64 protein-coding genes, 1 tRNA gene and 1 pseudogene (2 of these 66 only partly in view) are annotated in these 55493 nt (G+C 59.4%); 42 read left to right on the top strand and 24 right to left on the bottom strand.

From position 1 onward, the window contains the following. The 4 genes from MUN84_RS09795 to MUN84_RS09780 all read left to right on the top strand — a co-directional run. On the top strand, window positions 1–346 hold the 3' portion of the coding sequence (locus MUN84_RS09795; protein WP_244697874.1) for a hypothetical protein. 83 nt of this gene lie to the left of the window's left edge; the window shows 346 of its 429 coding nt (coding positions 84–429); its start codon lies off the left edge, out of view; its stop codon occupies window positions 344–346. Between the two features lie 137 nt (window positions 347–483). Continuing rightward, window positions 484–756 carry a hypothetical protein gene (locus MUN84_RS09790; RefSeq protein WP_244697872.1) on the top strand — a complete coding sequence of 91 codons (273 nt, stop codon included), beginning with the start codon at window positions 484–486 and terminating at the stop codon, window positions 754–756. A 96-nt stretch (window positions 757–852) separates the two neighbouring features. Then, a complete protein-coding gene (locus tag MUN84_RS09785) occupies window positions 853–1311 on the top strand; it encodes a hypothetical protein (protein ID WP_244697870.1) in 459 nt (152 codons plus the stop codon). A 410-nt stretch (window positions 1312–1721) separates the two neighbouring features. After that, window positions 1722–2852, top strand: coding sequence for a putative sensor domain DACNV-containing protein (locus tag MUN84_RS09780; RefSeq protein WP_244697868.1), 1131 nt, complete (start codon window positions 1722–1724; stop codon window positions 2850–2852). 250 nt (window positions 2853–3102) lie between these two features. Here MUN84_RS09780 and MUN84_RS09775 read toward each other — a convergent pair whose 3' ends face one another. From MUN84_RS09775 to MUN84_RS09755, 5 genes are all read right to left on the bottom strand, one after another. Continuing rightward, entirely contained in the window at window positions 3103–3561 is a 459-nt protein-coding gene (locus MUN84_RS09775) for a cold-shock protein (RefSeq protein WP_244697859.1), read from the bottom strand. A 528-nt stretch (window positions 3562–4089) separates the two neighbouring features. After that, window positions 4090–4695: a pseudouridine synthase gene (locus MUN84_RS09770; RefSeq protein ID WP_244697858.1), complete on the bottom strand. Its 606-nt coding sequence runs from the start codon at window positions 4693–4695 to the stop codon at window positions 4090–4092. A 63-nt stretch (window positions 4696–4758) separates the two neighbouring features. Then, window positions 4759–5559 (bottom strand): hypothetical protein, encoded by an 801-nt coding sequence (locus tag MUN84_RS09765; RefSeq protein ID WP_244697856.1) that lies wholly within the window; start codon window positions 5557–5559, stop codon window positions 4759–4761. A gap of 254 nt (window positions 5560–5813) precedes the next feature. Continuing rightward, window positions 5814–6965, bottom strand: coding sequence for an MFS transporter (locus tag MUN84_RS09760; RefSeq protein ID WP_244697854.1), 1152 nt, complete (start codon window positions 6963–6965; stop codon window positions 5814–5816). Between the two features lie 400 nt (window positions 6966–7365). After that, window positions 7366–8031, bottom strand: a complete 666-nt coding sequence (locus tag MUN84_RS09755) for a head GIN domain-containing protein (protein ID WP_244697853.1) — start codon at window positions 8029–8031, stop codon at window positions 7366–7368. 228 nt (window positions 8032–8259) lie between these two features. Between MUN84_RS09755 and MUN84_RS09750 the strand changes: the two genes are divergently transcribed. Then, the gene (locus MUN84_RS09750; protein WP_244697851.1) at window positions 8260–8946 is read left to right on the top strand and encodes a T-complex 10 C-terminal domain-containing protein; all 687 of its coding nucleotides are present in this window, start codon (window positions 8260–8262) and stop codon (window positions 8944–8946) included. Between the two features lie 77 nt (window positions 8947–9023). Here MUN84_RS09750 and MUN84_RS09745 read toward each other — a convergent pair whose 3' ends face one another. Both MUN84_RS09745 and MUN84_RS09740 read right to left on the bottom strand, forming a co-directional pair. Continuing rightward, a complete protein-coding gene (locus MUN84_RS09745; RefSeq protein WP_244697849.1) occupies window positions 9024–10136 on the bottom strand; it encodes a lytic polysaccharide monooxygenase in 1113 nt (370 codons plus the stop codon). 237 nt (window positions 10137–10373) lie between these two features. Further along, window positions 10374–11153, bottom strand: coding sequence for a helix-turn-helix domain-containing protein (locus tag MUN84_RS09740; RefSeq protein ID WP_244697847.1), 780 nt, complete (start codon window positions 11151–11153; stop codon window positions 10374–10376). Between the two features lie 267 nt (window positions 11154–11420). On the opposite strand from MUN84_RS09740, the gene MUN84_RS09735 reads away from it, so the two are divergent. From MUN84_RS09735 to MUN84_RS09715, 5 genes are all read left to right on the top strand, one after another. After that, on the top strand, window positions 11421–11786 hold the full coding sequence (locus MUN84_RS09735) for a hypothetical protein (protein ID WP_244697846.1): 366 nt from the start codon (window positions 11421–11423) through the stop codon (window positions 11784–11786). A 312-nt stretch (window positions 11787–12098) separates the two neighbouring features. Continuing rightward, entirely contained in the window at window positions 12099–12680 is a 582-nt protein-coding gene (locus MUN84_RS09730) for a hypothetical protein (RefSeq protein WP_244697844.1), read from the top strand. Continuing rightward, the gene (locus MUN84_RS09725; RefSeq protein WP_244697842.1) at window positions 12638–12985 is read left to right on the top strand and encodes a hypothetical protein; all 348 of its coding nucleotides are present in this window, start codon (window positions 12638–12640) and stop codon (window positions 12983–12985) included. The genes MUN84_RS09730 and MUN84_RS09725 overlap by 43 nt, the downstream gene beginning before the upstream one ends. Continuing rightward, window positions 12985–13236, top strand: coding sequence for a hypothetical protein (locus tag MUN84_RS09720; RefSeq protein WP_244697840.1), 252 nt, complete (start codon window positions 12985–12987; stop codon window positions 13234–13236). The genes MUN84_RS09725 and MUN84_RS09720 overlap by 1 nt, the downstream gene beginning before the upstream one ends. Before the next feature lie 224 nt (window positions 13237–13460). Then, on the top strand, window positions 13461–13961 hold the full coding sequence (locus MUN84_RS09715; RefSeq protein ID WP_244697838.1) for a hypothetical protein: 501 nt from the start codon (window positions 13461–13463) through the stop codon (window positions 13959–13961). 16 nt (window positions 13962–13977) lie between these two features. Here MUN84_RS09715 and MUN84_RS09710 read toward each other — a convergent pair whose 3' ends face one another. From MUN84_RS09710 to MUN84_RS09700, 3 genes are all read right to left on the bottom strand, one after another. Then, window positions 13978–14145, bottom strand: coding sequence for a hypothetical protein (locus MUN84_RS09710; protein WP_244697835.1), 168 nt, complete (start codon window positions 14143–14145; stop codon window positions 13978–13980). Window positions 14146–14173: 28 nt separating this feature from the next. Beyond that, on the bottom strand, window positions 14174–14785 hold the full coding sequence (gene bla, locus MUN84_RS09705; RefSeq protein ID WP_244697834.1) for a metallo-beta-lactamase: 612 nt from the start codon (window positions 14783–14785) through the stop codon (window positions 14174–14176). A gap of 68 nt (window positions 14786–14853) precedes the next feature. After that, entirely contained in the window at window positions 14854–15372 is a 519-nt protein-coding gene (locus MUN84_RS09700; protein WP_244697830.1) for a DinB family protein, read from the bottom strand. Window positions 15373–15456: 84 nt separating this feature from the next. Between MUN84_RS09700 and MUN84_RS09695 the strand changes: the two genes are divergently transcribed. From MUN84_RS09695 to MUN84_RS09670, 6 genes are all read left to right on the top strand, one after another. Then, window positions 15457–16920 carry an aldehyde dehydrogenase family protein gene (locus MUN84_RS09695; RefSeq protein ID WP_244697829.1) on the top strand — a complete coding sequence of 488 codons (1464 nt, stop codon included), beginning with the start codon at window positions 15457–15459 and terminating at the stop codon, window positions 16918–16920. 330 nt (window positions 16921–17250) lie between these two features. Continuing rightward, window positions 17251–19311, top strand: a complete 2061-nt coding sequence (locus MUN84_RS09690) for an FAD-dependent oxidoreductase (RefSeq protein ID WP_244697828.1) — start codon at window positions 17251–17253, stop codon at window positions 19309–19311. A gap of 58 nt (window positions 19312–19369) precedes the next feature. After that, the gene (locus tag MUN84_RS09685; RefSeq protein ID WP_244697827.1) at window positions 19370–19786 is read left to right on the top strand and encodes a hypothetical protein; all 417 of its coding nucleotides are present in this window, start codon (window positions 19370–19372) and stop codon (window positions 19784–19786) included. Window positions 19787–20067: 281 nt separating this feature from the next. After that, entirely contained in the window at window positions 20068–21183 is a 1116-nt protein-coding gene (locus MUN84_RS09680) for a DUF3616 domain-containing protein (protein ID WP_244697823.1), read from the top strand. 69 nt (window positions 21184–21252) lie between these two features. Next, window positions 21253–21771 (top strand): acyl-CoA thioesterase, encoded by a 519-nt coding sequence (locus MUN84_RS09675; protein WP_244697822.1) that lies wholly within the window; start codon window positions 21253–21255, stop codon window positions 21769–21771. 111 nt (window positions 21772–21882) lie between these two features. After that, entirely contained in the window at window positions 21883–22440 is a 558-nt protein-coding gene (locus MUN84_RS09670; protein ID WP_244697821.1) for a type 1 glutamine amidotransferase domain-containing protein, read from the top strand. Window positions 22441–22602: 162 nt separating this feature from the next. Here the strand turns inward: MUN84_RS09670 and MUN84_RS09665 are convergent, their stop codons facing one another. Both MUN84_RS09665 and MUN84_RS09660 read right to left on the bottom strand, forming a co-directional pair. Further along, window positions 22603–23115: a DUF6992 family protein gene (locus tag MUN84_RS09665; protein WP_244697820.1), complete on the bottom strand. Its 513-nt coding sequence runs from the start codon at window positions 23113–23115 to the stop codon at window positions 22603–22605. A gap of 86 nt (window positions 23116–23201) precedes the next feature. Beyond that, a complete protein-coding gene (locus MUN84_RS09660; RefSeq protein WP_262920708.1) occupies window positions 23202–23831 on the bottom strand; it encodes a porin family protein in 630 nt (209 codons plus the stop codon). 288 nt (window positions 23832–24119) lie between these two features. On the opposite strand from MUN84_RS09660, the gene MUN84_RS09655 reads away from it, so the two are divergent. Together MUN84_RS09655 and MUN84_RS09650 are read left to right on the top strand one after the other, a co-directional pair. Continuing rightward, window positions 24120–24194 (top strand) — tRNA-Val (locus MUN84_RS09655). Between the two features lie 109 nt (window positions 24195–24303). Beyond that, a pseudogene (locus tag MUN84_RS09650) lies at window positions 24304–25209 on the top strand (histone deacetylase). A 163-nt stretch (window positions 25210–25372) separates the two neighbouring features. Here MUN84_RS09650 and MUN84_RS09645 read toward each other — a convergent pair. The 5 genes from MUN84_RS09645 to MUN84_RS09630 form a co-directional block, all read right to left on the bottom strand. Continuing rightward, window positions 25373–25903, bottom strand: a complete 531-nt coding sequence (locus tag MUN84_RS09645) for a methyltransferase domain-containing protein (RefSeq protein WP_244697816.1) — start codon at window positions 25901–25903, stop codon at window positions 25373–25375. Further along, entirely contained in the window at window positions 25885–26082 is a 198-nt protein-coding gene (locus tag MUN84_RS09640) for a hypothetical protein (RefSeq protein ID WP_244697814.1), read from the bottom strand. Before MUN84_RS09640 ends, MUN84_RS09645 begins: the two co-directional genes overlap by 19 nt. A gap of 49 nt (window positions 26083–26131) precedes the next feature. Continuing rightward, window positions 26132–26641 (bottom strand): 3-oxoacyl-[acyl-carrier-protein] synthase III C-terminal domain-containing protein, encoded by a 510-nt coding sequence (locus tag MUN84_RS23725; protein ID WP_317239164.1) that lies wholly within the window; start codon window positions 26639–26641, stop codon window positions 26132–26134. Between the two features lies 1 nt (window position 26642). Next, complete coding sequence (locus tag MUN84_RS23720) at window positions 26643–27308, bottom strand: hypothetical protein (RefSeq protein ID WP_317239163.1); 666 nt, start codon at window positions 27306–27308, stop codon at window positions 26643–26645. 112 nt (window positions 27309–27420) lie between these two features. Continuing rightward, window positions 27421–28539: an NAD(P)/FAD-dependent oxidoreductase gene (locus MUN84_RS09630; protein ID WP_244697813.1), complete on the bottom strand. Its 1119-nt coding sequence runs from the start codon at window positions 28537–28539 to the stop codon at window positions 27421–27423. 248 nt (window positions 28540–28787) lie between these two features. Here MUN84_RS09630 and MUN84_RS09625 point away from each other — a divergent pair, with 248 nt between their 5' ends. Continuing rightward, window positions 28788–29093: a T9SS type A sorting domain-containing protein gene (locus MUN84_RS09625; RefSeq protein WP_244697811.1), complete on the top strand. Its 306-nt coding sequence runs from the start codon at window positions 28788–28790 to the stop codon at window positions 29091–29093. 424 nt (window positions 29094–29517) lie between these two features. Here the strand turns inward: MUN84_RS09625 and MUN84_RS09620 are convergent, their stop codons facing one another. From MUN84_RS09620 to MUN84_RS09595, 6 genes are all read right to left on the bottom strand, one after another. Further along, window positions 29518–30105 carry a hypothetical protein gene (locus MUN84_RS09620; RefSeq protein WP_244697809.1) on the bottom strand — a complete coding sequence of 196 codons (588 nt, stop codon included), beginning with the start codon at window positions 30103–30105 and terminating at the stop codon, window positions 29518–29520. Between the two features lie 103 nt (window positions 30106–30208). After that, on the bottom strand, window positions 30209–30571 hold the full coding sequence (locus MUN84_RS09615) for an NAD(P)-binding domain-containing protein (protein WP_244697807.1): 363 nt from the start codon (window positions 30569–30571) through the stop codon (window positions 30209–30211). 60 nt (window positions 30572–30631) lie between these two features. Next, window positions 30632–30967, bottom strand: a complete 336-nt coding sequence (locus tag MUN84_RS09610) for an Hpt domain-containing protein (protein WP_244697805.1) — start codon at window positions 30965–30967, stop codon at window positions 30632–30634. Continuing rightward, window positions 30964–31407 carry a response regulator gene (locus MUN84_RS09605; RefSeq protein ID WP_244697804.1) on the bottom strand — a complete coding sequence of 148 codons (444 nt, stop codon included), beginning with the start codon at window positions 31405–31407 and terminating at the stop codon, window positions 30964–30966. Before MUN84_RS09605 ends, MUN84_RS09610 begins: the two co-directional genes overlap by 4 nt. Then, window positions 31332–34217: a PAS domain S-box protein gene (locus tag MUN84_RS09600; protein WP_244697803.1), complete on the bottom strand. Its 2886-nt coding sequence runs from the start codon at window positions 34215–34217 to the stop codon at window positions 31332–31334. The genes MUN84_RS09605 and MUN84_RS09600 overlap by 76 nt, the downstream gene beginning before the upstream one ends. A 23-nt stretch (window positions 34218–34240) precedes the next feature. Then, the gene (locus MUN84_RS09595; protein ID WP_244697802.1) at window positions 34241–35608 is read right to left on the bottom strand and encodes a sigma-54-dependent transcriptional regulator; all 1368 of its coding nucleotides are present in this window, start codon (window positions 35606–35608) and stop codon (window positions 34241–34243) included. 340 nt (window positions 35609–35948) lie between these two features. Here MUN84_RS09595 and MUN84_RS09590 point away from each other — a divergent pair, with 340 nt between their 5' ends. Together MUN84_RS09590 and MUN84_RS09585 are read left to right on the top strand one after the other, a co-directional pair. Further along, window positions 35949–38177, top strand: coding sequence for a T9SS type A sorting domain-containing protein (locus tag MUN84_RS09590; RefSeq protein WP_244697801.1), 2229 nt, complete (start codon window positions 35949–35951; stop codon window positions 38175–38177). A gap of 329 nt (window positions 38178–38506) precedes the next feature. Further along, window positions 38507–39334, top strand: coding sequence for a DNA/RNA non-specific endonuclease (locus MUN84_RS09585; RefSeq protein ID WP_244697800.1), 828 nt, complete (start codon window positions 38507–38509; stop codon window positions 39332–39334). A gap of 546 nt (window positions 39335–39880) precedes the next feature. Here MUN84_RS09585 and MUN84_RS09580 read toward each other — a convergent pair. Continuing rightward, entirely contained in the window at window positions 39881–40450 is a 570-nt protein-coding gene (locus MUN84_RS09580; RefSeq protein WP_244697799.1) for a DUF4468 domain-containing protein, read from the bottom strand. A 704-nt stretch (window positions 40451–41154) separates the two neighbouring features. Here MUN84_RS09580 and MUN84_RS09575 point away from each other — a divergent pair. From MUN84_RS09575 to MUN84_RS09470, 21 genes are all read left to right on the top strand, one after another. Continuing rightward, window positions 41155–41415, top strand: a complete 261-nt coding sequence (locus MUN84_RS09575; protein WP_244697798.1) for a hypothetical protein — start codon at window positions 41155–41157, stop codon at window positions 41413–41415. Window positions 41416–41887: 472 nt separating this feature from the next. Further along, window positions 41888–42523 (top strand): hypothetical protein, encoded by a 636-nt coding sequence (locus MUN84_RS09570; RefSeq protein WP_244697797.1) that lies wholly within the window; start codon window positions 41888–41890, stop codon window positions 42521–42523. Then, window positions 42484–42750 (top strand): hypothetical protein, encoded by a 267-nt coding sequence (locus MUN84_RS09565; protein ID WP_244697795.1) that lies wholly within the window; start codon window positions 42484–42486, stop codon window positions 42748–42750. Before MUN84_RS09570 ends, MUN84_RS09565 begins: the two co-directional genes overlap by 40 nt. Then, window positions 42738–43499 (top strand): orotidine-5'-phosphate decarboxylase, encoded by a 762-nt coding sequence (pyrF, locus tag MUN84_RS09560; protein WP_244697793.1) that lies wholly within the window; start codon window positions 42738–42740, stop codon window positions 43497–43499. The genes MUN84_RS09565 and pyrF overlap by 13 nt, the downstream gene beginning before the upstream one ends. An 18-nt stretch (window positions 43500–43517) precedes the next feature. Next, window positions 43518–43835: a hypothetical protein gene (locus MUN84_RS09555; protein ID WP_244697791.1), complete on the top strand. Its 318-nt coding sequence runs from the start codon at window positions 43518–43520 to the stop codon at window positions 43833–43835. An 8-nt stretch (window positions 43836–43843) separates the two neighbouring features. Next, entirely contained in the window at window positions 43844–44458 is a 615-nt protein-coding gene (gene pyrE, locus MUN84_RS09550) for an orotate phosphoribosyltransferase (RefSeq protein WP_244697789.1), read from the top strand. Window positions 44459–44583: 125 nt separating this feature from the next. Further along, window positions 44584–45156 carry a hypothetical protein gene (locus MUN84_RS09545; RefSeq protein ID WP_244697788.1) on the top strand — a complete coding sequence of 191 codons (573 nt, stop codon included), beginning with the start codon at window positions 44584–44586 and terminating at the stop codon, window positions 45154–45156. 316 nt (window positions 45157–45472) lie between these two features. After that, window positions 45473–46057, top strand: coding sequence for an AIR synthase related protein (locus tag MUN84_RS09535; RefSeq protein WP_244697786.1), 585 nt, complete (start codon window positions 45473–45475; stop codon window positions 46055–46057). Next, window positions 45952–47280 (top strand): AIR synthase-related protein, encoded by a 1329-nt coding sequence (locus MUN84_RS09530; protein ID WP_244698812.1) that lies wholly within the window; start codon window positions 45952–45954, stop codon window positions 47278–47280. Before MUN84_RS09535 ends, MUN84_RS09530 begins: the two co-directional genes overlap by 106 nt. Then, window positions 47217–47609, top strand: a complete 393-nt coding sequence (locus MUN84_RS09525) for an AIR synthase-related protein (RefSeq protein ID WP_244697784.1) — start codon at window positions 47217–47219, stop codon at window positions 47607–47609. Before MUN84_RS09530 ends, MUN84_RS09525 begins: the two co-directional genes overlap by 64 nt. Next, entirely contained in the window at window positions 47609–48649 is a 1041-nt protein-coding gene (locus tag MUN84_RS09520; RefSeq protein WP_244697782.1) for a phosphoribosylformylglycinamidine synthase subunit PurQ, read from the top strand. The genes MUN84_RS09525 and MUN84_RS09520 overlap by 1 nt, the downstream gene beginning before the upstream one ends. Window positions 48650–48695: 46 nt before the next feature. After that, window positions 48696–49058, top strand: coding sequence for a phosphoribosylaminoimidazolesuccinocarboxamide synthase (locus MUN84_RS09515; protein WP_244697780.1), 363 nt, complete (start codon window positions 48696–48698; stop codon window positions 49056–49058). Between the two features lie 2 nt (window positions 49059–49060). Then, a complete protein-coding gene (locus MUN84_RS09510; protein WP_244697778.1) occupies window positions 49061–49627 on the top strand; it encodes a phosphoribosylaminoimidazolesuccinocarboxamide synthase in 567 nt (188 codons plus the stop codon). 214 nt (window positions 49628–49841) lie between these two features. After that, window positions 49842–50459, top strand: a complete 618-nt coding sequence (locus MUN84_RS09505) for a GNAT family N-acetyltransferase (RefSeq protein WP_244697771.1) — start codon at window positions 49842–49844, stop codon at window positions 50457–50459. Then, window positions 50429–50812 (top strand): nuclear transport factor 2 family protein, encoded by a 384-nt coding sequence (locus MUN84_RS09500; RefSeq protein WP_244697769.1) that lies wholly within the window; start codon window positions 50429–50431, stop codon window positions 50810–50812. Before MUN84_RS09505 ends, MUN84_RS09500 begins: the two co-directional genes overlap by 31 nt. 12 nt (window positions 50813–50824) lie before the next feature. Next, window positions 50825–51289, top strand: coding sequence for a DUF6985 domain-containing protein (locus tag MUN84_RS09495; RefSeq protein WP_244697767.1), 465 nt, complete (start codon window positions 50825–50827; stop codon window positions 51287–51289). Next, on the top strand, window positions 51282–52622 hold the full coding sequence (purD, locus tag MUN84_RS09490; RefSeq protein WP_317239161.1) for a phosphoribosylamine--glycine ligase: 1341 nt from the start codon (window positions 51282–51284) through the stop codon (window positions 52620–52622). The genes MUN84_RS09495 and purD overlap by 8 nt, the downstream gene beginning before the upstream one ends. Before the next feature lie 44 nt (window positions 52623–52666). After that, window positions 52667–53194: a phosphoribosylglycinamide formyltransferase gene (gene purN / locus MUN84_RS09485; RefSeq protein ID WP_244697763.1), complete on the top strand. Its 528-nt coding sequence runs from the start codon at window positions 52667–52669 to the stop codon at window positions 53192–53194. Continuing rightward, entirely contained in the window at window positions 53182–53361 is a 180-nt protein-coding gene (locus tag MUN84_RS09480; RefSeq protein ID WP_244697761.1) for a hypothetical protein, read from the top strand. The genes purN and MUN84_RS09480 overlap by 13 nt, the downstream gene beginning before the upstream one ends. A 72-nt stretch (window positions 53362–53433) precedes the next feature. Then, window positions 53434–54942, top strand: coding sequence for an amidophosphoribosyltransferase (gene purF / locus MUN84_RS09475; protein WP_244697759.1), 1509 nt, complete (start codon window positions 53434–53436; stop codon window positions 54940–54942). Window positions 54943–55071: 129 nt separating this feature from the next. Further along, window positions 55072–55493 carry the 5' portion of an AIR synthase related protein gene (locus MUN84_RS09470; RefSeq protein WP_244697757.1) on the top strand. It continues 46 nt past the right edge of the window, so only the first 422 of its 468 coding nucleotides appear in the window; it begins with the start codon at window positions 55072–55074; its stop codon lies beyond the right edge, outside the window.

The raw sequence follows: 55493 nt of genomic DNA, 5'->3' as shown, positions 1-55493 counted from the left end.
GGCCGCTTTGTCTATCCGCAAGTTTCGGAAGGTGACCAACGAAATTTCTAAGCTCAGCCTGGGTCAGAAACTGGCGGGTAGTGTGGTCCTGCTGGCTGCTGGCCTCATTTACCTGGACCAGCGCAAGGGTAGCGGCAGCGAAAAGCCCCAGCATCCCCCGAAATTCGAGTGGCCCCGACTAGCCGAAGCGCAGGAAACTTCCGCCACGGAAGAAGCAACCACCGAGGAGGCAGCGGCTTCGTCCGTATCGCCCGCGCCGCCCCGGAAAAGCCACAAGAGCTCCAAAGCCGGCAAGTCGCACGGCTCCGGCAGTCGGAAGCCGCTGGCCGCTGATGAGGTAGCGTAGGTTTCTGCTGGTCCACTCAGCGCGGCACATGTGACCAGTATGGCTACCCAACAACCTTCCGAAGCCGATTGCGAATACCATCTGCCGTTGGGCCTTTTCGTTTGTTACTCAGTTTCTTCCACTTTCCAGCATGCGTCATGAAAAAGAATAAAACCAAAGACAAGAAAAATAAGGCCGACAAGAAAAAGTCCCTGTTCGGGGGCGCGGCTAAGTCGCTTAAGAAGCTGGGCAAAGGTTCCGGTTTGGGCCGGCTGAGTACCGCTCAAAAAGTACTGGGCGGGGCGGCCTTAGTAGCTGTGGGCCTAGGCTATTTGGGCAAGCGCCGCAGCAGTACGCCGGCTACCCCACCCACCCCCGCAGCAGATGCGGCCGAGCAAAACCTAGCTTCCCTGGACGGAGGTGCTATTTAATCTACTCGCGGACAAGCGGATAAAGTGCTTAGCTAAGTAACAGAAAAGGCCCTGAGCAGCTTGGATGCCGCTTGGGGCCTTTTCTATCTTTAAGGAATGAAGAAGTTGATGCGAGGTGTACTGGCCGGTAGCTGCCTGCTCTGGCCGGTGCTGGCCGTGGCTGGGGAGCGGGAAGAAAAGTACGCCTTTCTGCTCACGGGAGGGGTAGGCGGCGTGGCAATTGGCCTGGGCATGTACGCTTTCTTTATGATTCTGGTGGCTGCCCTTTACCGACGTAAGCAGGTAGTAGCGGGCCTGTTTGCGCTCTGCACCATTATCTTTCTGTACCTGGAATACTGGTCGTTTCGGCTGCTGAAGTTTTCGGTCAACTTTCTGCAAACCAAGCAGGTGCAGCCCGTCTCCGGCCACTGGCCCGTGGTGCTAAAGTGGGGGCTGGCCGGGGTGCTGGTGCTGGCCGTGGCCATCTTCGTGCTGGCGTGCCGCATGTGGCGAAAGTGGCACCCGCCCCGCGGTGCGGCCCCAGTTACCTACTCTGCGCCTGCTGAACAACCATAGGGGCTGGCCTAGGGGTAGGAACCACCCGAGGGAAAGAGCGGTGCCGCCTACAGCTTAAACTTGGTGGTAAACCGCTTGGTCGCGTAGGGCTGCAGGACCGTGAGGTCCTGCTCAATTCAGGCCTACCACGCGGGTAGCTTGCTGCGGTCGGCGTATACTTCGCTGTTGTATTTATCCTGCAGAAGCTGGACCTCTGACATCAGTTGCCGGTATATGCCTGGCATTGGGCGACGGAAGCGCACGGAGTAAAGGCTGGCGGCAAGTGGTGGAATGGGCCAACGCCAAACCGGAAGGTAGCCTCGTCGGTTGTCACTGCCCGGCGTTCCGGCCCGTCTACTGGCCCTCCCAGGTGTAGCAACACGGCCGACACCCGCTAGCATCCTACCCCAAAAGCTCCGTACTTGCCTTTCATGCTTTCTGAACCTACCTACCTGGCGGCCCGCATGGTAGCCCCCATGGTTGAAACTCACTTTGCCCGCCACCGGGCGGCCGCTACTACCTGGGATATTGCCCAGTTATCGGCGCCCCCGCCTGCGCAGTGGGTGGAGGTTATCATTGATGCAGCCTTCTGGGCCAGCTTACAGCGGGAAGAAGGCCACCCGCCCCGCATTTCCCTGGCTTTGGTGGAGCCCAAACAGGCCGGCCAGCCGGTGGAGTTTGGCAAGCGCCGGCTCACGCCCTACAACCTGCTCAAGCTGGCCCCGGCCGTGGAGCAGCCGGGCATTCACTTGGGCGTGTGGTATGACGACGAGGGCCTGTACGTGTGGGGTACGGCCACCGAAATTCCGCCCTTGTGCTTTGTGCTGGAAGTGGTAGAGCCGGGCTTATTGGTGATAAAGCACCGCCGTGCCGATGGGTTCGGTAAGTTCGTGAACGTGGCCATTTTGCGCGGCGACCAGCTGCAACTGGTGGATGCCGAAAACGTGGCCGTAGATGACTGCCCGGCCCTGCGCATGTTTCTGCCTGGGGAGGGCCTGCCCTCCGCCACCGGTGCCACCGACAACGTGCTGGTGGAATTGGCCGCCGCCATGCGGGCCCACGGCCGGGGCGGGCTGGTGCTGGTGGTGCCGCCCAACTCAACCCAGTGGCAGGAGTCCATTGTGCAGCCCATGACCTACCCCGTGCTGCCCGCCTACGTGGGCATTGCCGAGGGGCGGCAGCGCGAACAAGCGAAGTGGCAGTGGCGCGAAGAAATTCAGCGAGCCATTCACGTGGTAGGCGGCTTTACGGCCGTAGACGGAGCCACCATTATCACCCGCGACTACCACCTGCTGGCCTTCGGGGCCAAAGTATCCCGGGCCGAGTCCAGCGTGCCCGTCGACAAGATGGTGCTCACGGAACCTGTTGTCGACAGCCCAGCCCGTTACCTGCACCCGGCCCAGAACGGCGGCACCCGCCACCTAGCCGCCGCTCAGTTCGTGCACGACCAGCGCGACTCGTTGGCCCTGGTGGCTTCCCAGGACGGCTTCTTTACTTTGTTCGCCTGGTCGGAAACGCAGCAAATGGTACACGCCCACCGCATCGACGTGCTCCTGCTCTAAGGCAAAAATGCCGGAACGTTAGCGCGGCTTAGGTGCGGTTTATGCAGCGAAAAAGCCAAATAGGAACGCCCCGCGGCACCAGTTCCCTATAGAAGGAACTAGTGCCGCGGGGCGTTTTGCGTACCAGATTGCCCGCACCCAACGGGGCCGGCTACAGCGCGAGGTAAGACCTACTGCAAGGCCCTACTCAGCCCCATAGCCGCCGCGGAAGGCGGGCACATTACGTACCAGTATCTGCATGCCGTGGCGATTATCCGGCCAGACGCACGCGTACGGCGTTCGGACCCTTCTGGCCCATTTCCACCTCAAAGGATACCTTGTCGTTCTCCTTGATCTGGTTGATTAGCCCGTTGGCGTGCACGAAAATGCTTTCCTGGGTTTTCTGATCCTTAATGAAGCCGTAGCCCTTGGAGTCATTAAAGAACGACACCGTGCCCTGACGGATAGCGTCGGCCGGATCTTCTTCCTCCTGCTTGCGAGCACCCAAGGTGATGTCCTCCACCTTGATTTCTTTTTTCTTCTTGGTTGGATCCGGGGGGGTAGAGGTGATGTTGCCATCCTCGTCTACGTAGGCCAGCATCTCGTCCAGGTTGCTGCCGTTCTTGGCATTAGCCTGGCGCTCTTCCTTGCGCTCCGCTTTGTCGTTGCGCTTTTTCAGTCGTTTTTTCTCGTTTTCCTTTTTCCCAAAAGTGGCTTGTGATCTGCCCATGGCGTATGTCGTTTTGTGTGAGGTATCGGTGATGAAAGCGTAAGCGCACTCGAAACTCCTGGCGGGTAGCTGGCCCGGAAGAGCCCGGCCAAGCACGTGGTGTGGGCTAGCATATAGTAACTAGCGCCGCGACTAATAAATTTCATTATTACCCAAAATACGTGGGCAACAAGAAGATGGCTAAGCAAGGGCTACGGCTGATAAAAGCCGGGACCTTGCCGCTGCCCCAAGTTGTGGGAGCAGACCGAGGAGAGCCCCTTGCCAGCCGCTAAGCGGCATTAGTAATAGGGGAGTTCAGCCCGCCTGGGCAGGTGGCGGGAGGCAGACCGGAGCCTGTTCTCACAAATATACTTTATCCCAGAAGCATTTCTTTCCTGCGGCTGCCTCAGTCTGGGAAAACTTCGGAATTGAAAGGCAGCCAAGCTGGCGCCGCAACGCCCGAAGCGCTTGGCCGTGAAGTAGCTACCCGCTTAGCTAAGTCCAGGTCTGGCAAAGGGTAAACCAGCTAATGCAGGTAAGAGCTGCTCCCTAAGCGGGCTGATCCTCGGTTGGGAAGCCCAGGTCGGCTACTTCCCGCACTTCGCCGGGAGCTAGGCCCTCTAGCCAGAGGTTGCCAACTCGTACGCGCACCAAGCGCAGGGTAGGGAAACCGGCGGCGGCCGTCATTTTGCGCACCTGCCGAAACTTGCCTTCCGTAACGATGATGGACACCCAGCTGGTGGGGCCGTGGCGGTCGGAGCGGATGTTGCGGCCGCGGGGCGGTAGCTCGGGGGCGGTTTCCAGGCGCCGCACGCGGGCTGGTAGGGTGTGGTACACCAGGCTGCGGTGGGCAATGCCAATGCCGGCTTCAAGCTGGGCCACGGCCTCATCGGTAATCAGGCCATCCACCTGGGCGTAGTACTCCTTTTCCACGTCTTTGCGACGGATTCGCTCACTTACTCGGCCATCGGTAGTGAGTAGGAGCAGGCCCTCACTGGGCTCGTCGAGGCGGCCAATGGCCATGGTGCCGGCCGGGAAGTCGTGCAGGGCCCCGAGAAACTTCTTGCGCATTTCCCGCGGAAACTCGCTGGTAAACTGGCTGAGGTAGCCGTAGGGTTTGTAGAGCAGAAAGTGACGGTGGGTAACGGGAGTCATACGCGCGAAAAAGCCGGCCGGAGCTAGGGTGGCCAGGGACGAAGGTACAACCAGCGGGCAGCCCTAGGTAGTTTTGTACAGGTACCAGCCGTTGCCCAGGGGCTTCATGACGATAATTCGGTCCGGGCTCATGGCGGGAACGTGCTTGGCCTCGGGCTGGTAAAGCAGGCCCACGGTGTTGCTTTTCACGCCCCCGATAACGAACTCCAGGCAGCTGGTGCAGCCCAAGGTGCGCTGAGTTACCCGGCTGATATACAGGGGCCGCAGCAGGGCCAGTACGGCAGCGTCGGCGTTGGCGGCCTGCTCCCTGGCCCCAGTAGTATCGGCCGGCGCGGCGAAGTAGCGGCGGCTCTGGATTAGGCGGAGGGCGCGCTGAAAAGCGGGCCGGTTGCGGGTGAAGTGCTGGCTGATTGTCGCGTCGGAGCCCACCCACAGGCGAATGTTACCCAGCATAAACTCGTGGCTGGCCTCGGGGTGCTTCTGGTTGTATTGCGCAACTTCTGCGGGCCCCATATCAGAGAGCAGCTGAAGCATGGGCGGGCCGAGCTGGGTCATGGACAGGCTACGCACGGCGGCCAGCTTCCAGGGGGTAGCGGCAGTGGTGGAGTCGCGGCGGAAGTGCAGGTAGATGTCGTTGCGGCTCACGGAGTCGCGCAGTTCCACTGCTACCACGGCGGTAGCGGGGCCCTGCTGCAGCAGCTCACAACGGCGCTGCAGGGTAGCCGGAATCTGCTGGCCCAGGCTTTGACGGCGGGCCTGCCCGGCAGCCTCGCCACTGAGGTAGCTTTTCATGTCGGGCCAGCCGGTGGGCGCTACAAACTGCCGGGCAATTTGCAGGGGTTCCAGCAGCGGGGCAGCCCCCACCAGTAGCGGAAGCCATCCTAGTACGAAGGCAAGCAAATACTTCATCACCAGACCTCAGCTGCCCGCTTTTCCCACCTGGGCACGGCCGCCGAACCTCTAAGGTACGCAGAAAGCCCGTGAGATTGAGCCTGCTACAAGTGACTTCCGTTGTCATTCCGATGCCATTCCGACCAAAAGGAGGATTCCCGGTTAGTCAGTTGTGGTGGCCCCAGATTTCCTACCATTCTCGGAGTGACAACAGGAGCTACTCGACCTCAAGCTGGCAGGCGGCGCACCAGCAGCACCACTACCGCGCCCAGCACCGCCATCAGCCCGAACGACCACCGCAGCCCGGCCACTTCGGCAATAAAGCCTACCACCGGCGGCACCAGCAGAAACCCCACATACCCTACCGTGGACACCGCCGCAATGGCTGAGCCGGAGCTGAGGGCGGCCGTACGCCCGGCCATGCCAAACACCATCGGAATAACGCACGACACGCCCAGCCCCACCAGCGCAAATCCCAGCCCGGCGGTTAGGGGCATCGGCAGCAGGGCGGCTAGTAGCAACCCGCCCAGCATGAGCAGGCCGCTGTAGTGCAGAATAGACTTCACCCCGAAGCGGTTGGCCAGTGGGTCGCCGCTGAAGCGCCCGGCCGTCATGGCTACCATGTAGATGGTAAAGCCCAGGGCTGCTGCTTCCTTGGGCACCAACACCGCTTTCTGAAAGTAGATGCCGCTCCAGTCGTACATGGTGCCCTCGCAGGCCATGGAGGCAAAAGCAATGAGGCCGAATTTTAGCAGGGTTTTATCGGGCCAGGAGAAGCCAGCGCGGCGGGCTTCCGGGGCTGGCGGCAGCACCAGGCTGTGGCGGTACGTGAACAGGGCCACGCCGGTCAGCACCACGGCCACCGTGGCAAAGTGCAAGGAGGTGGGTACGCGCCGACCAATGAGCAAGGTGCCCAAGGCCGCGGCGGCGAAACCGGCCACGCTCCACACCCCGTGGAAGGTAGCAATGATGGATGTGTCGTAGCGGGCCTGCACGCCCACCGACTGGGCGTTCATGGACAGGTTGAGCAGATTGCGCGAGGAACCGAAGCAAAACAACAGGCCCACCAGCTGCCATGTGTGCTCCACTAGTCCCAGCAGGGCCAGGGCCACGTTGTAGAGAATGGCCCCGACCAGCATTATCTGCCGGCTGCTGAAGCGCTGGAGCAGCCCCGCCGTAACGGGCAAGGTGAGCATCAGGCCGGCCGGCAAGGCAAACAGCACCCCGCCCAATTGAGCCTCACTCAGGTGCAGCTGCTGCTGAATCACCGGAATTCGGGAGGCCCAGGTAGAGTACCCGAAGCCCGAAACAAAGAAAAACAGCGCAATGGCCCACCGCGCCTGCCGGGGCGTAACCTTCTCCTCAACTACCTGTGTCATGTGCTGGTGCTACCCCCTGTTGCGTGTCAAAGCTACAACCCACTGGGTACCCGCGGGCGCATTATGGGCTGCAGCTCCGAACTGCTACGGCGGCAAGCGGGGCAAAGGTTAGGTGGAGCTAACGTCAGCGCGGGCCGTTTGGGTTGGCTGTTAGCCTAATCAAGAAGCGCAACGCTGCCTATGATGCCACGCTCTTCGTGCGCCTAAATGTGGCCGCCACCCCGCTCCGGTAGATCATCAGAAACAGCTAAACGGCACTGAAAGAATGACATCGACTGGCCGAACGCGGCGCATCATATTGAATTACCGTGAGGGATATGAAAGCAACGGTAAAAGCAGCGGCAGCTCCTGGCAAGGGAGCTGCCGCTGGGTATTCTTATAAGAAGTGAAATGGAGCTGACTACTTGCTCACGCGCGGCTTGCCTTTGTAATGAATGTCGCTGGAGCCGGAGGCGTGCGAGGAAAGCTCCTCAGTAACGGCTACGTAGGCGTCGGAGGCGCCGCTGGCTTGCACCGTGGCCGTGCGGCTTTGCAGGTTGTAACCCTGGTAGTCGCTGCTGCCGCTTACCTGCACCTGCTGGCGCTCCACGCGGCCGGTCAGGCGTAGGTCGGAGGCCCCGGAGGCAGTGGCCATCAAGGACTTGGCGTTGATGGTCATGGTTACGTCGGAAGCACCGCTGGCCCGGATGGTAAACTCGTCGGCCGTGAAGGGGGTAGTGCTTTTCAGGTCCGAGGCTCCGCTGACCTCAACGCCCGTGAGGGTGGGACAGGTGATGTACACGTTTACTTTCTGGTTACTGAGCAGCATGGATAAGCCCTTCTCCCGGTAGATGCTGAGCGTGTTACCCTGCACCTCCGTTTTGATGCGGTCCAGCAGTTCAGCTGGCGCATCTACCTGTACTTCAGTGGTAGCGCCCTGCTTCAGAAACACGTTAATAGCACCGCTGGCCTTAATAGCCTGAAATCCGCTAACCGCGCGGGGTTGCTGAGCTGAGGCTGCGCCCAGGGTTGCTACGCTGCACAGGGCCCCGAGGGCCAAGGAACGAAGTAGGGTAGTCGTTTTCATAAGGAAAGCAGGTAGGAAAAGTGGAAGTACGAGCGGGTAGATGAGCAGCGGCCCGCAACCGTTGCCTCTGGGAGCGAATTTTTGTAGGTGCTCAGCTTGAGTAAGTTACCGTATATAAAGTGCAATTGCTATATAGCTGCCTACAGTGGAGGTAACATCCGGGCGGCAGCCTGCGTAAGCGCCCCATCTTCCTTGTCAGAATATACTTCTGACTGAACTTCTCCCTCTATGAATAAGTCCTTGCTTTTCCTTTCCGCGGCAACCAGCCTACTGGTGGCATCCTGTAACCGCGACAAACAAGCCGCCGTGGATGCGGCCACTACTCCTTCCGCCGACACCGCCGTGGTTGTCCGCGACGAAACCATGACCACCGACGCCACGGCCACGGCTGATGGCGACACGGCCGCTTACCGCACCGAGGCCGACCGCCTCGCCGACCGCATCGCCCAGGACCTGCGCCTGACCGATACCGTGGTGGTGACCCGCGTTGAGAAAACCTACTACACCCGCGGCCGCCGCCTCAACGAAGTCAACACCCGCTACACCACCGACACGACCGGCCGGTACGCTGCCCTGCGCCAAGTAAACGACGACACCGACCGGGAGGTACGTACCTACATTACCGACCCCGCCCAGTACCGCACCTACCAAGAAAACCGCAACAGCTACTACGCCGGCACGCCCTACAGCAACGCCACCATCACGACCACTACGGAGCGGGAGGAAACCCCGGCCCGGCGCCGCGGCCCGTCCATCGTGAAGTACGATAAGAAGGCCAACGGCGAAACAAAAATCGTGTACTCCAACGGCAAAACGGTGAAAGTCGATAAAGACGGCGACACCAAAGTAGAGTACCGCAACGGCACCAAAGTAAAGCGCGACGCCGACGACGGTGAGGTGAAAGTAAAGCGCTAGGCTACTACCCTTTAAATCACAAAAAAGCCCGCTTCCAGTTCAGGAAGCGGGCTTTTTTGTGACTTATAACTAGCGCCTTACCGTATGATGCCGTACTGACGCAGTTCCTCGTCGATGCGGTGGTTCCAGCGTTCCTGAGCCAGCGGGCTGCCGTGCGTTTCAGCGTCGTACTGCTCTTGGATGTGGTTCATTTCGGTGAAAGACTTCAGGTACTGCAGCTGTAGGATGCTGTTGTAATCTTCTACCGTGAGGCTGTCGGGGGTAGCCTTGCGACGAAACCGTTCGGCTACCAGCCGCACAATATCAAAGTGACGCTGCTCGTGGTTCAGGTGCTCGGTCGTTTGCTGGCCGGCATCAACCCAGGACGAGCTGCGGACTACGAAAATTTTCAGAATCATTTCCAGCTCCACTACCCCATTCACTACCCGCGGCCGGCCCTGGTAAGCGAAGCTCGGAAACACGGAAGCTGCGTAGCGGCCTTTGGGCCGGGGCTGGCCCGTAAAGTCAGCCCAGGTCAGGGGCCGGGCTGAGTCATAAAACACCGTATCAGCCTCGGTTTGGCGGGTGTAGTAGCGGAAGGTAGGGTGCACGGCCGTCGCCAGCCGCACATCGTGGGCGGCCGCGCGGGTTAGCCAAGTGTTAAAGTAGGTCAAGCTGCCCAGCAGTGCCTGCCGCAAGGTAGGCTCCACTACGGCCCTATCAGAGAGTGGGCGCAAGTAGCGGGCCCCACCGCGGTACTCAGTCAGCGTAATTGTGCGGCCCTCCGGGTTCACCCAGTCGAAGGTCAAGTGCAGGCTGATCTGGCCCGCGGCCTGGCCAGTACCAGCGGCGGTTTCCTGCACCCGGCACTCACGCACCCGCATGGTTACCCCGTAGCGCGCCGGGCGGGCCGGCAGCGTCCGGGCCACGAACTGGCGCAGAGCCGCTTCGGTGCCTCCCTGCAGCTCCACCGCCCGGGTCGGGCTGGCGGCAGCAGGCGGGGTAGGCGGCAGCAGCCAAGCCACGGCCGGCCGACCGGGACGCTCATCGCGCACCTGCTTGATGGTGAACAGGGTAGGAGTAAAGGAAGCAGTGGCCGGGAGTAATACCAGCGGCTTATCAGCGGTAGGTGGCTGAGCACCCATCAGCAGCAGGAGCCCAAGCAATACTCCCGCCACCCGCTCCTTACCCCACGCGCGCAACAAATTCATATTCAGCAAAGCAGACATTCACCTGCTAGACACGCTTCCCCCGCCATACGTTCCCAACGGTGAGGGAGTGAAGTTGTGCATGAGTGAAGCAGCATACAGCAGTACGTCATCCTAAGCTGGCAAAGGACCTTACCACACCAGAACGAGTCGTAACAACGCTTGCCGCACTGAGGTGATAAGGTCCTTTGCCATCTCACCATTTCGCAACTTCACAACCTCACCTTTTCGCAACTCCACCTACTTGCCCATGCGCTGGCGGCGGTATTCGGTGGGGCTTTGGCCGGTGTATTTGCGGAAAGTTTTATTGAAGTGGGAAAGGTTGTTGAAGCCGCAAGAGTAACACACCTCCGTCACGGCCAAGTCATCGTCGAGTAGCAGGCGGCAGGCCTGGCCCACGCGGTATTCCTGCAGGAAGTCGGTGAGGGTGTGACGGGTCATCTTCTTAAAGTAACGGCAGAAAGCCGGTACCGAGAGGTGGGCCACGTCGGCCACTTCCTGCACCGAGAGGGTGGCGCGCTGGTAGTGCTGCTCCACAAACTGATATACCCGGCTCAGGCGTTGCTGCTCCTTGCCGCTCAGGCCCTGGCCGCCGGTGCCCGCGTGCAGGGGCAAACAGTCGTTGGCAGGGGCCTGGGCCAGTTCCTGCAGTACTTGCAGCAAGAGCAGCAGGCGCATAAAAGGTGGCGCGTTCAGGAGCTGGCGCAGGGCCGGGCCCACGGCCGTGCGGGTACCGCCCCGAAACGATAAGCCTTCGTGGGAGCGGGCCAGCAGCTGGCGAATAGCCGCCATTTCGGGCTTGTTCCAGAAGTCGGTGCCCAAAAAGTCGCCCCGCAGCTGCACCACAATTTCCTCGAACGGGGTGCCCGCCGGGTGGCCGTAGCTAAAGGTAAGATGGGGCAGATCTGGCCCGATGAGCACCAGCTCCCCGTCTTCGAAGCGGGAAATGTGCTGGCCAATGTGGCGCCGGCCGTGGCCCCGCGGAATGTACACCAGCTCGTACTCGGGTGGTAGTGCCAAAGTAGCTCAGCTTTGCCTACCTGAGTGTAGTGTAGCAGAGTAAACGAGCTATCTACCGTAGGATGAATGGGTTCGAATTGTAACTTCACAGGGTGGTGGTGCCAGGATGGCGGAGTGGGAACGTGAAGTTAACACTTGCGGTCAATATAGCATCAAAAAAGGCGAACCTGGCAGTAGCCAGTACGGGCTCTTTGTGCCGACCTTGCAAACTCAAATCACGCTGCTTGTTCTATGAAGGCCTTCCACACCTACGTTCTGGCATTTGCAATGCTACTCCTGTTGGTGGTGGGTGCCCACTTCGCGCAGGCCGCTCGGTTGTCGTTGCCGGCCGGACGCGGCTCGGTGGAGCAGCGTACCAGCAACCTGACCAACTACCTCACTCGCGAGCTGCACCTAAGCCGTTTGCAGCGGCAGGCAGTTGAAAAAAGCACCCGCAAGTACTTGCAACAACTTGACCAACTGGCCGTAAAGCCCGGACTGGTAGCGGCAGTAAGTGAGGGACGTTTGCTGGAGGGTAAAACAATGGCCGAACTAGAAAACGAATACGATACAGCGCTGGCCCGGGTGTTTACGCCTGGTCAGTACACGGCATACAGCTGGTTGCGCGAGCACCAGCCCGAAGGCAGCCGCTAGGCTACTTTCGCATCAGACATCCAGCGGCTTTGGGTGGGAATTTTAGCCGCTGGCCGTTTCCCGGGCACCTTTGGCACCCGGAAAACGCAAAAAGAGGTTGAGGCTGTGGGAGCTTCAGCCTCTTTTTTTTGTTTGCACACGTATGAGGGTGCCGGAACGTGGGGCCCGACAGTCAGGCTCCGCTCTTTTTCCCTATACTTAGGGTTCCAAGTTGTCCTTTATGCGCCTATACTTGCTTGGCTGCCTGCTGCTACTCTCCCTGGGGCGTGGGCGCAGCGGCCCGACACCACTCGCCCGGCCCGTCAGATTAATTTGTCCAACGTAGATGTAGCGCCCGCCGCCGTTGATATTTCCGGCTGGCTGCTGCTCGACAAGGACATCCAGACCGAGCTGGACGGGGCCGTGCAGAATATCTACAACTTCAAGCACGACCGGGCCGAGCGGCAGTTCCGCAGCCTGCGTCGTCGCTACCCCAACCACCCCATGCCCTACTTCCTGCTGGGCCTGACGACGTGGTGGAAGATCATGCCCTCTAATATCACTTCCCAGCAGTACGATAAGGTGTTTCTGGCCTACATGGACACGGCCATTACCAGGGGGGAGGCTCTGTATAAGCGCGACAATAAAAACTACGAGGCCTGCTTTTTCCTCTCGGCTGCCTACGGGTTTTCGGCCCGCCTGAACGCCGAGCGGCATAACTGGCGCAAGGCCACTTTCGCCAGCAAGAATGCCCTGGCCTACCTGGAGAAAAGCCAGGAAGCCAATGGCCTGAGCCCGGAGTTTCTATTCGGGCAGGCTCTGATTAATTACTACGCCCCTGGATTTCGGATAATTACCCGCTGCTGCGGCCCGTGTTGCTATTCTTCCCGAAGGGCAACAAAAAGCTGGGCCTAGCCCAGCTCCGTAGCGTGGCTGCCAACGGCTTCTATACGGGCACTGAGGCGCGGGTTTTCCTGATGAAAATTCTGCAAAACCAAGAAAACAAGCCCGATGAGGCCCTGGCGCTGGCTCGTACCATGGCTACGGCCTTCCCCGACAATGGCTATTTTCAGCGCTTTTATGCGCTGATGAGCTACCAGGTAGGCGACCTGAACGAGTGTGAGCGGGTAAGCCGGGATATTCTGGACAAGATTAACCGGGCCAGCCTGGCTACGAGGCTATCAGTGGGCGCTACGCCACGTTTTTTCTCGGCAGCCTGATGCAAAATCAGTACAAGGACCTGACGAAAGCCAAGGAGTACTACCAGCGCTGCATTGTGTTTGCCGAAAGCACCAACGACACCAAGCAGGGTTTCTACTTGTACTCCCTACTCAACCTGGGCCGGATTTCTGATAAGCAGAAAGATGTGGCGGCCGCTACACGCTACTACAAGGAAGTGCAGCAGAAAGCGGAGCGCAAGTCGGAAGCCTTCAACGAAGCCCGTGCTTACCTGAAAAAGAAGCGGAAGTAGTCTGGCTAACTTCCCATAATGGGCCGTGGGGAGCTGTTGCCGGCGTGAAACGTAGCCGGGAGTAGGGGCCTTGCATTTGGTCGAGGAAACGGGGGCACTGGCAGAAAGCGGCCTGGGGTTCATCGGGTAAATGAGGGTTGTGAGCGAAAAGGTAAATCGGGTACCTGGGGTAGCATCGTATCTTCCCTACAGTACCATTACGATTAGCTACGCTTACCCAAATCATGGAAAAGGAGGACGCTCCCCACTTAACTTTTCGCTACAACGTTCGGCATTCGCTGCTCCGGTTCTGGTGGCAGCAGCCGGATAACATGGATGACCTGCCGCGCCTGCTCACCCGGCTCCTGAAGGCCGTGCGCCGCTACCAGGCCCAACAGTTGCTGCTCGACCTACGGCCCCTGCCTCCCCTAAACCAGCAGGTGCAGCAGTGGCTGCAAACCAGTTGGCTACCCCGGCTGCGACAATGTGGGCTGCAGCGGCTGGCTTTGCTGCTGCCCACCAATACCTACAATATGATAGTGGTGGAAAGCATCCTCTGGACTTCTACCCAGGAGCACTTACCCTATGAGGTGCAGTACTTTACGGAGCTGCCCGCCGCCCTGGATTGGCTCACCAACTCAGAAGTTGCCACCTCCGACGCCGATTGGCCCTGCTGGAAGCAACAGCCCATGCACCTGCGTGTGCGGCGGCGCAAGTGCCCCTGCCGAGGCCTAGTGCACTCCTGATTTTGCCCTTGCCTCCTCAAGGCCCGGCATCACGCAGGGCAGTGGGTGGCTTGCGGCGGGCGGCTTCGCGAAGTAGCTCCGCCGTGTGCGTTAATAGCTCTGTTCCGCCCCACTGTCCGTGGCCGGGCACTACCACCCGGGCCTGGGGTAGCGCCCGGCCACGTTGCGCAGCGTGGCGGGCCACCGGGCCGGCAGCGCATCATCGAGGTTGCCTAGGGAATTGGCCGCCTGCTCCCGGACCAAGCAACCGGCAAACAGCACTTTGTGGCGGGGCAACCAGGCCACCAGGTTGTCGGGGTGTGGGCGGGGCCCGGAAAAAACAACTCCAAGCGTGTGCGGCCGGCCCGGATTAGGGTGTAGGGTTTCAGGGCGGCGGTGGGAGGTTGGGACTGAGGGTGCAACTGCCGGAAGCGCCGGGCCGTGAGCGGGGTGCTGTACACCTTGATGCCATTGGCCTGAAGCACAGCCAGTCCGCCGGTTCGGTCGTCGTGGGCGTGCGTGAGTACGACCAGGCGCACCCGCTGGTGCAGGCTGTCGGCAATCCAGCGCAACAACAGCAGCGTTTGCTCCGGGTCCCAGGCCGTGTCAATCAGCACCGCGCCTTTGCTGGTTTGCACAATCAGGCCGTTGGAGGGCACTGCCGTAGTAGTGCCTGGGTACATGTGGTAGGAAGTATGAACAAACACCTGGGGTGCCACGGCGCGTACTCGGAGGGCGGGCAGGGGACGCTTGGGGCTAGCTTGCGCCAGGCTGGCAACCTGCAGAAACAGGGTAGCCAGCAGCCAGCGGCAACCGGCTGAAGCGAGAAAAGAGGCTAGAAACATCAAAAACGAACAAGACAAGTTCCGCTAACGCCCGCGCGTCCGAAAAAAGTGCCCGCTGCCGTTTTCTATCAGGGAGTCAGGTCCAGAATCTGCTGGACGTGGTGTTCCAAATGAACCGCGTAGTCCTCAATCAGCCAACCTAGCGTCACAGTGTACCCGTCGTCGAGCTGGCACCGAAACTCGTGGGCTGTGGCCGGCACCCGCTCCAGCAGTCGAATCAGCTGCCGGTTGTAGCTGGTCCATAGGTGCAGCAGCTCGTCCGTGGGCGCGTTCTGGTAGTCCGCTACCCGTACCCAGGCATCCTGGTCATATGACTGCACCAGCAGGGGCTCGGGGCTAATGAGGGCCAGCACAAAACGGCGGTGGTTGTTGGCAGCCGAGTCAATGAGGTGTCCCAAAATTTCCTTGCGCGACCAGCGGCCCGGCGAGGGCGCCTCGGCTAGCTCCTGCTCCGAGCAGGTGGAAAGATGCTGGCTTGTTACCTCCAAAAGCTCACGCAAACGCTCACAAACTGCTTCCATCATCAGGGCGGAGTAAGGAAAAGAAAACCAAGTGCTTACACTTTCCATGCTTGGGTACTGGCGCAAAGATGGCAGGATAAGATTGGAACTATGGTGAGTATCAGAGACTTTTAATTTCTTTCGCTGCCTCGCCACTTGTTTCGCTCGTCCATGACTGCTCCCGCCGCTACGGTTCCGCTTGCGCCTACTTCCTCACCAATCATTGAAAACTCGGCCGTAACGGCCCTTTTCAGGCGGCAGCAAGCTCGGGCGGAGGCCTTGCGCCGCGAATCAGTGGAAACCCGTGCGGGACGGCTGCGCAAGCTCAGCGCCTGGATAACGGAAAACCGCGCCGCCATTCAGCAGGCGCTCTACGCCGATTTTCGCAAGCCCGCCGCCGAAACCGACGTTACCGAAATCTGGTCGACGCAAACGGAGCTAAAGCACACGTTGCGCCACTTGCGCCACTGGGCCCAGCCGCGCAAAGTTGGGACGCCGCTGTCATTGGTAGGCACGCGCGGCTGGGTGCAGTACGAGCCCAAAGGCGTGTGCCTGATTATAGCGCCCTGGAACTACCCCTTCTACCTGGCCCTTGACCCGCTCGTATCGGCGCTGGCAGCCGGCAACTGCTGCATCATCAAGCCTTCCGAAATGACGCCAACGGTAGCGGCCTTGCTCGCGCGCATGTGCCAGGAGCTGTTTGACCCGGCCGAGGTGACGGTAGTGCAAGGCGACAAGGAAGTAGCCACCGAACTGCTTGCGCTACCCTTCAACCATATCTTTTTCACGGGCAGTCCGCAGGTAGGAAAAGTGGTGATGCGGGCCGCTGCCGAGCACCTGACCAGCGTGACCCTGGAGCTGGGCGGCAAAAGCCCCGCCGTGGTAGACGACACAGCCGATTTGCGCGATGCCGCCGAGAAAATCGTGTGGGGCAAGGGCATCAACGCCGGCCAAACCTGCGTAGCCCCCGACTACCTGCTGGTGCACGAAGCCGTCCGCGACCAGCTGATTGAGGAGATTCGGGCGGTAGTGCAGCGCTTCTACAACCCCTCCGGCGAGGGCATAGAGGCCTCCAAGTCGTTTGCCCGCATCGTAAACGACCACCATTTTGCCCGGGTAGCGGGGCTGCTGGCCGAGGCGCAGACCCAAGGTGCCACCGTGGCGCTGGGTGGGCAAACGGATGCTTCGCAGCGCTTTATGGAGCCCACCGTGCTGGTAGATGTGCCAACAGGCAGCCGGGCCATGCAGGAAGAAATTTTCGGACCGTTGCTGCCGGTGCGCACCTTCCGCACTCTCATGGAAGCCGTAGACGAGGTGAACTCCCGCCCGCACCCGCTGGCTTTGTACGTGTTTACCCAAAATGCTGAGCATCAGCGCTACCTGCTCCAGAACATTCCCGCCGGCGGCGCTTGCGTTAATGAAACGATTCTGCACCTGGGCCACCCCGAGCTACCCTTTGGCGGGCTGGGCAACAGCGGCCTGGGCCGGGCCCACGGCCTGGCTGGCTTCCAGGCCTTTAGCAACGAGAAGTCGGTGCTGAAGCAGCGCGTAGGCCGCACGGGCCTCAAACCCATCTACCCGCCTTATACTCCCCAAGTCAAAAAGCTAGTGAATTGGCTAGTAAAGTGGCTCTGAGGTGAAATGGTGAGGCAGTGTCATGGCGAGCGGCGCGAAGCCATCCTTCCTCTCCTCGTGACAACCCTTCCAGATATGATAAGCCCTTGACGTCTGTGCTGACGTCAGGGGCTTGTTACATTATACATTACCAGGTTTCGAGCAAAGGAGAGGAAGGATAGCTGCGCTTCGCCCGCCACGACGATACATCATTTCACCCATGCACTTAATTACCCAGTCTCCACTTCGCCTTTCGTATGCAAGCCGAGTATTTCTGGGGAAAAATGCCGAACTTTTAGGGCCCCGGATTCTCTTAGTTGCGCCGGAGCAGCCTGCTCGATTTGCCTTCTTATGCAGTTCACCGATGCCCAGTGCGCTACCCTGCGCGCGCTTGCTGATACATTTATTCCTAGCCTGCCGGCGCCCCAACCTTCTGCTGATGCGGCGTACTGGGAGCGGAGCGGTTCAGCAGGAGTTAATTTAAGCAAAATTGCGCTGGTGCTGGAGGCCCAGCCTGCCAGCGCCCGGCAAGAATTTCTGCATCTGCTGCAATTGCTGAACACGCCCACGCTGGGCCTAACGTGGTTCGGGCCCCTGCGGCCGTTTGCCCGGCTGGCCCCGGAGCAGCGCGAGAAACTGCTGCAGAGCTGGGCGGCCAGCAACGTGCCCCAGTTGCGCAAAGGCTTTCACGCCCTGCGGAAACTGTTCGTATTTCTGTTTTACGGGGGCTCCACGGCCGAGCAGGGCAACTTCGTGTGGGAGCACATCGGCTACCCCGGCCCCCAGGTGCCGGACCCCACAGTAGCGCCCGAAAAGCCCATCCAACTCCTGTACCCCACCCACGACGAGGTGCACTACGACTGTGAGGTGCTGGTGATAGGGAGTGGGGCCGGCGGCGGGGTAGTAGCCGGCGAGCTGGCCGCCGCTGGGCATGAGGTGCTGGTTCTGGAAAAAGGACCCTACTTCCACGGGCCCGACTTTACCCAGCGCGAGGTGGACATGCTCGGGGCCTTGTATGATGCCCGCGGCGCCTTGAGCACCCAGGATGGCGGCCTGGCCCTGCTGGCCGGCTCCTGCCTGGGTGGCGGTACCACCGTAAACTGGGCCGGCGCCTTCCGCACCCCCGATTATGTGCTGGAGGAGTGGGCCCAGGAGCACCACGTGCCCCACTTCACCAGCCCCGATTTTGCCCGGAGCCTGGATGCCGTAAGCGCGGCCCTGAGCGTCAATACTGATTATGTTCGCCATAACGGCCAGAATCAGGCGCTTTGGAATGGCTCCCAGGTCCTGGGCCACGACGTGAAGCTGATTCCGCGTAATGAAAAGGGGCTGAGCGAATCGGAAGCGCACTTCTGCGGCCTGGGCTACAGTGGTTTCGGCGACCGGCACGGCATTAAACAAGGCACCCTGAACACCTACCTGCAAACGGCCTTCGAACACGGAGCCCGCCTGCTGTGCAACACTTGCGTGTCGAGGGTAACGATAACGCAGGGGCGGGCCAGCGGCGCGGAAGCCACACACACTACCCCCGAGGGCCGCACGATACGGGTAACGGTACGCGCTAAACGGGTGGTAGTGGCCGGGGGCTCCGTTCAGACGCCGGCCTTGCTCTTGCGTAGCGGCCTGCGCCACCCCCATCTGGGCCAGCACTTGCATTTGCATCCCACGGTAGCCGTTTCCGGCTTGTACGCCCAGGCTATGGCGCCCTGGCACGGCCCCATGATGTCGGTGGTGAATGACAGCTTCACGCGCCTGGGGGGTAGCAACTTCGGGGTGAAGCTGGAAACTCCGCCGGCCCATCCGGGCCTGATGGCCATGGTGTTGCCTTGGTGCTCGGGGCGCCAGCACAAGGCCCTGATGCAGCAGGCCGCCCACCTGGGCTCCTTCATCGTGCTGACCCGCGACCGGGACGGGGGCCGGGTAACCATCGACAAGCACGGCATGCCCCTAATCGACTACACTCTCAGCGAGTACGACCGAAACCACCTGCTGCAAGGCGTGCGGGCCGCCGCCGAGGTGCACGTAGCGGCCGGGGCTCACACGGTGCTGCTACCCCACGGCACCCTACCTACTCTGCACGCCGAGAACGGCCGCTTGCGCAACCCCGAGGTGCTGGCCGGCTTGCCCTACCTGAGCTGGAAGTCCAACCAGTTTGGCCTGTACAGCGCCCACCAAATGAGCACCTGCCGCATGGGTGGGCAAGCTGCTACCCACCCCACCAGCCCCAGCGGGGAGCTCCATGACGTGCCGCACTTGTTTGTAGCCGATGCCTCCGCCTTTCCGGCCTGCAGCGGCGTAAACCCCATGCTCACGATTATGGCCTTGGCGCATCACACGGCCCAGCATCTAAAGGAAAGCCTGCGGGCCGAAGTAGTTTGGCGGCCGGCAGTGGCAGCAGCAGGAATAGGCTGAACATAGCCGTCGGCACATTTTTCGCGTAGGGAAAGCACACGCCTTTCTCCCCGCGCTTATGTCTGCCTCCCGCTTCACCCTGTCCCTTGTGCTGGCCGCTAGCCTGCTCGCCAGTTGCGCCCGCCGTCACAACGCTACCATTCCCACCGCCAAATCGGCGCCGGTGGCAGCTCCCGCGCCGGTAGTGGCCTCCTCCGCCGCCCGCGACCTGACCGACGTACTCACCGAAGAACTGAACCTTACCGGGGAACAGCGCCGCAAGGTGCGGGCCGTGTTCACGAACACCGCTGAGCAAGCCAACGCCGCCCAGCAGCGCCTCAGCAGCAACCGCCCAGCCCTCATGGCCGAGCTCAAGCGCATCAACGCCGCCTCCGACCAAGAGCTGCAAACCATCCTCACCGTCACGCAATACAAGCAGCTCAAAGCCAAGCAGCGCCAAGTGCAAGCCCAAATGCAGGCCCGCAAAGCGCAGTAGCAGTGAGATGGTAAATGAGTGAGTTGCCCCGGTGAGCGGCACGCTGCCGTTCATTCTGGCCAGCGTACTACCCTTCTAGGTACAACAAGCCCTTACCTCCGCGCTGGAAGTAGGGGTTTGGCTTGTTAGAAGGCCTGTCACAAAAGAGAAGAACGATGGCCTCGCGCTGCTCGCCAAGACAACGTATTCATTCACTACCTCACCATTCCACTTCAGCGGTGCCTCAACCTTACGCGGTCCGGTGCGTTTGCCACTGACATCTGCTCCTTAACCCTGCTTTCATGGTCCGTCGCCAGCCTTATACTCTTCATTTCAACCCGAAGCACAGCCTTAACGCTTCTGGTAAGCACGTCCGCGACGGGCTTTCGTCGGCTTTGTGTACCGGCGACAACCTGTGGCTGAGCTGCGACGAACGGACCTCCATTGAGCGCCTGCGTCGAACTGGCCCCCAGGAGTTTGGCGAACATTGCTCCTACGAGCTGTCGGAACTACTTGATTTGCCTTCGGATAAAACGGAAGAGATTGATATTGAGGGGTTAGCGGAAGGCGACTATTACCTCTGGATTGTGGGCTCTCACAGCCTGGCGCGCAAAAAAGCCGATGCCGAAGGCGAAGACCACGCCAAGGAAATTGCCCGTCTTACGCAAGTGAAGTCGGAGGCAAACCGCTACCTGTTGGCCCGGGTGCCCATGTTGCTCAACCCCACCACCGGTAACTACGAGCTCTTCCGCGAGGCCCCGCACCCCACCGACCCTACCCAAACGCTTCGGGCGGCCCAACTCCGCTCCTCCGATGACTCCAACGACCTGCGCGACCTGCTCGCCAAAGACGCCCACCTCAAGCCCTTCCTCGATATTCCCGGCAAAGACAACGGCTTTGACATTGAGGGGCTGGCGGCAGCGCCTGATGGGCGACTGTTTGTGGGGTTGCGCGGGCCGGTGTTGCGCGGCTGGGCCATGGTGCTGGAGGTGCTACCCCGCGAAGACAAGCACGGCCGCCTGCGCCTGAGTGAGCTGCCGGGTGCCACGGAGCTGTACTACAAAAAGCATTTCCTGGCTCTGGGTGGCATGGGCGTGCGGGAGCTCCGTCAGTGCGGCCCCGACCTACTGCTACTGGCCGGCCCGACCATGGACTTGGATGGCACCATTGCCGTGTACCGCTGGCCCGAAGCGCTGCGCTGCCCCCAGGATAGCCTCGTGGGGCCCGATAAGCTGGAGCGCCTGTTTGATGTGCCCCACGGCTTCGGGCCAACCGCCAGCCAGGACAAGGCCGAAGGTATGGCGCTGCTAGACTCAGAACACGTGCTCATTGTGTTCGACAGTCCCGCTGATGCCCGCAAGCCGGCCGCCCACCACGTGCTAGCCGACCGGGTAAAGGTGCAAGCCCAGACTACCTAAAGCAGCAGCCCTAACTAGCTCCGCCCGGGTGCTTTCTACCTTGCGCCTGCTAACTCGCTATTTCTTCTCATGGCTTCTTCCCTGGTTCAAACGCCCGAAACTACCCACCGCATTCAGTTTCAGGACTGTGACATGCTGGGCCACCTGAATAACGCCCGCTACCTTGACTATTTCCTGAACGCCCGCGAGGAGCACACCATGCAGCACTACGCCCTGAACCTGGGGCAAATAACCCGCGAGCTGGGCGCCGGGTGGGTGATTACCAAGCACTACTTGGCTTACCTACGGCCCGCCAACCACGCCGAGCTAGTGCGAATTCGGACCCAACTGATCCACTACGACAACTCCAACTTAGTGGTGGAAATGCAGATGCTCAGCGAGGACGGCCAGCGCCTGAAAGCCGTTCTATGGTCAGAAATGGCGTTTGTGAAAGTGCCTGGCGGCACCCGCACCGAACACCCCGACAACCTCATGGACATGCTCGAAGAGCTGGACGTGGAAGATGCCAGCTACGACCCCGATGGCTTTGACGAGCGAGTGCGGCGGTTGCGCAAGCAGCTCAAGCGGGAACGAAACGAGCACGACTAAGCCGTAAGGCCAAAATAATGCGCCAACCCTCCCTGCGTTGGTCCGTTACATCAAAACCCGCCTTACGTCGCGTAGGGCGGGTTTTTCAATCGTATAAACCTGTGCATTACCATGAGTATTTTTGGAAGCAACGACCTGAAAGGCAAGAAAATAGCCATTGTTGCCACCGATGGCTTTGAGCAGTCGGAGCTAGAAAAGCCCAAGAAGTTTTTGGAAGGCGAAGGCGCCGAAACGCACGTCATTTCCTTGAAAAGCGGCTCCATTAAAGGCTGGGACGAGAAAGATTGGGGCGATAAGGTAGAGGTAGACAAGGTGATTGGCGACGTGAAGGTGGCCGAGTATGATGCCTTGGTACTGCCCGGCGGCCAGATGAACCCCGACGTGCTCCGCACGGAGCCCGAAGTAATTAGCTTTATCGGTGAGTTTGTGCGCTCAGGCAAGCCCGTGGCCGCCATCTGCCACGGCCCCTGGACCCTAATCGAGGCCGACGTGGTGCGCGGCAAGCAGCTCACCAGCTGGCCCAGCCTGAAAACCGACATCAAGAATGCCGGCGGCCGCTGGATTGATGAAACGGTAGTTGTGGATGGCAACATTATCACTAGCCGCAACCCCCAGGACATTCCCAACTTCAACGACAAGATCAAGGAAGCACTCGTCGGAAAGAACTAGGGCTAACACATTGCCTTATCGAAACAGCCTCGCTACTCCTGGTAGCGAGGCTGTTTGGCTTGTGAGCAACTCTATATTTTCCAGATCAGAAGCTGGTTACACTCCTTATAAAGCCAGCCCGCCCATCTGTTCACCAGCAATTGCGTTACTCCCTAACCCAATTCACTGCACGAACTGCAACAAATCGGTGGCGTACTGGTGATAGACAAAGTAGAAACCTACATCGAAAAAAAGCAGAAAGCCACCCTGCAGCCACAACGCGCGACCAAAGCCCGCCAGGCGCTCGGGACGAGAGGCGTGGGCGCTAGCAGCGCGGGCGCGCAACCAGCTGCCTATGCAAAGGTAGGCTACATCCAGGCCGGCATTGAAGAGCAGAATTTTCTCGAAACTGAACTGGGCGCTCAGGCTAGCGGCAAGGGATAAGCCTGCTGCCTGCTGCGGGTGCGCCTGCAAAATTCCCCACACAGCTAGCAGGGCATTTACCACGTTCCAGGCCACGTTCATCAGGTGGAAGTGGTGGGCTTCGGAGCGGGCATCCGTGCGGGAAACGTGGTAGCCACTCACCACCAAGTTCAGCAGGGCCCACGTGCCAAGCACGGCCATACCGCGCTCAACCAGCAGCTCACGGGCTTGATTAATGGCGGGCAGCGCTGCGGTAGCCGCAAATAGTATCATGGCAGAAATGGGGACTCTGATGAGCACTAGCAACAAAAAAGGAAGCCCCGAGGAGCTTCCTTTTTTAGGAACAAGAAGACGCCGGGCTAGTTGGAAATGCCAATGCCTACATACACCTGAAACGCACCGTTCTTGATGTTGTCAATGGCCTGGGTGCCAGCGCGGGTTGGATCTTTGATAATATCGTTGAAGCCTGCTACGTAACGGCCGCCCACGCGGGCCGGACCCACCCGAGCTTCCAGGCCCGCAGCCAGCCCATAGTCGAGGCTGCTGTAGCTATAGCCGTAGATAGGGTTGCCGCTAGCGTCGTTTTCATCAGCAATTTTCCGCTCCTGGCCGCCTTCACGCACTTTCGTGAGCAGGGAAACCTGGGGGCCTACGTGCACACTGACGTTGTCAAGGAAGTTGTACACCAGCAGCACCGGTACCTGCACGTAATCAAGGCGCGTGAAGTATGTGCCGGTGTTGTTGCGAGCGGCGGAGCTACCCTCGAACCCCTGACGGGTATAAAGGATTTCCGGCTGCACCGAGAACTTATCGTTGAAACCAAACTGGGCGTATGCCCCGGCGTGGAAGTTCTTATAGGTGCCGACGTCGCCGTAGTTCTTTTTTTCGTCGCCGCGTACGTGGGCCGAATTCAAGCCTACTTTAATGCCGAAACCGTTGTTGCGCGAGTCGCTGCCCGTACCGGGGGCGTAATCGGTGGAGGAGCGCAGGCCGCTTACCCGGGAGCTTCAGTCGGAGTTTGGGCCATAGCCGAGGCGCTCAGGGCGCAGCCGGCGGCAAGGAGTGCAAGTTTTTTCATGGGGTGGAGAGAGATGTAGCCGAAGAAAGCGCTGCCGGCCGTAGCCAAAGCAACATCAGTAAGCCGCTATACTTACGGCGGCTCAGAAGGTTACAGCACCAGCGTAGGGAAAGCGGAAATTTTGTACGTTGCCAGGAAGGATTATCTTTTGCAAAAACCTACCTTTGACCCTTTACGGCCGCCGCCAATAGGTTTTGCCGGGGTGTTAGCTCAGTTGGTTCAGAGCACTACCTCGACAAGGTAGGGGTCACTGGTTCGAGCCCAGTACGCCCCACGTCAAAGCCACCCGAATCCGAAAATAACCGCCTTTACGGGCGGTTATTTTTGTGTGAGGCCAGCCATACGTGCCCGTTTGTGCGGCGGCTCGCGTAGGTTCGCAGCATATGATTTCTATTGCCTGGGCCCCGCTCTACGCTCACCCGCTGCCGGCCAACCACCGCTTCCCAATGCTCAAGTACGAGCTCCTCCCGGAGCAGCTGCTCCGGGAAGGCATTGTGGCGGAAAGTGTCTTTTTCTCACCTTCCTCTCCGCCTGCCGAAGATGTGCTGCGGGTGCACGACCCTGAGTACTACCACCGGCTTCGGGCTGGGGAACTTACGCGGCAGGAGGAGCGCGCCACTGGCTTTCCTTGGAGCTCGGCGCTGATTGCCCGCGAAACGTGCATTCTGGGCGGTACGCTGGAGTGCGCCCGGCGGGCCTTGCAGCACGGGGTAGCGCTAAATATTGCCGGCGGCACCCACCATGCCTTCCGAGACCGGGGTGAAGGATTTTGCCTGCTCAACGACCAGGCCGCGGCGGCAGCCTACCTGCTGGCCCACCCAGAACTGGGGTAGGGCGGGTGCTCATCGTGGACTTGGATGTGCATCAGGGCAACGGCACGGCCCGCATCTTCCAGCAGGAAACACGGGTGTTCACCTTCAGCATGCACGGGCCCGCAATTACCCCCACCGTAAAGAGCAATCGGACCTGGACCTAGCCCTACCCGATGGCACCGACGATGCCGCCTACCTCCGCCAGCTGCATGCTACCTTGCCTCGCCTCCTAGATCAGCACCAACCCGATTTTGTGTTCTACCTCAGTGGCGTTGATGTGCTGGCTACCGACAAGCTCGGCCACTTGGCCCTAACCCGCGACGGGTGCCGCCGCCGCGACGAATACGTGCTGGGCTTATGCCATGCCCACAGCCTGCCAGTTGTGGTGTGCATGGGCGGTGGCTACTCCCCCGCATCGCCGACATCGTAGACGCCCACGCCAACACCTTCCGGGTAGCAGCCAACCTATGGGTGTAGTGGTGAGTGAGTTTGCCCTTCTAGCGGCCTGTTGTCATCCTGCGCTGGCGAAGGACCTTATCACGCGTGAACATGTCGTTGTACCGATTGTCGTGCTGACATGATAAGGTTCTTCGCCAGCGCAGGATGACAGATGGGTTTACTTACTCACGGAATCATTGAATCACCGCTTCACCACCATCACCTGCCAGCGGAAAGCCCAGCGCCAGCGCAGGTGGTAGTGTATGATGCCGGCTTGGGCAAGTAGCTGCTGCCAGTCGGGGCGGGTGAAGGCGCGGGCCACGGACAGGGGTGCATCGTGGCGCACGAGGCGGGAGCCGCCTAGCAGCCGCGTGAGCCAGCGAATACTGTAGTAGGCTAGCGGGTGGCGGTGCAGGTCGTTGATGACGACGGCCAGGCTGGCCTGCTGCTGCCACCGCTGCAGCAGCTGGGTGAGCTGCTCATCGGGGAAGTGGTGGCAGAAAAGGCTGGCCGTTACGATATCGAAGGGCTGCTGCTGAAATTCGGGGGAGAAAATATCGGCCTGCTGATACCGGATTTCGGGGTACTGGGTGCTGCGGGCGGCGGCGTAGTCCAGCATAAACGGGTTGGCATCTACGCCAGTCAGCTCCACGGCCACGCCCTGTTGGCGGGCCCAGCGCGCAATCTGGCGTAGGGTGTCGCCGCCGCCGCTGCCTACGTCGGCCAGGCGCAAGGGGCGGCCTGGGGGAAGTGGGGGCGCAGCCGGGCCAGGGCATTCAGCACCGGGGCGTAACCGCCCAGCCACGTGTTAATAGTTTCCAGCTCGTCCAGGTTTTGCCGAAGCTCCTCGGTGGCCAGGCTCAGGTCGTCCATCAGCTCTTCTTCCGTGGCACGGACGCGGAAATCAGGCATAGGTAGCAGTAAGACAAGAAAAACAAGGTGAGGCCAGGCCACGTGTGTGCTAGGCCGGCAAAATAGCCGCGTTTTCCAGCTGCTCAGCGTTGCGCTGAATTTCTAGCGGGAGCTCCGCGCCCCAGGCGACGGTCAGGAGCATGGCTTCCAGCGTTAGGCCAGGGCCAAAGGCAAAACTTAGCACCGGGGCGCCAGTATCGGCGGGCGTGAGGGTGCGCAGCAACTCCCGCATCACGAACAGCACCGTCGCGGAGGACATATTGCCGTAGTTGCGCAGTACTTGGTAAGCAAAGCGGTTGTCGTGGGTAGTCAGCCCCAGGGCCTGCTCAATCGACTCCAGAATTTTGCGGCCGCCTGGGTGAATGGCAAAAGCTCGAATGTCGGCTAACTGCACCGGCAAATCAGCCAGCAAGCCCGCCGTAAGCCGCCCAATGCCCTGCTTAATCATGCGGGGCACGTAGGATGACAAGGTCATTTCGAAGCCAAAGTCGTTGATGTGCCAGGCCATGTCGGCGTGCCCGTCGGGCTCCAGTCCGCAGTGAAAGGCCGTGAGAGCCAAGCTAGGGCCTACCACCCGGGCCGGGCCTGCACCAATACCGCCGCCGACCCATCCCGAACAAGGCATTAGAAACCAAGTGGTCTTCCTCGGTGCTTTTCTGGAAATGGAGGGTGCAAAGCTCGGTGCACACCACCAGCACCCGCGCCTCCTCGTTGGCCCGGCAAAAGGCATCGGCCAGCTTTAGGGCATTCACGGCGGCGTAGCAGCCCATAAAGTTTACGCAGGTACGTTGCACGTGGGAGGGTAGCTGCAGGGCCGCCACCAGCTCAATGTCCAGGCCTGGCGCGTACATGCCGGTGCAACTCACGGTAATTAGGTGGGTAATGCTACCCATAGCTACCTCCGGCACCTGGCTCAAGCAGTCCTGAGCGGCTTGCACGGACAGCGGCAAGGCCTGCCGCCGGTACTCGGCCATGCGCTGCCCCACCGAGGGAAAGGGTTCAAGATCAAGGGTATTAGCGAAAAACTCGTAACTGCCATTGGTGCGGCCGTAGTCGGGAAGTACGGTGTAGCGCTGCCCGATGCCCGAGACGCGGTACAGAGCCCGCAGTTTGCGCGTACCGGCTTCATCGAGCTGCAGTGCGCCCGCCATGAAGTCAGCAATTTGAAGTTGAGGGATGCGGTGGGGCGGATTGGCCGTGCCAATGGCACACAGGTAGCTACTCATCAGTGCAGTTTACGCAAAATACCCCCTGGGTGCTGTTCGTTATTTTGGGGTTGATTCAGAAACGTGTACGCGCAAGTCCGCTTGGCTGGATGTAGCAGGGGCGTACTGCCGGTTAAAACCCCCGGCCATGGGTGCGGCGCATGAGGGCTCGCACCGCCCCAGGCCAGAGCCGCAGCCCCGCCACGGCGGCCTCGCTCAGCAACGGCTGCCCGAATAACTGCTGCACCGCTCGCCCCACCCGCAGGCGCGGCCCGAAGTGCTGGTGCCAGTCGTGGTGATAAGCCGCCTCCAGGGCCGGGCGCGTAAGCTGCCCCCGCAGAAACGCATCGGTGCGGGTGGCGGCTAGCTGGGCCCCGTGAATAGCTATGGCCATGCCGTTGCCACACAGGGGCGTGATAAGCCCGGCGGCGTCGCCGAGCAGCAGCACGTGGTTCTCCACGCAGGTTTTGGGGGCAAAGGAAATTTCGTTGATGACTTCCGGCTGCGGGTACAGAAACTCCGCGTGCGCCAGAATGTGCTGCAGGTGGGGGTTGCGGGCCAGCACTTCGGCCTCCATTTGCGGAATGCTGCCGTGCGCCTTCAAGTTGCGGCGGGTAGTAAGGTAGCAGAAGCAGTACCGGTCCTGCTCCACAGCCGAAATGCCCGCGTAGCCATCAGCAAAATTGTGCAGGGCAATTAGGTGGCGAGGCATGGAAGGGTAGCGCAGGTGGTACTTCACTCCCAAATAAGGCGAGCGTTGGCTGAAAAATGGCCGCTGCAACTGCCGGTCAAGGCTGCTGCGCTTGCCATAGGCCCCCAGCACCACCCGAGCCGTAAGCACCTGCCCGCCCGCCAGCGTTACGGTATGCTCGCGAGCAGCTTCATCATATTCAACGCTCATGGCGGTAGTCTGCTGGAGCACGGTAACGCCGGCCGCCACGGCTGCCTCGCACAGAAAAGCATCCAGCTGGTAGCGGCTAATGCCGAAGCCGCCCAAATCAAGCGGCACCGAGAGCACGCGGCCGGCCGGGGAGCTGAGCTGAAAGTGGGTAAGCTGAGCGGGAGCCAGCGCCAGGAGGTTAAGGCCGAGGCGGCGCAGGTAGGGTAGCACCTCGTTGGAAATGTACTCGCCGCACACCCGGTGAAACGGGTAGCGCTGGCGCTCCACCAGCGTCACGGCGTGCCCGCGCTGGCGCAAGTCAAGGGCCGCACAGAGCCCGCCCAAACCGCCCCCAATAATGACAACGTCCAACTTATTTCATCGGGTAAAAGGGTGAGAGCGAAGATAAAGACGCTTCATTTATCGAAGATGAGTTATATTCTGGCATGAGAAGATAAAACCTCTGTTACTTTTGCTAACCTAAACTCGTGTCCGTCGTTAATACCCATTCCGTTCGGCACTTTCCCTCGCTCCCACTACCCTATATGATGCAACCCTTACGCTGTTTAGTTTTATTCGTTCTACTGATAGGCGGGCTCCGCAGTAGTACGCTATCCGCTGTGGCCCAGCCTATCACGCCACGCCCGGCTACCCCCACCCGCCCCGCTAGCGAAGACAAAGCCCTGTTGGTGTACCCCAACCCCAGCACTGGCATCGTGCACGTTGCCATCAATGGCTTTGAAGGCCGCAAGGTGGAGTTGCGCGTACTCAATGTCATTGGAACGCTCATGTACCGGGAAGTGCTCAGCGAACTGAACGACCGGGAAACCCGGACCCTCGATTTAAGCAAGTTTGCCAACGGACTTTACTACGTGCGGCTAGAATCAGATAACGCCAGCGAAATGCGCAAGCTCGTCATTCGCTAACGCTACCCTTTCCAACTAGTTACTACAAACGCCAAGCGCAGCCTCGTGAAGGAGGCTGCGCTTGGCGTTTGTGGCTTACGCAACTACGCAGACAAACCATGGAGCAAAAAAACGCCCCTGCACAAAGCAGGGGCGTAAGGTATAGCAAGGCTCGGACCGCAGAATTAGCGGCCGTTTTGCGCGCGCACCGGCACAGGCTTCAGCGTAGCTTTCAGTTTGTTTACCGTGTCGAGAGCGAGCAAGGCAGTCGCTAGCGCAATCCCGAAGAAAATCAGCAACATCATACAACAAGAAATTAAGGGAAAAAGAAAAACTCAGCCTCGGGCAAAAAGACAGCTAGTGGCCTGCGGCTGAGTTGATACAAGTATAACCTAAAAGTGTGCCAGGTAGTTGCAGCATAATTATGTCTTTTTCACGAGGTGGTTTACCACAAACTGAGCATCGGCCCGACCCCACCCATGAGCGCCGAGCGCCGGCTGTGCAGCCACGGCAGGCCCAGAAAAGCCAGCCCCGGTACTGGGCTCAGGCCCCGCTCCTGTTGGGGCTTCCCCGCGGGGCTGAGCGCCCCTGGCACCTGGAGCCAGTTGTAGTCGGGCCGGAAGCCGGTGGCCCAGATAACCGCCTCCAGGGCCGGCGTAGTAGCTGTCTTTCCTTGCAGAGCACCCTCGGGGGTAGCACCTAAGGCCCGGCCCATAAACCGCACGTTCGGAAGCCGCCGCAGCCGCTTCAGGTCGGCGCTGACCACCGGCTCGGGCTGACTGCGCATCAGGCGGCCAACCGGGGACTTGCGGCTGGCCTGTAGCATGTGGGTACTCAGCAGAAGCGCCCACATGGCCGTGTTGTTGGGCATGGCCGGCGTACCTTCATCAAAGGCTACCCACACCGGCCGACCAGTAGCGGCCAGGTCGGCGGCTATTTGCAGGGCCGAGTTGCCGCTACCCACCACGCCCACCGGACCCGTACCCGCCAGTTGGCTGGGCCGCTGATAGGCGCTGCTGTGCAGCTGCGTCACTGAGGCAGGAAGCACATGGCTGAACTCCGGAACCTTGGGGCGGAGTAAGGCCCGGTACATACAATGACGTGTTTAGCCTCGAAGCGGCGGCCAGTGGCAGTTACTACCTCATACCCCCAGGAATGGGCCGCACAACCTGCACCCGCTGCTGCGTTTCAATGGGCAGCTGGAAGTGGCGGGCGTACTGTTGCAAATAGGCCGCGGCTTCAGCCTTGCTGGGGTAGCGGCGGGCCTCACCGGGCCACGCTAGTCCCGGCAGGTTGCTGGCCCAAGCGGGCGAAAACAAGCATAGCGAGTCGTAGCGCGTGGCCCACACCTCTCCCACGGCCGCCCGCTCATCCAGGACGATGAACGGCACGTCGGCCTGGCGGAGGCAGTAGGCGGCGGCTAGCCCGGCCTGCCCGGCCCCAATAACAAGCGTATGCAGCGCAGCACTAGAGCCCACTGGTTCAGAGGAGGAAATCATGCCGCATAATACAACAGCCGGGGCGGATGAGCCGGGGCCCTGCCGCTCCGGCCGCGGCCGCTAATCGGCGGGAAATTCCTGCTGAAGCTGGCGAATAACCTCGTCGGTGATTTGACGCACCTGCTGCACCCCGTGCGCTAGGCTCTGCCAGTCGGCGGTGGCGGGGGCATGGGCGGCGGCCTCCAAATCACGCAGGATGGTGCGCAACGACTGAATCTGCAGGCCATCAACGGAGCTTTTCAGGTGGTGAGCTGCTGCCCCGAGCTTGGTTAGGCTCTGCTCCTGCAAGTGGTACTCCAGTTCCTCCACTACCGGCGGGGTAGTACTGATGAACAGATTGGCCAGGCGCCGGATAAAAGTTTCATCGTTGTTGGTAAACTGGCGCAGGCTGCTCATGTCATAGAGCTTGCCGGGGGTAGGGCAGGGGTAGGCTCTTCCACTACTTCGGCGGCGGGAGGTGGGGTGGCAGCATCATCTAAGTCAAGCAAGTTGGCAATGGTATGAAACAGGGCTTCCTGCTTAAAGGGTTTGGAAAGATAAGCATCGAGGCCAGCCTTTTGGTAGCGCTCCGCCTCCCCGTGCATGGCATGGGCCGTGAGGGCTACCACGGGGGTGGCAGCCCGGGCTGGGTCGGGGTGCTCCCGCAGCAGGTGGGTAGTGGCCACGCCGTCCATACCGGGCATCTGAATGTCCATCAGCACTACGTCGTACTGGTGCTGCCGGAACAAGGCCAGCGCCTCCGAGCCGGAAGAGGCCGTGTCTACGTGCAGGCCCCAGCCCCGGAGCATAACCTGCACCAGCAATTGGTTAACGCGGTTGTCTTCGGTGAGCAGCACCCGGCGGCCACGCAGGCGCTGGTAATCCGGCGCCGGGGCGGCACTGCTGGCAGTTGGGGGGTAGCGGCCCCGAAGCCCAGCGTAAACCGGAACGTGCTGCCATGGTGCAAGCGGCTTTCGGCGGTCAACTCGCCTCCCAGTAGCTCAACTAAGCCCCGCGAAATACTCAGGCCCAGCCCCGAACCTCCGTACTCGCGGGCCGTGCTGGCCTCCGCCTGCGTGAAGGGCTCAAACAGCTGCTGCAACTGGTCTTCCGAAATACCAATGCCCGTATCCAGCACCGAAAACTGGTATTCGGGCTCGGCCGTGGGCGTACTGACGCGGCGGCAGGTAAGCAGCACATGGCCCTTGTCGGTGAATTTGATGGCGTTGCTAAGCAGGTTCAGCAGAATTTGCCGCAACCGGTACGGGTCGCCTTGCACCCAGGCGGGGGTAGTGCCCGGGGCCAGTTGCAGGCGCAAGCTGATGCCTTTCTCGGCTGCCTTGGGCATGAGGGCCTGGCAGCTGGCCTTCAACACTTCCTGCAAGTCGAAGGGCATTGATTCGAGCCGAACCCGACCGGCGCCGAGCTGGGCCATGTCGAGAATGTCGTTGATGATAACCAGCAGGTTCTCGGCCGAGTGCCTGATGTGGTGCAAGTACTGCCGCTGTTCGTCAGTAAGGTCGGTTTTGGACAGCAGCTCCGCCAGCCCCATGATGCCGTTCATGGGCGTGCGGATTTCGTGGCTCATGTTGGTTAGGAAGGTTTGGCGCGACTGGGCGTTCTGCTCGGCCGCTTCCTTGGCTTGCTGCAAGGCCTGACCCGTGCGCTTCAGCTCGGTAATATCATTGTCAACCCCAAGCACCTGCACGGTGCCGTCGGCCAGAATAAACGGCCGCTTGACGGAATTAAACCAGTGCACCTCGCCCTGGGCATCAGTAAACGTGTCCTCGTGGGCTACCTCCTGACGCGACTGAATAACTAGCTCATCCTGTGCTTGGTAGCGAACCAGGTCCGGGAATTGCTCCTGCAGCCAGGCGGCCGGCGTTTGCAGCAGGGCATCGTTGCTGAGGCCGTAGAGGTGGGCCGTCGATTGGTTGGCCAGAATGTAGTTGCCGCTGCCGTCTTTCAGGTAGATAAGGTTGGGCACCGTGTCAATTACCTGCCGGAACAGCCGGTTTTGTTCGGCTAGTCGCCGGTTGGCAGAGCGCCGCTGCTCGTCGGCGATTTTCCAGCGGGTTATGTCCTCCGCCGACCCCACAATCTTATGAACCCGGCCGCGTTCATCCCGCTCAAACGGTGTACTGCTAATGCGCAACCAGCGGATGGAGCCGTTGCGGTGGGAAAGAAAAAACTCCAGGTGCAGAATAACCCCATCCGCAACCCGGGTTACTTCCTCGAAATGCTGCTGCACCCGGCGGGCTTCGGCAATGGGCATTAGGCTAGCCATCAGGCTAGGGCTCATGTTCAGCAAGTCTTCCTGCGAGTAGCCCAGCATCGTTTCCACGAAGCGGTTGCAGTACACATTCGACCTCATTCTTACATCATAGATGTAAATGAGGTTGGGAGTGGTGTTGGTGACGCGCTCCACAAACAGGCGGCTTTGGCGCAGCTCCTCCTCTGTGATGCGGCGTTCCGTCACGTCGGCGGCTGAGCCTACTGCTTGCCACACGGTACCATCGGGGTGGCGGGTAAAGCAGGTGCTCTTCAGGCTAAGCCACCGCCACTCTCCGTTGCGGTGCTTAAACCGATATTCTGAGTGAGCTACCTGCCCTTCTTCGAGCCGCAGCATTTCTTCCTGCTTCCGCTCTAAGTCCGGCAAATCTTCTGGGTGCACCAGCAGGGTAGCCAGCTGAGGCCCCATCTCCCGGATTTCAGCTTCCGTGTAGCCCAGCATTTGCTCGGTTTGGCGGTTGCTGTAGAGCACGGCCCGGGTGTCCATATCGAACAGGAACACGATGTTAGGTACCGTGTCGTTGATGCGAGCCGTGAATAGCTGGTTGCGCACCAGCTCCGCCTCGGCCCGCCGCCTGGCGGTAATGGTGGTCAGGTACACGTTGGCTTCCTGCTCCTGCAGCAGCGGGGCAATAGTCCAGAGGTAAAATTCGTCGCCCAGACGTTTTTCTACCGTGCGTAGCTGCCCGCTGCTCAGGGCCAGGGCAATTTCTTGGCGCAGCAGCCGCACAATCTCCGCTCCTGCCGGCTGGTAGAGGGCCGTTAGGGCGGGGTTGGCGGCGGGGTTGGCATACTGGGCCACGGCCTCCCGGTTAAACCGAATAATGGGCTGAGGGCTCTGCTCAGCTAGGCGGGAAAGCTCCTGCACCCGCTCCTGGGCCTGCTGGCGCACTGTTACGTCCTCGTAGCTCCAGATGTGGAGCATGGTCACGCCGTTCTGCACCACAGGCAGGTAATCTTGCTGCACAATAATGCCGTTGCGCAGCCGAAAAATCTCGCCGCTCACCCGCTCCTGACCCGCCTGCAACTGCTGGTTGCGGGTGCGCACGGCTTGCTCATCTTGCAGCTGGGCCCGGCTTTCTTGGTACAGCAGGGAGGAGTGCTTGCCTAGGTAGTGCCGAGGCGGGTGGGGTAGACTAAATAAGTCGCAGAGGCGCTGGTTGAGCAGCGTAATACCATGGTCCTGGTCCTCGGCCAGAATAGCCGTGCTCATGGTTTCCAACAGGGCCGTAGCCTGCTCCGCTGCTGCCAGCGACCGAGCCTTGAGCTCGGCTACTTGGCGGCGTGCCTCACCTGTTTCGTGTTGGGCCTGCTGCCAGGCTTTTTGGGTTACACGCAGCTGGCGCGCCAAATGACGGATACCAATAGAACTCATAGAATGGCAGTTGACAGCCGAGGTCAGCGAATACGGATCTCGTTGTTCTGGACCATACGATAAATGGTGGACTTCCCGATTTGCAGTTTGGCCGCTACCTGCAGAATATTTCCGTTGTGCACATCGAGGTAGCGCTGCACAATGGCTGCCATCTGCGTCCGCAACGACTCGTTGGGCATGATGTCGGGGGCGGCCGTATCTGCGGCGCCGTGGCGCAAGGGCAAATCCTGGGGCTGAATCTCGTCGTCTTCGGCCAGCACGGCGGCCAGCTCTACCACCGCTTTCAGCTCGCGCACGTTGCCGGGAAAGGTATAGTGCAGGAGCTTCTGCTGCGCCGCCCCAGACAGCGAGCAGGTGGCCATGTTATTCTGGGAGCAGAAATCCTTCAGGAAAGCATCGGCCAGCAGCAAAATATCGTCGCCCCGCTCCCGCAGCGGCGACAACACAATGGGCAAGCCCAGCAGCCGGTAGTATAAGTCCTCGCGGAAACGCCCCTCCTTCACTTCCTGGCCCAAGTCACGGTGGGTAGCCACCATCAGGCGGGCATCAAATGGTACGCGGGTGTTGCCGCCCACGCGCGATACTTCCCGTTCCTGCAGCACCCGCAGCAGCTTGGCTTGCAGGCCCAGGTCCATTTCAGAAATTTCGTCCAGGAACAAGGTGCCCTTGTGGGCCTCCTCAAACCGTCCGATTCGGCGGCTGATGGCGCCGGTAAAGGAGCCTTTCTCGTGCCCAAACAGCTCGCTTTCCAGCAAATCGCGCGGAATGGCGGCCACGTTTACGGCCACAAAGGCTCCGTCGCGGCGGTCAGAGCGGAAGTGAATGGCCTTGGCTACCAGCTCTTTGCCGGTGCCCGTTTCCCCGCTAATGGAAACCGTAATGTTCGTGCGGGCCGCTTTATCAATGAGGGTGTAGAGCTGCTTAATCTGGGGGCTCTCGCCCAGAATGGCGCGTTGCGGGTCGTACTTCTGCCCAATCTGCTCCTTGAGGCGGGTGTTTTCCTGACGCAGCTCCAGCTGCTTGCGGATGTTGCCCACGGTATTCCAGAGGCGGTCGGCAGTTTCCTCATCCTTCACCAGGTAGTCGAAGGCTCCCTGACGCAGCAACCCAATGGCCGTGCGCACATCTTCCTGGCCGGAAATAGCAATAACTGCCACATCGGGCAGACGCTCCTTGATCTGGCGGAGTACCTGGTCGCCCTGCCCATCGGGTAGGGAGTAGTCGAGGGTGATGATATCGGGCTTGTCGCTTAGGTTATCCAAGCAAGCCTGCGCGGTGGTAAACCGACGGATAACATAATCCGGGTTCTGAGCCAGCTTGTACTCAAGTAGCTCACCGTACCATGCATTGTCTTCGACAATAAAGATGGAAACAGGTAAAGATACGCTCATGGGAAAGGAGGAAGGAATAGCATGGGAACTGCGATACCCTGGTATACTCCCTTTTCGAGAAAGCAGACACATTGGGATTGTTCAATTCCGGCAGCAGGGTTCTCAATAGCTCAGAACAGGCAAAATCGCGCAATGCTGCGAGTATAAGCGGGAGAAACGGGGATACCAAACTTTCTCGATTTTAGAAAAGGAATCCCGGAATGAAACAATATAGCATTTTTCATTTGATAGTAACTTGTTGATAATCAATTTTTTGATGCTTTAATATGAGTTTGGCTATGGAATTGGTATAGGATCAGTGGTTCCTTAATCCTAGTGATTATCAATTCATTGCCCCTCTATGAAGCCCTTCTACTCACACCTTGCTCGTACGTTGTTGCTGGCAACAGCGCTACTCCTTGGCACCGGGGCGCACGCCACGTGGGCTGCTAGCGCCCCCATCTACTCTAACACCGGAAACGACGGGGCCCGCGTAACGCGTACCTGCACCACTTTCCTGGGCCTGACCACATGCTTCGGCGAAATTACCAACCCCGAATTAGCTACGGATAACGACTTCAACTCGGCGGCGGTTATGAACGTTCCCGCCTCGGCGCTGGCGGGCTCGGTGCGGCTACGCATGAACTTAGCAACTACGGCGCCCGCTAATTACCGGGCCGGCGTACTGGTAGAGCGTAGCGGTACCATCCTGAACCTGTTGTCGTTAAATACGGCCAACCTAATTGTTGTCCGGACCTATCTGCGCAACGGTACTACCTCTACCCTGCAGGAGGAAAGAGCGGTGGATGCTTCCGTTGCTTCCACGCTACTGGGTAGTAACACGGGCAAGATTCGGCTGGAGTTTCTGGCCACCAAATCCTTCAACCAAATTGAGGTAGAAGCGGCTTCGGCCCTAAGCTTGGGCTACGATTTGAAGGTGTATTATGCCTACGCCATCGACGCTAACGTAATTACTTCGGCAAAAGGCTACGCTTCCCGTTTTGAGAATGCCGGGACGACTAACTACAGCACGGGTGTTGTTAAGAATGGCATCACGGTCTGTGTGAACTCTAATGTTACCAATCCGCTCAACGCTGTTGATAAAAGCCTAACCAACTTCGCCACTATGAAGTCGGTGGCTGACCTGAGCTGCCCTTCTACCTTGCAAACGCAGCTGGAAGGCACTGCGCCAGCCGGCTACCAGGCCGGATTTGTGCTGGGCAGCGGAAGCCTGCTTGATGCTACCGTGCTCGATGGCCTGCGCGTTACCACGTACTTAGGCGGCGTGCCACAGGAGTCGGCGACCGGTGCTAACCTGCTGAACCTGGAAGTGCTGGGCAACCAGCAGTACAACGTCAGCTTCCCAACTACCAAGCCCTACGACCGGGTAGAGATTCAGCAAACCAAGCTGTTGAGCGTGCTGGACGATTTGCGGGTGTTCTACGGCTTCGGCCTGGAGCCCCGTGTGTTCCGCGACCTGCAGCCCCGTATATCGGAGTTTGTGGAGCCGGCCGGCAACTATCAGGTGAACGGCAGCGTGGTATGCGTGAACTGCTCGGTGCAAAACCCACAAAACGCCGCCGACCGTGACAAGACCACTAACTACGCTACCGTACGTACGGCGCTGAGCGTAGGCGGCACTACCCGCCTCAAGCTCCGCCTCGATGGGCCGGGCCTCGCCGGCAACGTGGCGGGAGCCGTGCTGGGCCTGGGCACCGGGCTGCTTGATGCCAACTTGCTTTCTAACATCCGAATCAACACGTACACGGGTAGCCACAGCGCCACCGGAAGCGGTACTACCGGCGCCGAGCTGGTGGAAAGCGCCGTGGGTAGTTCTTTGCTGAGCGTAGAAGTGCTGGCCGATGGTCGTCAGGAAGTTTCCTTCCGCACCACCCGCGACTTTGACTGGGTTGAAATTGAGCTGACCAATGGCGTGGCGCTGCTCGACAATACGCAGGTATACTACGGTTTTGCGGAGGACCGGCCTATGGGCTTCCCCTCCAGCATTACGGCGCCGGCACCCTTGCCCGTGCAGCTCGTGGGTTTCAGTGCCCGGGCTACTGGTAGCACCGTGAACTTAGTATGGCAAACGGCCAGCGAGCTGAACAGCAAGCTGTTTGTAGTGGAGCGCTCCTTACGGGCTACTGCTGACTTCGAGCCCATTGGCCAGGTAGAGGCGGCTGGCACTTCCACCACAACCCGGCAGTATACCCTGCGCGACGCGGAGGCCGGTGCCCAGCAGGTTCCCATGCTGTACTACCGCCTGCGCCAAGTGGACCTGGACGGGAAAGAAACCTACTCGGCCGTTGTGCCCGTGAGCCTCAAAACCGCCAGCCTTGCTTTTGCCGTGTACCCAAACCCAGCTTCTGCCGCCGATAATATTCAGGCCACCGTACCCGCCTTGCCGGAAGGAAACTACCAGTTGTTTATCTACAACATGCAAGGTGGCCTGGTAAGCCAGCAAAAAGTAACGGGGCAGCTCCTGGAGATTTCGGCGCTACACCTACGCGCTGGTCTCTACCAGTTAGTGCTCGGCGACGCCACCGGCCAGCGTTTGGCTACCCAGCGCCTAGTAATACGGGGGCAGTAACCCATCCTCTTTTTTATCCCTACTCTATCCTTTTCGCTTTATCATTATCGGACTGGGAGCCCCGCTGTTGCAGGTCAGCGGGGCTCTGTTCGTTTTAGGGTCTGTGGTAGCAGAACATGCAGGCAGTCAAGAGTATATCCATAGTATAACAATTGTATTAAAACAAGAAATTAATAATATTTGGGTAACATTGGGGTAGCTCTGGCTCACCAACTTTGCTAGCCGGGAGCCTACTTCGCTTCTGCTTTCCATCCCACCAACCAAACCCTGTTTACATGTACCGTACTTTTTCCCGTGTTTTAGGCCTAGCCTTACTGACCAGCTGCGTCGTGTCCTGCTCCAAAAACGAAGTAGCTCCCTCGATTACTCCGGACGCAGTAAGCCAGAGCGCCGACGCCACTCGCGACAATCACCTGGCAATGGGCAACCCCAGCGGGGCCACGGCTAACTCGGCTAATTACTGGAACTACTTGCTGTCGAAGTCGCAGTTCGCTATGTCGTATCACCGCGACCGGGGTACGCCAAACTGGGTAAGCTGGCACCTGAGCAGCGCGTGGCTGGGCTCTACCCCGCGCCAAGACAACTTCGCCCCCGACAACACGCTGCCTACGGGCTGGTACCGCCCCACCAGCACCAGCTACACCGGCTCGGGCTTCGACCGGGGACACAACTGCCCCAGCGCCGACCGTACCGGCTCGGTGGCCGACAACACGGCTACCTTCCTGATGAGCAACATGATTCCGCAGGCCCCGAACAACAACCAGCGCACTTGGGCTAACCTGGAAAACTACTGCCGCACCCTCGTGAATGCTGGCAACGAACTGTACATCATCTGTGGCAGCTACGGCAAAGGTGGCACCGGCACCAACGGCTACGCGACTACCCTCGATGCCGGCCGTGTAACGGTTCCTGCTCAGGTATGGAAGGTAATTGTGGTGCTGCCCGAAGGAAGCAGCGACGCTGCCCGCGTAACCACCGGCACCCGCGTTATTGCCATCAACACCCCCAACGACAACGGCCTGCTGACCACCTGGGGCTCTTACCGCACCACTGTGGACGCCATTGAAGCCGCCACGGGCTACGACATCCTCTCGGCCGTATCGGCTTCTGTGCAGAGCGTAGTAGAAGCTCGCGTAGATAACGGCCCGACGAGCTGATAGAAACTCGTCATTAGCTGAAACCAACTGCCTAGCCCCACCGGAGCTAGGCAGTTGGTTTTTAGTGCGCTACCTGTCGAATAGCTCTTCGCCGACAAGTCAAATCCGTTCATCGTCTAAAGACTGACGTCTGTCTTTACGATTCGGTTATTAATCTAAATTGAGCGAGGATTCTAGACGGCTCCCTCTATCTTTACCGTGAGTGAAGTAAAGAGGCGGCTGAGGGGAAGATAGTAGAAAAGCCGCGCTGCAACGCGGCTTTTCGCATTATGAAGTGGGTGCCTAAGTGAGCGTTGCAAGTGAGTAGCACATTAATGCTCGTAGCAGTCCAGAACTGAAAAACTGAACCAGTACTCAGCAGTTGAACAACCGTCTCTCACTAGGTAGAGGGGTAGGCCTGGTAAGCAAGTAGTACGTGCGTGAGCGTTGCATGGCGCTGAAACTAAGCGTGGCTCTACCCGCCGGAAAAATCACATGCCAGCGGCCCGGAAACCATGTGGTTCCGGGCCGCTGGCATGCATGGAAAACTCTAGAAATTCGGGCCGCTTAATGCTCGCCGCCTGCTACGCCAACGTGTCCTTCGGCCGGCGTGCTGTTCATGTAAGAGCGAAACGACATGGCCGCTTCCGAAGCCAACGACGACGTTTGGGCCGTCAGTCGGCGTTCGTTGTGCGTCTTTTCGTTGTTTTTATCGGCCCGGAGCTCAGTCCGGTATTCATCAAACGTAATAATCTGGGAAGGCTGCTTTGGGTCTGGTACTACCCGGAAGGAACCCACGCTGTACTCATACCCGTTGTCGTTGGCCCGGAAAACGAAGTCGAATAATATGGTAACCTCCTGGTCTTTCCCCTTATTATCAACTCGCTTCACCTTGCTGGTACCGGTTACCCGCACGGTGCCGGCACCCTCTTCCGCCTTCATTCCAGATTTAGGGCCGTACGCAAATTTGTTCTGCGTCCAGTCCAGAGCCCGATGGTACAGAGCCGTTTTACCGGCCCCGTCGGCAGGCACCCGCTCGCTGTATTCAATGGGGGCCGGAGCATCGGTCTGGGCCTGTACTTCCGGCGCTAGTGCCAGCATCCCACTCATCAACAAACCTAGTAGCACTTTTTTCATATGGAACGGAGAAGAAAATGAGAAAATCAAAGGAAAAAGCCTGTGGTACAAAGATAACAGCAACCTGGTGGCTGATATAAAAACTGTGCCATTATAATTTTGTTAAGATAGCTACTGGAAATAACTATTATATGTACAAACAGCATTTTACGCAGAGCGTTGTGGAAATAAAGGATGTTTTGCCTAAAGGATGCCTCTGTACACTATAAGAATAGCCTAAGTTCCTTAAGTTGAACATTTCCAATAACGAGACCTGTTATCTCAGTATGAATAGCTGCTGTTTACAGGCCCGCAAAAGTCAGCTAAGTATAGCGTATGGGCATTAATAGGCTATTTGTGCTATGCGGAATGTGTTGAATAACAAGAGGATGTATGGCGTGCTTATAAAGAGTTGCTAGTACACAAGAGAAAATCCGCGTAACATTTTGGTAACATAAAGTTAACTTAGGTTGTCTTGCTGGGGTAGGAAGGAGTAGTACTTTTGCGACGTGCTTCACCTCAATCAACATTCATTGAAGAAGCGCGGGACTTTTCACGAAAGCGTCCTGCGAGATGACCGGAAGGCTGTTCTCCTCGTTAATTCTTTCGTTTCTATTGGTTTTGCTGCTCTTACCGCCTCGGTTTTCGAAGCGGTTTTTTTGTGTCCAGTCGGTTTGGCTGGCCTAGGCAAAATTGGCGCCCACCCACGCATACTGGTAAATTCCATGAACGACACCACCCTCACCCAGCAGATGGTAGCCGCCGCTCCTGCCGCCACCTACAACGTGAACCTGAGCACGGATCCTAAGCGGATGGCCATTATCAAAGCACGGGACGCCATGTTCCGAGGCGCGCGGAAGTACGTGGAATCGGAAGGCTTCGCAGCCATCCACAACACGCCTCACATTGTAGGCGTAACCGGGGCCTGCGAAAACACCGACACTCTGTTCACCACTTTCCTAATCAACCGCGAAAACGTAATCTAGCTCTTTCTTTCAGCAAGCGCCCGGTCCTTTGCCGGGCGTTTTGCTTTTAGTAGTTGGTAGTTAATGGCAATTGTTGATTATCATCCTGAGTGTAGCGAAGGATCTGATAATAGTCGAAGGACGTAACAGCGGACTGTTCTAGCGTGCGAAGGTCCTTCGCAAGCGCAGGCTGACGCAACAACCAACGATTGTCAACTAACAATCAACAACCAGCAACAAACCCGAAACAACCCGTTATCCACCCAACGGCGGCGACGGGGCGGGGTGGCACAAGGCAGCGGGGTGATAGAAAATCAGGGGGATTCTGACGTATGTTGGTCCGCGAATTGGCCGCCCCGCGTTTTCGGGGTTCTACAGAGTTAGTGATTTGGCTGCTTCGGGCCTCGGCTGGAGGTAGCGCACTCATCTGATGTTGCGGGTGGCGCCTGGCTTTGGCCGGGCGAAGCCGATAACATCGTAACGTTTTTAATCTATGCAACTCGGTAAACTCACGCTCCAGAACCCGGTATGCCTCGCGGCCGCGTCCTGGCAGCTAGACGGCCCGGACTACGAGCGACTGGGAGCTATTTTTACCCGCACCGTCACGATGGAGCCCAAGCCCGGGCTCTACGAGGAAGGCATTTGGCAGGTAGCCGACCAAACCCTGCTCAACGCCACCCACATGCGCACCGAAAGCGCCGAAATTCTGGTGCAAGAACACCTGCCCACCCTCCGCCGCTACGGCGTGCCGGTCTTCGTAAGCATCACGGCCCCTGGCATTCCTGGTTTTCGCAAGATTGCGCGCTTCTTGGCCCGCGAAGCTAGTGAGCTGATTGCCGGGGTAGAAGTGTATATGGCCCAGCCCGACACCGGGAAGGGCGAGGAACTCAGTGCCAAGTTTGTGCGCGAAGCTACCCAGGCCGTGCGCAATGAGCTTGGTTCCGAAGCGGCCGTTATTGTGAAGCTGCCGCCGTGGCCGGAGCACATTCGGGTTTGGCTCTGGGGGCGCAGGAAGGCGGCGCTACCGCCTTGGCCGCTACCAACCTGCTCAAAGCCCTGCACCTGCCCGACGATGCCACGGCCGCGCCCGTGGCTGGCGGCCTTTCGGGGGAGGCGCTCCGGCCCGTAGCCCTACGCTGCGTGTGGGAGCTGGCTCACGATGAGCGGATAACGCTACCTATCTTCGGGACGGGCGGAATATTCACGGCCAGCCACGTCACGGACTACCTGCGCTGCGGGGCCAGTGCCGTGCAAATTGCCAGCGGCGAGTGGCTGGAACCCGGCCTATCGGCCCGGCTAGCCACCGAGTGCGCCCATCTTCAACCCGAAACTGCTTCATCGGTATGGAAAAGCTAACCCAACGAGTTCAGCGCGCTAATTCCTTGCTTTGCGTGGGCCTTGACCCGATAGGGGAGGACGCCCAGGTAGCGCGCCGCTTGGCCGAGGTCATTGACCAAACCAGCGAGTACGCCGCCGCTTTCAAGCCCAATCTGGCCTTTTTCCTGAGTCGGGAAGACGGGGTGAAGTTGCTGCGCGAAACCGTGCAGCGTATTCCGGAAAGCATTCCGGTAATTCTGGATGGCAAGTTCGGCGACATTGCCAATACCGCCGACCACTACGCCCGCTTCGCTTACGATGTGGTAGAAGCCGATGGCGTAACCGTAAACCCCTACATGGGCGACGACGCCATTGTGCCTTTTGCCCGGCCTGGCAAGCTGGTGTTCGTGCTGGCCAAAACCTCCAATAAACCGGTTCATTCCCTGCAAGACGTGGCTCTTACCCGCGGTGGCACCCTCTCCGACTGCGCCGCCCGCGTAACCCGCAAGCTCGACGAAGTACACGGCGGCATCGGACTGGTAGTAGGCGCTACTAACGCTGAAGCCGTGGCCCGCATCCGCAGCCTCACGCCGGAGCAGTGGTTCCTGGTACCCGGCGTCGGTGCCCAGGGCGGCGACCTGCAAGCCACGTTGAAAGCGGGCCTACGGCCTGATGGTTCGGGGCTCCTGATCAATACGTCGCGCGCCCTGTGGCAAGCGGCGGATGCCGCCGCCGCCGCGCGGGAGCTAGTGGAGCAGATCAACCGGTTCCGGCCGGTAGCGGTTTAATCTATACCTATATATAAGGTGTCAATAATCAATAGTGAATCAGTGCGAGGAACATTCGAGGTTATCGACAGCTTTGCAATCCTGCAACGAAAAGAGCTTTATCTGATTGGGCGACTAAAGGAAGGTGTAATACGGGCAGGATGGTATGCTCATATTTCCCTGAATAGCTCTCTGACGTTGGCAATAAAAATTGAGCGAGTAGAGCATATTCTTATGAAAGCGCAAGAAGAATATTCTATGCTAGTTATTGAGGCTGAAGAGGATAGCATAAATTTTATACTAGGCCTTAATATCGGATTAGAACCAGTAATCATTTCAACAGAAGGAGCCGAATAAAGACTTAAATGACTTCCACCCAACCCACCCTCACCTCCGAAATCCTGGAGCAGCAACTGTTGCAGGAAGATGCCCTGCTGCGCGGCCATTTCCGCCTTTCCTCCGGCCTGCACTCCGATACCTACGTGCAATGCGCCCGTTTCCTGCGCCGCCCCGACCTGGCAGCCCCGGCGGCGGCAGAGCTGGCCCGGCAGATTCAGCAGGCCGGCTTGCAGCCCGATGTGGTGGTAGGCCCGGCTATGGGCGGGGTAGTGATTGGCTACGAACTGGCCCGGCAATTAGGAGTGCCCGGCATCTTCACGGAGCGCGACGACTCGGGGCAGATGACGTTGCGTCGGGGGTTTACCGTGGAGCCTGGCCAAAAAATTGTCATTGCCGAAGACGTAGTGACTACCGGCAAGAGCACCAAGGAAGTAGCGCGGGTGCTGGAAGAATTGGGGGCAAAAGTTTTGGCAGTGGCGAGTTTAATTGACCGCACGAGTGGGAAAGCTGACCTTTCTTTTCCGAACTTTGCCTTGCTGCCGGTTTCGGCGGCCACCTACGCACCCGATGATTGTCCGCTTTGCCGGGCAGGTATTCCGGTGGTGAAACCCGGCAGTCGGCCGGAAAAAGCGTTTTCTTAAACCTACCGTAGCGGCAATCGGCCCGCGGCAAGGCATTTTCGGCGTACCCTGCGCGGGTATGCTTCCTCACGTGGGCACCTTCGCCCAGGCGTGGGAAACCCGAAAAATAGATAACCATCCTCCTTTTGGACGCTACCCAAAGAACCATACAGCTTCTGCTCAAGCCCGGCCAACACGATGGCGAGGGCCAGCGCGTAGCCGAAGCTGCCCACCGCCACCTCGGCCTAACCACCGGCCGGGTGCAAAGCACCGCCCTCTACACGGTGCGCTACCCCTTGGCGGGCGAGCAACTGCGCGACTTCGCCACCCACTGCCTCCAGGACCCCGTGCTGCACGATGTGGCCCTCGACGAGTTCCGCCACGGTGCCGAATACAAGAGCTACATCCTCGTCGCCAAGCTGCCCGGTGTGACGGACGACGAAGGCATATCGGCCCAGAACGCCCTCGGCGACTTCCTGAACCAGCCGCTGGACACCCATACCCAGCATATCTTCAGCAAACGGCTCTACTTCCTGGAGCACGAGCTGCCCGAGAGTAGTCTGCGCCGCCTGGCCGAAGACCTGCTCGGCAACAAAATGATCAACCGCTTCGAGGTCGGCCCCATCGCCCAGATTCGCGACTACACGCCGCGGCCGGGTGGTGGGCCGAATCTATTACGGACACCGTGCCGCTGGTTGGCCTTTCGGATGAGGAGCTAGTGAAGCTGTCGAAAGACAACCTCTACGCCCTGAACCTGGAGGAAATGCGCGCCGTGCGCGACCATTACACCAGCATGGCCGAGGAGCGCCAAGCCGCGGCCTACCCCAAGACCCCACCGACTGCGAGCTGGAAATCATTGCCCAGACCTGGTCGGAGCACTGCAAGCATAAAGAGTTTTCGGCCCTCATTAAGTACCGGGACGCGGCCACGGGCGAGGAGTTCGAAGTCGATTCCCTATTCAAGACCTACATTAAAAATGCTACCTCCGAGGTAGACCGCCAGCTCCGCGCCAACGGCAACGACTGGCTGATAAAGGTGTTCAGCGACAACGCCGGCGCCGTGCGCATCAACCCCGAGTCGTTGTTCGTGTGGAAGGTCGAAACCCACAATTCACCCTCGGCCATCGACCCCTACGGCGGCGCTATTACGGGCATCCTGGGCAACAACCGCGACCCGCTGGCTACCGGCATTGGGGGCGCGCGGCTGCTATTCAACACCAACGTGCTCTGCTTCGGCAACCCCGAGTTTTCGGGCACTTTGCTGAGCAACCAGCTACACCCGCGCCGCATTTTCGAAGGCGTGCGCAAGGGCATCGAAGACGGGGGCAACAAATCGGGTGTTCCGACGGTGAACGGCGCTATTGTGTTCGATGACCGGTACGCTGGCAAGCCCTTGGTGTACTGTGGCACCGGCGCCGTAATGCCCATGCAACTGGCCGGCCTCGACTCTTGGGAGAAGAAGATTGATGCCCAGGACCGCATCATCATGGCCGGGGCCGGGTGGGCAAAGACGGTATCCACGGCGCTACCTTCTCCAGCATTGAGCTCGACGAAACCTCGCCCGCCACGGCCGTGCAAATCGGCTCACCCATTACCCAGAAGCTGGCCATGGACTTCCTGATTCTGGCTACCCGCCGTGGCCTGATTAAGTGCAGCACCGACAACGGCGCGGGCGGCTTGTCCTCCAGCATTGGCGAATTGGCTACCATCAGTGGCGGTGCCGTGGTGGAACTGGAGAAAGTGCCCCTGAAATATCCTGGCCTACGCCCGTGGGAAATCTTCGTGTCGGAGTCCCAGGAGCGGTTTTCGCTGGCGGTGGAGCCCGTGAAGATGGCCGAGCTGATGGCTCTAGGACAGGAAATGGAAGTGGAGCTGACCGATATCGGCTACTTCACCTCCGATGGCAGCCTCGACGTGCGCTTCGACGGGAAGTCAGTAGCGCGCATTGACATGGAGTTCCTGCACAACGGCGTGCCGCGCAAAGTGCTGGAAGCCGAGTGGCAGAAGCCTACCGCCCAGGAGCCCGCGCTACCCGCTACCCTCGACCATACCGACGTGCTAAGCCGTCTGCTGGGCAGCCTCAACATTTGCTCCCGCGAATCAGTCATTCGGCAGTACGACCACGAGGTGAAGGGCCGCACCATCATCAAGCCGCTCATGGGCGCTACCGGCCAGGCGCCGCAGGATGCGGCCATAGTACGTTTCAACTTCGAGAGTTGGGAAGGGGTAGCCGTGAGCAACGGTATTCTGCCCCGCTTCGGCGACCTGGACTCCTACGATATGTCGGCCGGTGCATTTGACGAGGCCGTGCGCCAGATTGTAGCGGTGGGAGGGAAGCTGCCCAACCTGAGCTACGGCGACGGCAACTTCTGGTCGGTGAACGACAACTTCTGCGTGCCCGACTCGGTGTACGACCCCGCCACCAACCCCGATGGCAAGCTCAAGCTGGCCAAGCTAGTACGCATGTGCCAGGCCCTGCGCGACGCCACGGCGGCCTACTGCATTCCGCTCACCTCGGGTAAGGATTCGATGAAGAACGACTTCAAGGCCGACGGCATGAAGATTTCCGTTCCGCCCACGGTCCTGTACTCCATGACCGCCAAAATCGAGGACGTCCGCCGCACCATCACCTCCGACTTCAAGCAAGCCGACGACGTGGTGTACCTGCTGGGCGAAACCTACGACGAGCTAGGCGGCTCGGAGTTCTACCAGCTCTTCGGGAGCTTGGCGCCAACGTGCCCAAGGTGCGGTTCGAGGAAGCCAAAGCCCTCTACACACTCATGGGTCAGGCCAACGATAACGGCCTCATCCAGTCCTGCCACGACCTGTCGGATGGTGGCTTAGCGGTTGCCTTGGCAGAAGCCACGTTTGGTCATGGTTTTGGTGCTGATGTGGAGTTGCCAGGTGGCTTGCCGGTGCACGTGCAGTTGTTCTCGGAGTCGCACTCCCGCTTCGTGGCCACGGTGGCGCCGGAGGATGTGGTAGCCTTCGAGCAGCACTTCGGCGCCCGCGCTACCCGCCTCGGCGTGGTCACGCAAGACAGCCAGCTCACGGTGCGCCACGGCGGCCAGACGGCCATTTCGGCCAGCACGGCGGCCCTGCGCCACGAGTGGACCAACGGTCCAGTTAATCGACTTATCGGCTTCGGCCAGCACGAAGCGGCGCAATCCTAATGGAAGAACAACCCAAACTGCCGGACCTGAATACGCCCCCGCGGCCCCAACTCGACCACGGCGGCCCCGTCACGGATGCGAACGGTAACCTCCTCGTGCTCGGCTTCAAAAGCGTGGACGCCGGCCACGAAACGACCCAGCCTTTAGGTCATTCATCGGCCCAAATTGCGCCTCAGCAACTCGTGCGCGCCCTCATCCTGACAGGTTTTGGCATCAATTGCGAAGAAGAATTTGCGGCTGCGTACAAGCTAGCTGGCGCCGACCCAACCATCGTGCACCTGAACCAGGTGCTGCACGGCCACGTCAGCATCCACGACTATGACATCTTGAACTTCCCCGGCGGCTTCAGCTTCGGCGACGACCTAGGCTCCGGGGTGGTGCTAGCCAACAAGCTGCGCTACCGCAAAAATGCCGAGGGCCGCACCCTGCTCGATGATATAAAGCAGTTCATTGCCAACGGCAAGTTTGTAATGGGCATCTGCAACGGTTTTCAGGTGCTGGTAAAGCTCGGCCTACTGCCCAACCTCAGCGGCAACGTAACGCCCGAAGTAACCCTGACGCACAATGCCTCAGGCCGCTACGAAGACCGGTGGGTACGGCTAAAAGTCAACCCCGAGTCGAACTCGCCCTTCCTTAAAGGCATCGACACCCTGGAGGTGCCCGTGCGCCACGGGGAAGGCCGCCTCATTATCAAGGGTGAAGAAACCCTTCGGGAAATCGAAGCCCAGGCCTTAAACTGCCTGGCCTACACTGATTTCGATGGCTCGCCCACCGACGTGTACCCGCACAACCCCAACGGCGCCGACCTGAACTGCGCCGGCCTAACCGACACCACCGGCCAGGTATTCGGACTGATGCCCCACCCCGAGGCGTTCCTTTCGCTCTACAATCATCCCGACTGGGCTCGGCGCAAGCGGATGAACCCGGCTATTTCGGAGGAAGGGGATGGGTTGCGGCTGTTCCGCAACATTGTAGAGCATGTGCAAAGCCAGCGTCAAACTGCTGCCACAACACAGGAAGCCCGCCAGTTTTCATCCTAAGACACCACCGCAATCCGCCGGTCGTGCCGATTGACTACTCTACCATATGAACACCCTCAACCACTTCGCGACGCCCCAGCTTGAGCTGCTGCACCGCGGTAAAGTTCGCGACTCGTACCGCGCTCCTTCGGGCGAGCGGCTCATCGTGGTAACTGACCGCCTCTCAGCGTTTGACTCGGTGCTGGAAACGCCCGTGGCCCACAAAGGCGCGGTGCTGAACGGACTGGCTGCTTTTTGGTTCGACAAAACTCAGCACATCATCCCGAACCACGTGATTGCGCTGCTCGACCCGAATGTGACCTTGGCTAAAGAAGCTGAGCCGATTCGGGTGGAGATGATTGTGCGCAACTACCTCACGGGCTCCATGTGGCGCGGTTACCAGCAGGGCCAGCGCACCTTCTCGGGGTAACTGTGCCGGACGGCATGACCAAGCACCAGCAATTTCCCGAGCCCCTCGTAACGCCGACAACCAAAGAGGAGTCGGACCGCGAGATTACGCCGGAGAACTTGGTGTCGGAAGGCTGGGTGTCGGCGGAGCTGTACGAACAGATGCGGGTGAAGTCGTTGGAACTGTTCAACTTCGCCTCGCAGTGGATGGCGGAGCGCGGCATCATCCTGGTGGATACCAAGTATGAATTTGGCCTGCTGAATGGGGAGCTGATCCTGATTGATGAAATCCACACGCCCGATTCCTCGCGGTTCTGGAGCGCCGAGGATTACGCCCAAAATCCCGAGGCAGTGGAGCAGATGGATAAGGAATACGTGCGCCAGTGGCTGATTGCCAACAAGCAGGATGGCCAGTACCCCCGCGCCCTCACCCCTGAAGTTTCCCAGGAAGCCAGCCGCCGCTACCTCGACATTTACGAGCGTATCACGGGTAGTCCACTGCCCACCGGCAACGAAACCACCAGCGGCGGTGACGTCCGGACCCGCCTCGTGGGTAACCTCGTGCGCGCTGGCATCATGAAAGACGCCTAAACTCGTCGGTAATGACGCCCTCGGCTACCGTCAACCTCATAGTAATGCGCCCCGATAACGCTGCTCAAGCTTCACCTGTACGAATAGCTCCGCCGCGACATTCAAGAAACTAAAGCCCAGCTGCGCGCCACCTACGCGGAGCTGCGGGTGCTGTAAGCTAGGCTTACTACCTGTCAGGTTCAGCTACCTCATTTCGCCTCTTAATCCAGATTCTGTGCCCGTTGCCATTCGCCAGTTGCTTCCTGCTGACAGCCTCGCCTACCGTCGTTTGCGGTTGGCGTGCTTGGCGGAGTACCCGGCCAGTTTTGGCTCTTCGGTGGAGGAAGAAGAGCAGCTGGGGCCGCTGTACTTCGAAAAGCACATCGAAGCGCAGGAGCCCGGGGCGTTTGTTATGGGCGCTTTCAATGAAACGGAGCTGGTAGGGATGTGCGCATTTTTGCAGGCTAGCCGCCGCAAGGTTCGGCACCAGGGCGACATCCGTCAGGTGTGCGTGAGTCCGGCTTACAAAGGACAAGGCCTCGGCCGGGCCCTGCTGCTACGTACCCTGCAAGCTGCCTTTGCGCTACCCGACCTGGAGCAGATTTACCTGGGCGTGATAGTGGGCAACGCGGCCGCTAATCAGCTGTATGAAAGTCTGGGATTTGAGCAATACGGCCTGCAAAAAAGATACCTACGCGTTAACGAGCACTACTTCGACCACCGGCTGATGGTACTGAACAGAGCCTCTTTCACGGCTAGCCCTACCCCCGCTGACGTAACGTTACCAGCCATAAGCAACAGCACACTGACCGCATCGCCCGCATGGAAATTGCCGCCCAAAAACACCTTATAGAAAGCTACATCGAAGCGTACAACCGTTTCGATGTAGCCGGCATGGTGCGCCATCTGCACGAGGACGTGGTGTTCCGAAATATTGCTGGCGGTGAAGTGAACGTGACGACGACTGGGAAGGAAGCCTTCCGCCAGCAGGCCACGCAAGCCCTGCAGTACTTCTCTCAGCGGGAGCAGCGCGCTACCAATTGGCAAGTAGCTGACAACCGCGTGGAGGTGTTGCTAGATTACTCCGCCGTAGCAGCCATCGACTTTCCCAACGGCCTCAACGCCGGCGACACGCTGCGGCTGCAGGGCAAGTCGGTTTTCCACTTTGCGAACGGCCAGATCATTTCCATCGACGACATCAGCTAAGATGATTCTTGTATGAGTAACTGGAAGGATACAGTACGAACGGATGAGTTTGACGATTTGGTGGCTGAAGTCTCCCTAAATCTTCTGCAAGCAACAGAACCAGTCCGGTTGTGCTTTGGGGTAGATACTACTTTAGAGGAGGCAAAAGCTGCTGAAGTGGTTGTAAACGAATTGCTGCAGAAGCTACCGAGTCTAGAAGGCACAATTGCTAATGCTGCGTTCAAATACTATCAGCTACTTGTCAAGGCATTAAGTGAATATGGTGAGTCGTATAGCCTTCCAGTCGCAGACGATGCTGCCGCTCTACGCCAATTCTACCAACTAATGGCAATTCATCTTCCCTTCGAACTTGAAGCAGGTCATTTTGGCCTTGAGTTTAGGTGTGAATTCGAGGAAGAGCACGGAATGGGAATACGGTTTCGTAACTGGCAAATTGAGGAAGTAGGAGACGGATCAGAAGCCTTTTCTCTTGATTAAGGTCAAGCAATACATCTACTACCTAACCAATTACACAACTTTGAGCACCAGCAATAAAACCATAGTACTCCTCGGTGGTGGGGCCCGCGAACATGCTATGGCGTGGAAACTGACCCGCGACGGGGCTACCGTGCACGTACTGCCCGGCAACGGCGGTATTCCTAACAGCCACCCCGACCTCAGCGCCACCGACTTTCCCGCCATTCAACGCTTCTGCGAAGCCCACGGGGTAAAGCTGATTGTGGTAGGGCCCGAGGCGCCGCTGGCTGCCGGCGTGACGGATTACTTCGCCGGTACTGACATTCGGGTGTTTGGTCCCAGCCGGGCCGGGGCCACGCTGGAAAGCTCCAAGGTGTGGAGCAAGGACTTTATGCGGCGGCATGGGGTAGCCACGGCCTTATCGTGGCAGTACCGCAGCGACAAGCTAGCCGAAGCCCGCGCCAAAGCTACCGAGCTGGATGGGCAGGTAGTGGTGAAATACGACGGGCTGGCGGCCGGTAAAGGCGTGTACGTGTGCTCTTCAGTAGAAGAAGCCCACGCGGCCCTCGACGACTTGCAACAGCAGCACACCGGCTGGTTTAGCTTCCTTCTGGAGGAAAAACTGAACGGCCCAGAAATCAGCATTATTGGCGTGACGGACGGCAACCGCATCCGCCTGCTGGCCCCGTCTCAGGACCACAAGCAGCTGCTGGCCGGCGACCAGGGCCCCAACACCGGCGGCATGGGTGCCTATTGCCCCGTCCCGTTCTGCGACGACAACATCCTGGCCGCCATCCGCACCAGTATCGTGGACCCCACGTTGCGCGGGCTGCAAAACGAGCAGTTTGACTTCAAAGGCTTCCTATACTTCGGCATCATGCTCACGCCCCAGGGTCCGAAGCTGCTGGAATACAACGTGCGCCTCGGCGACCCGGAAGCCGAAGTACTGCTGCCGGCCCTGGAAAGCAGCCTGCTCGAACTCATTGAAGCTACCTTGGATGGCAAGCTCCAGCAAACGGTGGTGCGCCAACGCCGCGGCTACTACGTGGGCGTAGTGCTGGCCTCGGGCGGCTACCCGGCAGCCCAATTCCCGACGGGTTTTCCCATTACCGGCCTCGAGGAACTGCACCCCAGCGTCCTCGCATTCCATGGTGCTACCAAGCGTACTGCTGAGGGTGAGCTTGTGACCAGCGGCGGCCGGGTAATGGTGCTGGTGGGGCACGGCGAGGAGCTGGAAGATGCTGTGAATCACGTGTATAGAGAAGTGGAAAGAGTTAAATTTCAGGATGTCTACATCCGTACCGATATCGGCCAGCGGCCCGAACCAATCGGTATTTTTAGCGCAGTGCGGTGAAGAAAAACACAGGACATCCGGATGCCTCACACCCCAGCTCCTCTTTGCGTGAGAAGGGGGCAGGAGGGGAGGCCAAACGCCTCGCCATTCTTCTCTCCGGTCGGGGCTCCAACATGGTAGCCTTGGTGCAGGCCGTGCAAAACGGCGTGTTGCAGGGCTTGGCTGAGGTAGCCGTGGTGTTCAGCAACAAGCCCGATGCCCCTGGCCTGGAAACGGCTGCTGGGCTGGGCTGCCCTACCGCCAGCCTCAGCAGCCAGGGCCGCAAGCGTGCGGAGTACGATGCCGAGGTAGTAGAAATCCTGAACTACTATCAGCCCGATTACGTGGTGCTGGCTGGTTACATGCGCATTCTGTCGCCTACGTTTATTCGGGCGTTTGCCGGGCGCATTCTTAACATTCATCCCGCCGATACGCACCAGCACCAGGGCTTGCACGCCTACGAGTGGGCCTTTGAAAATCAGCTGCCGGAAACCAAAATCACGGTGCATCTGGTTGATGAGGGGCTGGACACCGGCCCCATTCTAGCCCAGCACCCCGTGGATTTGCGCGGGCTGACACCTTGGGCGAAGTAGAGCGCCGCGGCCTGGCCGTGGAGCACCTGCTGTACGCCAATACCCTAGCCCGCCTCATGCAAGGCGAGCTATCCATTTCTGCCTCCGAAACGGCTGCCGTTTCACCTCCTACCCCGAGCCTCTGGTGCCATTCTCGTCCGGTTCTTCTGCCGAAGATGCCGGGGTGAGGCTATTCGTTGAACATCACCACCCACCCCGGAATCCAGCTACCACCTGGCAACTGATAACACACTACCGACATGTGCGGAATTGTAGGTTTTTACGGCCCCGATGACGTCGCCCACGACATCGTATTTGGGTTGACGGCGCTTCAGCACCGCGGCCAGGATGCGGCCGGCATAGCCACCTTCGACGACAACTTCCACCTCTGCAAAGGCAACGGCCTGATTGCCGACGTGTTCCGTCCTAAGCAACTCAAGAAGCTGAAGGGCAACATCGGCATCGGCCACGCCCGCTACACCACTCAGGGCTCCAACGATGCCGAGCTAGCCCAGCCGTTCACCACCAGCTACCCCTTCGGGCTGGCCATGGTGCACAACGGCAACGTCATCAACTTTCGGCAGGCTGCCAAGCGCCTGCACGAGAAGTACCACGTGTTGCCCAAAACCAGCAACGACCTGGAGCTGATCATGTACACCTTCGCCTCGGAGCTGCGGCTGAAAAACCTCGACAACCTCTCGGTTATCGACATCTTCGACGCCGTGGAAACCACCCAGGAGCTAGTGAAGGGCGCCTACGCTACCATTACTGTCATTGCCGGGCACGGCCTGCTGGCCTTCAACGACCCCCTGGCCATCCGGCCCCTGGTGCTGGGTTGCCGCCAGACGGAGAAAGGCCCAATCTATGCCTTTGCCTCCGAAAGCACCTGTTTTGACTACCTCGGGTTTGAGTTTATCAAGAACGTAGGACCCGGCCAGGCAGTGTTTATCGACAAGGATTTTAAGGTTCACTATAAAAACCCCTATGCCCAGCCCAAGGCGTTCTGCGTGTTCGAGCACATCTACTTCGCGCGGGAAGATTCCACCATTCACGGCCGCCTAGTGGCCCGGGAGCGGGTGCGGCTGGGTAAGATGCTGGCCCGTAAGGTCATCGAATCAGGTATTCAGCCGGATATGGTGATTGACGTGCCTTCGTCAGGCTACTTCTCAGCGTCCGGCCTGGCCGAGGCCATTGGGGTGCCTTACCGCCGGGCCTTGGTGAAAAACAACCACATGGGCCGCTCCTTCATTGTAAGCAGCCAAGCCGGCCGCGAGGACATCGTCAAGAAAAAGCTCAACCCTATCCGGGAGTTCGTGGAAGGCAAGAAGATTGCCGTGGTCGATGACAGCATTGTGCGCGGCACTACCTCGCGGCGCATCGTGCGCATCCTGCGCGAGGCGGGGGCCACGGAGGTGTACTTCATCAGCAGTGCCCCGCCCATCGTCTCGCCCTGCATCTATGGCATTGATATGGCCATGAGCACCGAGCTGATTGCCGCCAACTACACGGAGGAGGAAATCTGCCGCTACATTGAGGCCGATAAGGTTATCTATCAGTCGATTGAGGACTTGCAGGAGCTGTTCTCGGAGGAGAAGGGCCACGGCGGCAACTGCTTTGCCTGCTTCACCGGCCACTACCCCACCGGCGACGTGACCAAGTACCTGCGCCACATTCAGGAGGAGCGCCAAAGCCACCGCTCCGACAAAAAGCAAGGCACCGATTCTACACCCTCCGTAAGTGCCAAAGCCCCCGAGCCCACCGAGCATTAGTAAGTTGGAAGCTAGTAGTCAGAAGCTAGAATTCGTTCTAGTGGCTTGCTGAACCTGCATCTGTTGCACCTCTAGCTTCTTCACTTTCCTCCTAGCTCCTAACTTCTAGCTTCTAGCTTCTTTCTACCTATGTCCTCCTCCCAGAAACCCGCCGGTTACGACATCGACCTCGGCAACGAATGCTCCCGCAACGCCTACGCCTGGTCTAAGAAAACCTTTCCGAACCGGGCCGGCAAGCCTGGGGAGGCAGCCCAGGACCTGGACGGCGGCTTTGCCAACGAAATTCGCTTCGGCAACGCCCGCTTGGGCATCAGTTCCGACGGTATCGGGACGAAGATTGAGGTAGCGGAGCGGGTAGGGAAATTCGATACGCTCGGCTACGACCTAGTAGCCATGACGGCCGATGACCTTATCGTGGGCGGCTTCGTACCCACCAACCTCAGCAACATCATCGACGTGAATACCCTCGATTACGAGGTGATTGACGAGCTGATGCGCGGCCTGCACGACGCCTGCAACTTTGCCGAAGTTGCCATTACGGGTGGTGAAAT

It is taken from the genome of Hymenobacter sp. 5516J-16 (genome assembly GCF_022919335.1).
GTDB lineage: Bacteria > Bacteroidota > Bacteroidia > Cytophagales > Hymenobacteraceae > Hymenobacter > Hymenobacter sublimis.
Note: the sequence above shows the minus strand (reverse complement) of the source record. Positions and strands in the feature narration are given on the sequence as shown.

What these genes read in the sequence shown, in the direction of transcription:
- MUN84_RS09690 (WP_244697828.1), top strand. Translation starts at nt 17,251, where the DNA reads ATGCAGTTCACCGATGCCCAGTGCGCTACCCTGCGCGCGCTTGCTGAT.
- MUN84_RS09590 (WP_244697801.1), top strand. Translation starts at nt 35,949, where the DNA reads ATGAAGCCCTTCTACTCACACCTTGCTCGTACGTTGTTGCTGGCAACA.
- MUN84_RS09675 (WP_244697822.1), top strand. Translation starts at nt 21,253, where the DNA reads ATGGCTTCTTCCCTGGTTCAAACGCCCGAAACTACCCACCGCATTCAG.
- MUN84_RS09680 (WP_244697823.1), top strand. Translation starts at nt 20,068, where the DNA reads ATGGTCCGTCGCCAGCCTTATACTCTTCATTTCAACCCGAAGCACAGC.
- MUN84_RS09595 (WP_244697802.1), bottom strand. Translation starts at nt 35,608, where the DNA reads ATGAGCGTATCTTTACCTGTTTCCATCTTTATTGTCGAAGACAATGCA.
- MUN84_RS09770 (WP_244697858.1), bottom strand. Translation starts at nt 4,695, where the DNA reads ATGACTCCCGTTACCCACCGTCACTTTCTGCTCTACAAACCCTACGGC.
- purF (WP_244697759.1), top strand. Translation starts at nt 53,434, where the DNA reads ATGTGCGGAATTGTAGGTTTTTACGGCCCCGATGACGTCGCCCACGAC.
- MUN84_RS09760 (WP_244697854.1), bottom strand. Translation starts at nt 6,965, where the DNA reads ATGACACAGGTAGTTGAGGAGAAGGTTACGCCCCGGCAGGCGCGGTGG.
- bla (WP_244697834.1), bottom strand. Translation starts at nt 14,785, where the DNA reads ATGTTTCTAGCCTCTTTTCTCGCTTCAGCCGGTTGCCGCTGGCTGCTG.
- MUN84_RS09735 (WP_244697846.1), top strand. Translation starts at nt 11,421, where the DNA reads ATGCTACTCCTGTTGGTGGTGGGTGCCCACTTCGCGCAGGCCGCTCGG.
- pyrF (WP_244697793.1), top strand. Translation starts at nt 42,738, where the DNA reads ATGGAAAAGCTAACCCAACGAGTTCAGCGCGCTAATTCCTTGCTTTGC.
- pyrE (WP_244697789.1), top strand. Translation starts at nt 43,844, where the DNA reads ATGACTTCCACCCAACCCACCCTCACCTCCGAAATCCTGGAGCAGCAA.
- MUN84_RS09500 (WP_244697769.1), top strand. Translation starts at nt 50,429, where the DNA reads ATGGAAATTGCCGCCCAAAAACACCTTATAGAAAGCTACATCGAAGCG.
- MUN84_RS09715 (WP_244697838.1), top strand. Translation starts at nt 13,461, where the DNA reads ATGGAAAAGGAGGACGCTCCCCACTTAACTTTTCGCTACAACGTTCGG.
- MUN84_RS09615 (WP_244697807.1), bottom strand. Translation starts at nt 30,571, where the DNA reads ATGATTTCCTCCTCTGAACCAGTGGGCTCTAGTGCTGCGCTGCATACG.
- MUN84_RS09575 (WP_244697798.1), top strand. Translation starts at nt 41,155, where the DNA reads ATGAACGACACCACCCTCACCCAGCAGATGGTAGCCGCCGCTCCTGCC.
- MUN84_RS09600 (WP_244697803.1), bottom strand. Translation starts at nt 34,217, where the DNA reads ATGAGTTCTATTGGTATCCGTCATTTGGCGCGCCAGCTGCGTGTAACC.
- MUN84_RS09570 (WP_244697797.1), top strand. Translation starts at nt 41,888, where the DNA reads ATGCAACTCGGTAAACTCACGCTCCAGAACCCGGTATGCCTCGCGGCC.
- MUN84_RS09525 (WP_244697784.1), top strand. Translation starts at nt 47,217, where the DNA reads ATGGGTCAGGCCAACGATAACGGCCTCATCCAGTCCTGCCACGACCTG.
- MUN84_RS09785 (WP_244697870.1), top strand. Translation starts at nt 853, where the DNA reads ATGAAGAAGTTGATGCGAGGTGTACTGGCCGGTAGCTGCCTGCTCTGG.
- MUN84_RS09755 (WP_244697853.1), bottom strand. Translation starts at nt 8,031, where the DNA reads ATGAAAACGACTACCCTACTTCGTTCCTTGGCCCTCGGGGCCCTGTGC.
- MUN84_RS09750 (WP_244697851.1), top strand. Translation starts at nt 8,260, where the DNA reads ATGAATAAGTCCTTGCTTTTCCTTTCCGCGGCAACCAGCCTACTGGTG.
- MUN84_RS09720 (WP_244697840.1), top strand. Translation starts at nt 12,985, where the DNA reads ATGCAAAATCAGTACAAGGACCTGACGAAAGCCAAGGAGTACTACCAG.
- MUN84_RS09685 (WP_244697827.1), top strand. Translation starts at nt 19,370, where the DNA reads ATGTCTGCCTCCCGCTTCACCCTGTCCCTTGTGCTGGCCGCTAGCCTG.
- MUN84_RS09790 (WP_244697872.1), top strand. Translation starts at nt 484, where the DNA reads ATGAAAAAGAATAAAACCAAAGACAAGAAAAATAAGGCCGACAAGAAA.
- MUN84_RS09665 (WP_244697820.1), bottom strand. Translation starts at nt 23,115, where the DNA reads ATGATACTATTTGCGGCTACCGCAGCGCTGCCCGCCATTAATCAAGCC.
- MUN84_RS09775 (WP_244697859.1), bottom strand. Translation starts at nt 3,561, where the DNA reads ATGGGCAGATCACAAGCCACTTTTGGGAAAAAGGAAAACGAGAAAAAA.
- MUN84_RS23720 (WP_317239163.1), bottom strand. Translation starts at nt 27,308, where the DNA reads ATGAGTAGCTACCTGTGTGCCATTGGCACGGCCAATCCGCCCCACCGC.
- MUN84_RS09515 (WP_244697780.1), top strand. Translation starts at nt 48,696, where the DNA reads ATGAACACCCTCAACCACTTCGCGACGCCCCAGCTTGAGCTGCTGCAC.
- MUN84_RS09670 (WP_244697821.1), top strand. Translation starts at nt 21,883, where the DNA reads ATGAGTATTTTTGGAAGCAACGACCTGAAAGGCAAGAAAATAGCCATT.
- MUN84_RS09580 (WP_244697799.1), bottom strand. Translation starts at nt 40,450, where the DNA reads ATGAAAAAAGTGCTACTAGGTTTGTTGATGAGTGGGATGCTGGCACTA.
- MUN84_RS09610 (WP_244697805.1), bottom strand. Translation starts at nt 30,967, where the DNA reads ATGAGCAGCCTGCGCCAGTTTACCAACAACGATGAAACTTTTATCCGG.
- MUN84_RS09695 (WP_244697829.1), top strand. Translation starts at nt 15,457, where the DNA reads ATGACTGCTCCCGCCGCTACGGTTCCGCTTGCGCCTACTTCCTCACCA.
- MUN84_RS09495 (WP_244697767.1), top strand. Translation starts at nt 50,825, where the DNA reads ATGAGTAACTGGAAGGATACAGTACGAACGGATGAGTTTGACGATTTG.
- MUN84_RS09520 (WP_244697782.1), top strand. Translation starts at nt 47,609, where the DNA reads ATGGAAGAACAACCCAAACTGCCGGACCTGAATACGCCCCCGCGGCCC.
- MUN84_RS09640 (WP_244697814.1), bottom strand. Translation starts at nt 26,082, where the DNA reads ATGCCTGATTTCCGCGTCCGTGCCACGGAAGAAGAGCTGATGGACGAC.
- MUN84_RS09780 (WP_244697868.1), top strand. Translation starts at nt 1,722, where the DNA reads ATGCTTTCTGAACCTACCTACCTGGCGGCCCGCATGGTAGCCCCCATG.
- MUN84_RS09745 (WP_244697849.1), bottom strand. Translation starts at nt 10,136, where the DNA reads ATGAATTTGTTGCGCGCGTGGGGTAAGGAGCGGGTGGCGGGAGTATTG.